49 protein-coding genes and 1 pseudogene (1 of these 50 running past the window's edge) are annotated in these 57,671 nt (G+C 69.5%); 36 read left to right on the top strand and 14 right to left on the bottom strand.

Annotation, left to right across the window (positions count from 1 at the left end):
* Both ACIBK6_RS29430 and ACIBK6_RS29425 read left to right on the top strand, forming a co-directional pair.
* A protein-coding gene (locus ACIBK6_RS29430) for an RHS repeat-associated core domain-containing protein (protein WP_399054443.1) crosses the window boundary here: on the top strand, positions 1-3,104 show its 3' end. The gene continues 3,700 nt to the left of window position 1, outside the view; 3,104 of the gene's 6,804 nt are visible here — the last part of the coding sequence; its start codon lies beyond the left edge, outside the window; its stop codon occupies positions 3,102-3,104.
* Between the two features lie 156 nt (positions 3,105-3,260).
* A complete protein-coding gene (locus tag ACIBK6_RS29425) occupies positions 3,261-3,746 on the top strand; it encodes a DUF4265 domain-containing protein (protein WP_399054442.1) in 486 nt (161 codons plus the stop codon).
* 90 nt (positions 3,747-3,836) lie between these two features.
* Here the strand turns inward: ACIBK6_RS29425 and ACIBK6_RS29420 are convergent.
* Positions 3,837-5,024 (bottom strand): annotated as a pseudogene (locus tag ACIBK6_RS29420) (tyrosine-type recombinase/integrase); the annotation flags it as partial.
* 88 nt (positions 5,025-5,112) lie between these two features.
* Here ACIBK6_RS29420 and ACIBK6_RS29415 point away from each other — a divergent pair.
* Positions 5,113-5,394 (top strand): type II toxin-antitoxin system Phd/YefM family antitoxin, encoded by a 282-nt coding sequence (locus tag ACIBK6_RS29415; protein ID WP_399054441.1) that lies wholly within the window; start codon positions 5,113-5,115, stop codon positions 5,392-5,394.
* The gene (locus ACIBK6_RS29410) at positions 5,391-5,645 is read left to right on the top strand and encodes a Txe/YoeB family addiction module toxin (RefSeq protein ID WP_399054440.1); all 255 of its coding nucleotides are present in this window, start codon (positions 5,391-5,393) and stop codon (positions 5,643-5,645) included. Before ACIBK6_RS29415 ends, ACIBK6_RS29410 begins: the two co-directional genes overlap by 4 nt.
* A 224-nt stretch (positions 5,646-5,869) precedes the next feature.
* On the opposite strand, the gene ACIBK6_RS29405 is transcribed toward ACIBK6_RS29410, so the two are convergent.
* Positions 5,870-6,451 carry a Uma2 family endonuclease gene (locus ACIBK6_RS29405; RefSeq protein ID WP_399054439.1) on the bottom strand — a complete coding sequence of 194 codons (582 nt, stop codon included), beginning with the start codon at positions 6,449-6,451 and terminating at the stop codon, positions 5,870-5,872.
* 66 nt (positions 6,452-6,517) lie between these two features.
* Here ACIBK6_RS29405 and ACIBK6_RS29400 point away from each other — a divergent pair, with 66 nt between their 5' ends.
* The 6 genes from ACIBK6_RS29400 to ACIBK6_RS29375 all read left to right on the top strand — a co-directional run bounded on the left by ACIBK6_RS29400 (position 6,518) and on the right by ACIBK6_RS29375 (position 12,469).
* On the top strand, positions 6,518-6,724 hold the full coding sequence (locus ACIBK6_RS29400) for a hypothetical protein (RefSeq protein WP_399054438.1): 207 nt from the start codon (positions 6,518-6,520) through the stop codon (positions 6,722-6,724).
* A gap of 374 nt (positions 6,725-7,098) precedes the next feature.
* Positions 7,099-7,899, top strand: a complete 801-nt coding sequence (locus tag ACIBK6_RS29395; RefSeq protein ID WP_399054437.1) for a zinc-binding alcohol dehydrogenase — start codon at positions 7,099-7,101, stop codon at positions 7,897-7,899.
* A 113-nt stretch (positions 7,900-8,012) separates the two neighbouring features.
* Positions 8,013-8,411, top strand: coding sequence for a 6-pyruvoyl trahydropterin synthase family protein (locus ACIBK6_RS29390; protein WP_399054435.1), 399 nt, complete (start codon positions 8,013-8,015; stop codon positions 8,409-8,411).
* An 11-nt stretch (positions 8,412-8,422) separates the two neighbouring features.
* Complete coding sequence (locus ACIBK6_RS29385; protein ID WP_399054434.1) at positions 8,423-9,106, top strand: RibD family protein; 684 nt, start codon at positions 8,423-8,425, stop codon at positions 9,104-9,106.
* A gap of 122 nt (positions 9,107-9,228) precedes the next feature.
* Positions 9,229-9,540, top strand: a complete 312-nt coding sequence (locus ACIBK6_RS29380; RefSeq protein ID WP_399054433.1) for a trypco2 family protein — start codon at positions 9,229-9,231, stop codon at positions 9,538-9,540.
* On the top strand, positions 9,530-12,469 hold the full coding sequence (locus tag ACIBK6_RS29375; RefSeq protein WP_399054432.1) for a trypsin-like peptidase domain-containing protein: 2,940 nt from the start codon (positions 9,530-9,532) through the stop codon (positions 12,467-12,469). Before ACIBK6_RS29380 ends, ACIBK6_RS29375 begins: the two co-directional genes overlap by 11 nt.
* Positions 12,470-12,603: 134 nt before the next feature.
* On the opposite strand, the gene ACIBK6_RS29370 is transcribed toward ACIBK6_RS29375, so the two are convergent.
* Positions 12,604-12,789, bottom strand: a complete 186-nt coding sequence (locus tag ACIBK6_RS29370) for a hypothetical protein (protein WP_399054431.1) — start codon at positions 12,787-12,789, stop codon at positions 12,604-12,606.
* A 204-nt stretch (positions 12,790-12,993) separates the two neighbouring features.
* Here ACIBK6_RS29370 and ACIBK6_RS29365 point away from each other — a divergent pair, with 204 nt between their 5' ends.
* The 8 genes from ACIBK6_RS29365 (at position 12,994) to ACIBK6_RS29330 (ending at position 21,071) form a co-directional block, all read left to right on the top strand.
* Positions 12,994-13,839 (top strand): carbon-nitrogen hydrolase family protein, encoded by an 846-nt coding sequence (locus tag ACIBK6_RS29365; RefSeq protein ID WP_399054430.1) that lies wholly within the window; start codon positions 12,994-12,996, stop codon positions 13,837-13,839.
* Positions 13,840-14,064: 225 nt separating this feature from the next.
* Complete coding sequence (locus tag ACIBK6_RS29360) at positions 14,065-14,547, top strand: cupin domain-containing protein (protein ID WP_399054429.1); 483 nt, start codon at positions 14,065-14,067, stop codon at positions 14,545-14,547.
* Positions 14,548-14,805: 258 nt separating this feature from the next.
* The gene (locus ACIBK6_RS29355) at positions 14,806-15,954 is read left to right on the top strand and encodes a DUF4190 domain-containing protein (protein WP_399054428.1); all 1,149 of its coding nucleotides are present in this window, start codon (positions 14,806-14,808) and stop codon (positions 15,952-15,954) included.
* A 156-nt stretch (positions 15,955-16,110) separates the two neighbouring features.
* Complete coding sequence (locus tag ACIBK6_RS29350) at positions 16,111-16,863, top strand: GntR family transcriptional regulator (protein WP_399054427.1); 753 nt, start codon at positions 16,111-16,113, stop codon at positions 16,861-16,863.
* Positions 16,864-17,166: 303 nt separating this feature from the next.
* On the top strand, positions 17,167-17,349 hold the full coding sequence (locus ACIBK6_RS29345) for an SPOR domain-containing protein (RefSeq protein ID WP_399054426.1): 183 nt from the start codon (positions 17,167-17,169) through the stop codon (positions 17,347-17,349).
* Between the two features lie 60 nt (positions 17,350-17,409).
* Positions 17,410-17,811, top strand: coding sequence for a (deoxy)nucleoside triphosphate pyrophosphohydrolase (locus ACIBK6_RS29340; protein WP_399054425.1), 402 nt, complete (start codon positions 17,410-17,412; stop codon positions 17,809-17,811).
* Positions 17,812-17,904: 93 nt separating this feature from the next.
* Entirely contained in the window at positions 17,905-18,309 is a 405-nt protein-coding gene (locus ACIBK6_RS29335) for an ATP-binding protein (RefSeq protein WP_399054424.1), read from the top strand.
* 167 nt (positions 18,310-18,476) lie between these two features.
* Positions 18,477-21,071 carry a SpoIIE family protein phosphatase gene (locus ACIBK6_RS29330; protein ID WP_399054423.1) on the top strand — a complete coding sequence of 865 codons (2,595 nt, stop codon included), beginning with the start codon at positions 18,477-18,479 and terminating at the stop codon, positions 21,069-21,071.
* A 23-nt stretch (positions 21,072-21,094) separates the two neighbouring features.
* Here ACIBK6_RS29330 and ACIBK6_RS29325 read toward each other — a convergent pair whose 3' ends face one another.
* Positions 21,095-21,415, bottom strand: coding sequence for a hypothetical protein (locus ACIBK6_RS29325; protein WP_399054422.1), 321 nt, complete (start codon positions 21,413-21,415; stop codon positions 21,095-21,097).
* Positions 21,416-21,627: 212 nt separating this feature from the next.
* Between ACIBK6_RS29325 and ACIBK6_RS29320 the strand changes: the two genes are divergently transcribed.
* Positions 21,628-22,653, top strand: coding sequence for a glycosyl hydrolase family 18 protein (locus ACIBK6_RS29320; RefSeq protein ID WP_399054421.1), 1,026 nt, complete (start codon positions 21,628-21,630; stop codon positions 22,651-22,653).
* 4 nt (positions 22,654-22,657) lie between these two features.
* On the opposite strand, the gene ACIBK6_RS29315 is transcribed toward ACIBK6_RS29320, so the two are convergent.
* From ACIBK6_RS29315 to ACIBK6_RS29300, 4 genes are read right to left on the bottom strand one after another with little or no spacing between them, the layout of a single operon-like run.
* Positions 22,658-23,428 (bottom strand): succinate dehydrogenase/fumarate reductase iron-sulfur subunit, encoded by a 771-nt coding sequence (locus ACIBK6_RS29315; RefSeq protein WP_399054420.1) that lies wholly within the window; start codon positions 23,426-23,428, stop codon positions 22,658-22,660.
* The gene (locus ACIBK6_RS29310) at positions 23,425-25,356 is read right to left on the bottom strand and encodes a fumarate reductase/succinate dehydrogenase flavoprotein subunit (protein ID WP_399054419.1); all 1,932 of its coding nucleotides are present in this window, start codon (positions 25,354-25,356) and stop codon (positions 23,425-23,427) included. Before ACIBK6_RS29310 ends, ACIBK6_RS29315 begins: the two co-directional genes overlap by 4 nt.
* A complete protein-coding gene (locus ACIBK6_RS29305) occupies positions 25,357-26,187 on the bottom strand; it encodes a hypothetical protein (protein WP_399054418.1) in 831 nt (276 codons plus the stop codon).
* A gap of 18 nt (positions 26,188-26,205) precedes the next feature.
* Positions 26,206-26,502: a hypothetical protein gene (locus ACIBK6_RS29300; protein WP_399054417.1), complete on the bottom strand. Its 297-nt coding sequence runs from the start codon at positions 26,500-26,502 to the stop codon at positions 26,206-26,208.
* Positions 26,503-26,819: 317 nt separating this feature from the next.
* On the opposite strand from ACIBK6_RS29300, the gene ACIBK6_RS29295 reads away from it, so the two are divergent.
* From ACIBK6_RS29295 to ACIBK6_RS29235, 13 genes are all read left to right on the top strand, one after another.
* Positions 26,820-29,150, top strand: coding sequence for an ABC transporter family substrate-binding protein (locus ACIBK6_RS29295; protein ID WP_399054416.1), 2,331 nt, complete (start codon positions 26,820-26,822; stop codon positions 29,148-29,150).
* Positions 29,151-29,451: 301 nt separating this feature from the next.
* A complete protein-coding gene (typA, locus tag ACIBK6_RS29290) occupies positions 29,452-31,359 on the top strand; it encodes a translational GTPase TypA (protein WP_399054415.1) in 1,908 nt (635 codons plus the stop codon).
* A 501-nt stretch (positions 31,360-31,860) separates the two neighbouring features.
* A complete protein-coding gene (locus ACIBK6_RS29285) occupies positions 31,861-33,513 on the top strand; it encodes an ABC transporter substrate-binding protein (RefSeq protein WP_399054414.1) in 1,653 nt (550 codons plus the stop codon).
* Between the two features lie 172 nt (positions 33,514-33,685).
* Entirely contained in the window at positions 33,686-34,609 is a 924-nt protein-coding gene (locus tag ACIBK6_RS29280; RefSeq protein ID WP_399054413.1) for an ABC transporter permease, read from the top strand.
* A 31-nt stretch (positions 34,610-34,640) separates the two neighbouring features.
* Complete coding sequence (locus ACIBK6_RS29275; protein ID WP_399054411.1) at positions 34,641-35,570, top strand: ABC transporter permease; 930 nt, start codon at positions 34,641-34,643, stop codon at positions 35,568-35,570.
* Positions 35,571-35,587: 17 nt separating this feature from the next.
* A complete protein-coding gene (locus ACIBK6_RS29270) occupies positions 35,588-36,643 on the top strand; it encodes an ABC transporter ATP-binding protein (RefSeq protein ID WP_399054410.1) in 1,056 nt (351 codons plus the stop codon).
* Entirely contained in the window at positions 36,636-37,787 is a 1,152-nt protein-coding gene (locus ACIBK6_RS29265) for an ABC transporter ATP-binding protein (RefSeq protein WP_399054409.1), read from the top strand. Before ACIBK6_RS29270 ends, ACIBK6_RS29265 begins: the two co-directional genes overlap by 8 nt.
* A gap of 99 nt (positions 37,788-37,886) precedes the next feature.
* Positions 37,887-38,912 (top strand): GNAT family N-acetyltransferase, encoded by a 1,026-nt coding sequence (locus ACIBK6_RS29260; RefSeq protein WP_399054408.1) that lies wholly within the window; start codon positions 37,887-37,889, stop codon positions 38,910-38,912.
* 116 nt (positions 38,913-39,028) lie between these two features.
* Positions 39,029-40,660, top strand: coding sequence for an ABC transporter substrate-binding protein (locus ACIBK6_RS29255; protein WP_399054407.1), 1,632 nt, complete (start codon positions 39,029-39,031; stop codon positions 40,658-40,660).
* 81 nt (positions 40,661-40,741) lie between these two features.
* Positions 40,742-41,665, top strand: coding sequence for an ABC transporter permease (locus ACIBK6_RS29250; protein WP_399054406.1), 924 nt, complete (start codon positions 40,742-40,744; stop codon positions 41,663-41,665).
* Positions 41,658-42,659, top strand: a complete 1,002-nt coding sequence (locus ACIBK6_RS29245) for an ABC transporter permease (protein ID WP_399054405.1) — start codon at positions 41,658-41,660, stop codon at positions 42,657-42,659. The genes ACIBK6_RS29250 and ACIBK6_RS29245 overlap by 8 nt, the downstream gene beginning before the upstream one ends.
* Before the next feature lie 11 nt (positions 42,660-42,670).
* Complete coding sequence (locus ACIBK6_RS29240; RefSeq protein WP_399054404.1) at positions 42,671-43,645, top strand: ABC transporter ATP-binding protein; 975 nt, start codon at positions 42,671-42,673, stop codon at positions 43,643-43,645.
* On the top strand, positions 43,638-44,687 hold the full coding sequence (locus ACIBK6_RS29235) for an ABC transporter ATP-binding protein (protein ID WP_399054403.1): 1,050 nt from the start codon (positions 43,638-43,640) through the stop codon (positions 44,685-44,687). Before ACIBK6_RS29240 ends, ACIBK6_RS29235 begins: the two co-directional genes overlap by 8 nt.
* On the opposite strand, the gene ACIBK6_RS29230 is transcribed toward ACIBK6_RS29235, so the two are convergent.
* The 6 genes from ACIBK6_RS29230 to ACIBK6_RS29205 form a co-directional block, all read right to left on the bottom strand.
* Positions 44,684-45,820, bottom strand: coding sequence for an ABC transporter ATP-binding protein (locus ACIBK6_RS29230; protein ID WP_399054402.1), 1,137 nt, complete (start codon positions 45,818-45,820; stop codon positions 44,684-44,686). The genes ACIBK6_RS29235 and ACIBK6_RS29230 overlap by 4 nt on opposite strands.
* 20 nt (positions 45,821-45,840) lie before the next feature.
* A complete protein-coding gene (locus ACIBK6_RS29225; protein WP_399054401.1) occupies positions 45,841-46,908 on the bottom strand; it encodes an ABC transporter ATP-binding protein in 1,068 nt (355 codons plus the stop codon).
* 29 nt (positions 46,909-46,937) lie between these two features.
* On the bottom strand, positions 46,938-47,915 hold the full coding sequence (locus tag ACIBK6_RS29220; RefSeq protein WP_399054400.1) for an ABC transporter permease: 978 nt from the start codon (positions 47,913-47,915) through the stop codon (positions 46,938-46,940).
* A 70-nt stretch (positions 47,916-47,985) separates the two neighbouring features.
* Complete coding sequence (locus ACIBK6_RS29215) at positions 47,986-49,764, bottom strand: ABC transporter substrate-binding protein (RefSeq protein ID WP_399054399.1); 1,779 nt, start codon at positions 49,762-49,764, stop codon at positions 47,986-47,988.
* 29 nt (positions 49,765-49,793) lie between these two features.
* The gene (locus ACIBK6_RS29210; protein ID WP_399054398.1) at positions 49,794-50,807 is read right to left on the bottom strand and encodes an ABC transporter permease; all 1,014 of its coding nucleotides are present in this window, start codon (positions 50,805-50,807) and stop codon (positions 49,794-49,796) included.
* 365 nt (positions 50,808-51,172) lie between these two features.
* On the bottom strand, positions 51,173-53,344 hold the full coding sequence (locus ACIBK6_RS29205) for a prolyl oligopeptidase family serine peptidase (protein ID WP_399054397.1): 2,172 nt from the start codon (positions 53,342-53,344) through the stop codon (positions 51,173-51,175).
* 195 nt (positions 53,345-53,539) lie between these two features.
* On the opposite strand from ACIBK6_RS29205, the gene ACIBK6_RS29200 reads away from it, so the two are divergent.
* From ACIBK6_RS29200 to ACIBK6_RS29185, 4 genes are all read left to right on the top strand, one after another.
* Positions 53,540-53,734 carry a DUF2304 family protein gene (locus tag ACIBK6_RS29200; RefSeq protein ID WP_329463234.1) on the top strand — a complete coding sequence of 65 codons (195 nt, stop codon included), beginning with the start codon at positions 53,540-53,542 and terminating at the stop codon, positions 53,732-53,734.
* 80 nt (positions 53,735-53,814) lie between these two features.
* The gene (gene mshB, locus ACIBK6_RS29195) at positions 53,815-54,699 is read left to right on the top strand and encodes an N-acetyl-1-D-myo-inositol-2-amino-2-deoxy-alpha-D-glucopyranoside deacetylase (protein ID WP_399054396.1); all 885 of its coding nucleotides are present in this window, start codon (positions 53,815-53,817) and stop codon (positions 54,697-54,699) included.
* The gene (locus ACIBK6_RS29190) at positions 54,696-55,106 is read left to right on the top strand and encodes a DUF6113 family protein (protein ID WP_399054395.1); all 411 of its coding nucleotides are present in this window, start codon (positions 54,696-54,698) and stop codon (positions 55,104-55,106) included. The genes mshB and ACIBK6_RS29190 overlap by 4 nt, the downstream gene beginning before the upstream one ends.
* Positions 55,107-55,274: 168 nt before the next feature.
* Positions 55,275-57,545 carry a hypothetical protein gene (locus tag ACIBK6_RS29185; RefSeq protein ID WP_399054394.1) on the top strand — a complete coding sequence of 757 codons (2,271 nt, stop codon included), beginning with the start codon at positions 55,275-55,277 and terminating at the stop codon, positions 57,543-57,545.
* Positions 57,546-57,671: the final 126 nt, after the last annotated feature.

Genomic DNA, 57,671 nt, shown 5'->3' with positions numbered 1-57,671 from the left:
CGGGCCTGCAGGACCTGGTGACCGACGGCTCGGGCAACAAGTGGAGCACCACGTACGACCAGCGCGGCCGCAAGGCGAGCAGCGCCGACCCGGACACCGGCACCACGACGTACACCTACGACGACGCCGACCGGGTCACCTCGACCACGGACGGCCGCGGCAAGACGCTGGCTTACACCTATGACGAAATCGGTCGCAAAACAGCCGAGTTCACGGGATCAACCGGCGGCACCAAGCTGGCTTCGTGGACGTACGACACGCTCGCCAAGGGCTACCCGACGTCGTCCACCCGCTATTCCAGCGGCAACGCCTACACGAACGCCGTCATCGGCTACGACCCCGCATACCGGCCCACCGGTAACACCGTCACCATCCCCTCGTCCGAGGGCAACCTGGGCGGCACGTACACCACGAAGACGGCGTACGAACCCAACACAGGCCTGGTCGACAACACCACGATGGCGGCGGCCGGCGGGCTGAAGGCGGAGACGGTCTACTACGCCTACAACATCGCCGGACAGCCCCTCCTGGTCGGCGGCGACGCCGACTACATCACCGACATGCAGTACACCCCGTTCGGCCAGGTGCAGCGCACCACCGTCGGGGACGTCCCCAAGCAGGTCGCGCTGACCAACAGCTACGACCCCGCCACCGGACGGGTGCTCAAGTCGACGCTGGACAAGGAGACCGGGACCACCACCTCGGCGGACGTCACCAGTTACACCTACACGCCGTCCGGCGCGGTGACGTCCGCGTCCGATGTCCAGGACACCGGGCAGACCGACACCCAGTGCTTCACCTACGACTACCTCAACCGCCTGACCGAGGCCTGGACCGACAAGGGCGCCACCACCACCGCGCCGTCCCCCAAGGCCGCTGGGATCGGCGGCTGCACCAACAGCACGCCGAGCGCCGCGAACCTCGGCGGTCCCAACCCGTACTGGCAGTCCTACGGCTACGACCCGACCGGCAACCGCACCAGCGAAGTCGACCACGACGTGACGGGCGACGCCACGAAGGACACCACACACACGCAGACGTACCCGGCGCCCGGGCAGCCGCACCCGCACGCGGTGCAGTCCATGACGACGACCAGCCAGGCCGCTGGAACCAGCACCGACACCTTCGGCTACGACACCACGGGCAACACCACCGCCCACACCACCGGCGGCGGCACCCAGAACTTCACCTGGACCGACGAGGGCAAGCTCGACACCGTCACCAAGACCCAGACGAGCACCGGCACCGACTTCGTGTACGACGCCGACGGCAACCAACTGCTGCGTCACGACTCGACGACCACCACGCTCTACCTGCCCGGAACTGAGGTCGTCCTCAAGAAGGCCGACAACACGACATCGGCCACCCGCTACTACAGCGTCCCCGGCGGCCTGACGGTCGCCCGCACCACGGACGGCCGCCTGACCTACCTGGCCTCGGACCCGCACGGCACGGACAACGTCGCGCTGGACTCCGCCACCCTGGCGGCCCAGCGCCGTCCGATGACGCCCTTCGGCCAGAGCCGCAACAGCACTGTGTCATCAGGCAGTTGGCCCGGCGACAAGGGCTTCGTGGGCGGCACGGTCGATGCCGATACGGGGCTGACCAATCTGGGTGCGCGGGAGTACGACCCGAACCTGGGCCGTTTCCTCTCGGTCGACCCGCTCTTCCAGCCGACGGACCCGCAGTCCATCAACGGCTACGCGTACGCGGACAACACTCCGGTCAACGCCACCGACCCCACGGGGCTCAGCAGCTGCGACTTCGACCCGGAGATCTGCCACCGGACATCCACGCCGGAAACCAGGAGCGAGGACTCGTACGCGTCGTACACGCAGACGACCGGGACGGTCTACAACCTCGATCCACCCAGCACACCGAAGCCGCCCAAGCCGAAGAAGAAGCACTGGTGGAACAAGACGGTCGACTGGGTCTCCGACCATGCTGTGGCGATCGCCGTCACCGTGGTGGTCGTAGCAGTCGTCGTGGGCTGCGTCGCCGCAACGGCCGGAGCCTGTGCCGGCGTGCTGCTGGCCGCAGCCGAAGGCTTCACCGCAGGGGCCGAATTCGGGGCGACCGCGGCAGTGGTCGGGGCCGCCGTCGGGGCAGGTGGTGAGGCGCTGGCTGCGGTGGGCGCCGGTGCCGCCGTCATCGGTGCCGCCGCCAAGACCGCCAAGGCCTTCAGTAAGTCCGGTGGCGAGGGGGAAGCCGGGGCAGGGGCAGCAGCCAGCGAGGCGAGCAGCCGGGCCGAAGGCGCCGCGAGCAGCGAGGCGGAATCCGGATCGACGAGCGGCTGCGGCTCTGCCAACAGCTTCCCGGCCTCGACGACCGTCCTGCTGGCCGACGGTACGGCCGTCCCGATCAGCCAGGTGAAGACCGGCGACACCGTCCAGGCCACCGACCCGCTGATGAACACGACCCGGCCGGAGAAGGTCACCGACGTCATCGTCACGCGGACGGACAAGGACTTCACGGACACCACGGTCCACACGACCGCCGGCGACAAGACCATCACGTCCACCCAGCACCACCCGTACTGGGATGCAACCCGCAAGCAGTGGGTCGACGCGGCAAACCTCAAGACCGGCGAGCAACTCCGTCAGCGCGACGGGTCCCTGATCACCGTCGTCAAGGTCCGCAATTACCGCGATGCGGTCGTCACGTACAACCTCACTGTTGACCGGATCCACACGTACTATGTACTCGCTGGCACCACGCCTGTTCTGGTTCACAACACCAATTCTCCGATTGGTTGCGGTGTGAATGGTGAGCCGATTTACGATATCCCAGCTGGTTCGAGTGGTGGCGCTGGGGCTGGGAAGAGGATTCCGCCGAGCCTCCTCAAGGATTACGACGTGGGGAAGAATGCGGCTCCTGGGACGACCGCACCGTTGTGTTCGTATTGCCGGACGAATCCGGCAACGGCAATTGACCACGTTGAGCCTAGGATCGGTGGCGGTGACCTAACCGATGCAAACACCACACCGGCTTGCACATTCTGTAATAGCTCCAAGAGGGATCGATTGGCTCCATTGAATCCCCCACCCAATTACACTGGCTCCTGGCCGCCGCCGTGGTGGCCTTCGAGGATGACACCGCCCTAGAAGTGTGTAGGTGAGAGATGGCCCGCGACGGCTGGAATGAAGAGCAGCCGTCGCGGGCCATCTCGTTGGCAGGGGGCGTCATTGTCCCTTCGCCCGACCGCCTAGACTGCGTGGGACTGCAGTCACCTTCCATCCGGCTTCGACCTGGAGCGCCGCATGAAGTTCATCGTCCATGAGAGCCCGGTTCGTCGGGGAGACAGCGACTACATCGCACGGGCTGATCTCGCGCCGTTCGGTTTGGAAGGGGAGGTGGAACAGCTTTGGCTCAAGAGGCTTGAAGGTGGTTCGCTTGAGCTATGCTGCATCCCGTTTCGGGTTTATGGTGTTTCTCTCGGCGATATCGTCACTCTTTCTCCGGACGGCACCACCGTTACCCGACTGGTCCGCAAGTCCGGGCGGAGAGTTTTGCGGGTTTTCCTGTTGGAAACGCCGGACGTTTCAAGCGTGGCGAGGGAGTTTGATTTTGAAATTTCGCGGCTCGGCCTGTTGAGCGAGTGGAGTGGCGATAGGCATGCTGCAATCGACGTTCCAATTGGCGCTGACGTCGCTAGTCTTATCGGCCTCCTCGAACGTGAAGAGGCTGCATCTCGGGCTTTTTGGGAATGGGCAGACACTGTGTCGTTCTCGTCAGATGAGGCGTAAATTTCTGGTTAAATGCGAAACTATTTCGGTCCCACCGGATGAGCCCGGTGGGGCCGTAGTGGTGTCTGACGGCAGTAGTTGACGGCAAGGTCATTGGACGGGCGAGGCGCAGAGGGGTGGTTCGTCGCTGTCGTCGGGCTTGCCGGTGATCTCGGCGGGGTTGCGGAGGGCGTGGCCGAGGAGGTCGATGGCGTCGCGTTGGAGGCGGAGCCGGACGTGGGCGTACACCGTAGCGGTGACGCCGATGTGAGCGTGGCCGAGGAGTTCCTTGATCACGACGAGTTCGACGCCCTGCTCCAAGAGGAGGGTCGCGGTCGAGTGGCGGAGGTCGTGGAACCGGATGCGGCGGAGTCTGGCCCGGTGGAGCAGGGTGTTGAAGTGCCGGGTGAGGGTGGCTCCTTCGATCGGGGCGCCGTTGGGCCGGGTGATGACGTAGCCGCTGTTCTGCCAGCTTTTGCTTGCTGCTTCGCGTTCCTGGCGCTGTCGGTTGCGGTGCTGTTCGAGGGAGTGCAGGCACGGTGTCGGCAGGGCGATGCGTCGTTCGGAGCTCTGGGTTTTGGTCGGGAGGGCGGTCAGGCCGCTGGAGTTGGTGCGTTGGAGGGTGCGGCAGATGCTGGCGGTTCCGCTGGCGAGGTCGAGGTCTTCCTAGCGCAGGCCGAGGAGTTCGCCCTTGCGGAGCCCGGTACGCAGGGCCAGTTCGAACAGGGTGCTCAGCCGATGGTCGTTGGTCGCGGCCAGGAACTCGCGGGCCTCCTCGGCGGTGAGGGGCTCGAAACGGCGGGGCCGTGGTGTGCCGGTCCGGACATTGCGGGCGACGTTGCGCGGGATCTCCTCCTCGCGCACGGCGTGCTGGGCGGACTTGAGTACGGAGTGCACGTAGGTCAGGGTCAGCAGCGAGAGGCGCCTGAAGCAGCACGTTCCAGCGGCACAGCAGACGGGCTGGTCACGGGCAGCGTCGAGGCTGCGCGAGCAGCACTGGCAGGTGGTGCGGAGGTGGTTGAGCCAGGTGCGGACGTCCTTGGCGGTGAGCTTGGCGAGCTTCTTCCGTCCGAGGCCGGGGATGAGGTAGAGCCGGGCGACGGCGGTGTAGCGGGTGTGGGTGTTCTCGCGGAGCTGGTGGACTGCGACGTTCTCCAGCCAGTACGTCAGGTACGCAGCCAAGCTGCCCTGCGCGGACGGGACGGGGACCCCGCGGTTGCTGGCGGCGATCTTCTCGGTGAGCTTGGCGAGGGCTTCCTTGCGGGTGGTGCCGTAGACGCGGATGCGCTTGCGGGTGTGCTCGATCAATCTCGATGGTGCTGGATCGGCGCTGAGGGCGCCGGGAGTGGTACGTTATTAGGTACCACTTGATGGAAAGGGTCAGGTCATGTCCATAAGTGCGAGCGAAGCCCGCAAGGTGCTCTTTCCGCTGATCAAGAAGGTCAACGACGATCACGAGGCCATTGAGATCGTCTCCAAGCATGGCAACGCCGTACTCGTCTCGGCCGAGGACTATGCGGCGCTGCGCGAGGGCTCGTATCTCCTGCGCTCGCCTGCGAACGCGCGGCGGCTGCTCAAGGCGTACGAGAACGCTCTGGGCAACGTCAATGTGTCGGAGCGCGAGCTGATCGACCCGGATGCGGCGGATCCTGCTGCGGGTGCCGTGTGAGACTTGTCTTCGAGGATCAGGGCTGGGAGGACTACACGTCCTGGCTCAAGAACGACCGCAAGATACTCGCTCGGATCAACAAGCTCATCGAGGACGTCAAGCGTGACCCCTTCACGGGGATCGGCAAGCCCGAGCCACTGAAGTACCACTTGCCCGGGGCGTGGTCGAGGCGGATCGACGACGAGCACCGCCTTGTCTATTTGGTCACGGGCAAGGAGATCGTGATCCTCGCGGCGCGCTATCACTACTGACCGCCGAGTCGTCCGTGCTGGATTGACGGTCCCGTGCCGGGGCGGTGCCCGGAGGGCTTGATCGAAGCGGGCGTTTCCGCGGGTGGACCTTGCTGGATACTCCGCTTCAATCTGTAATCACATCTACTGCATGCTGGAAAATTGATCAACTGTGCAGGTCGAAAGGGGTCGGACTCTGACGAGTGCGGCCCCTTTTGTGTTCCCGTGCCGACTTGGTGCCGGCTTTAGCTGCTGCGGGGCGGTGCCAGTTTGTCCAGGTCGAGGCTGATGTCGAAGGGCACCGGGCGCTGGAGCGAGCCTCGGAAGATGCCGGCGGGTGCGTAGGTGTGGGTCGGTTCGTCAAGCTCGTATACATGGACGACGGGCGCTCCGACCTCGTCCTCGATGCACCAGTAGTGCGGGATGCCGGCCTCCGCGTACTTGCGGAGCTTTACGGTGCGGTCCCGGTGGGCGGACTCGGGAGAGACGACCTCGATGACGAGCCGTACGTCCTCGGGGGCGAACCACGTGCGGTCGGCGTCGTATGAGGCGGTGGTCAGGAGCAGGTCCGGCTCGGGGCGGTTGCGGGCGTCGAGGCGGATGGTCATCTCCCGCTCGACTTCGATGCCGTCGGGGGCCTGAGCCATGAGTGCCACGGTGAGCCCAGTGACGAGGCGGCCGTGCCACGACCGTTGCGGGGACATCATGAAGACGAGGGCTCCGTCGATCAGCTCGGTGTGGCGCGGCGCCTCGGGGAGGCTGTCCAGGTCCTCCGCGAACCAGCCTTCCGCGCGCGGCGGGCGCATCCAGTCGGGCAGTGCGGTCATGAAGCCAACCCTAGCGATGTGCGGCCGCCAGGAGAGGGCGCTGTGCCGCCGGTCCGTGATCGGCGCATGGATGTCGTCCCGGTCGGTGAGACGTTCGGGCGCACTCCGATCCCCGGTGGCGGGGTGCTGTGCACGCTGTGGGGCATCGGCAACCTGCGGGACGATGGAACGCCCGAACTGGACATCGCCCGGGTGCGGGGCGAATTTGCTGGTGATCTCTCGCCCGGCGCCAAGGCTCCGGTACGTCTCCTGCCCCTGAATCCCGCGAGGTGATCGTCTAGGATCGCGGGAACTCCTCGCCTCCCGAGGGGCAACGGCGCCGGAGCCGTGAGGGCAACATCGCGGCCCGCGCGGTCACTTGGCGCCGGAGACCCACACCGCTCGACGGTCCCCAGGCGGATCGCCCCTAGCAGAGGATCGGTCGTGCAGGGCCCCATACGTTCCTTCTGGGTCGTTACCCCGGGACAGGGTGAGATCGTTTCCCCTGCCTGCCTGCCTGCCTGCCTGCCTGCCTGCCTGCCCGCCCGCCCAGGCGGGGCGAGGGTGCTGACGGCGAGGCCGTAGTCCGGACCCTGTACTCCGCCATAAGCCGCGGCACGGAATCGCTGGTCTTCAACGGACGAGTTCCTGCCAGCCAGTACGCGGCCATGCGCGCCCCCTTCCAGGAAGGCGACTTCCCCGGGCCCGTCAAGTACGGCTACCTCAACGTCGGCCAGGTCGAGGCGGGGCCGGCCCGGCTGGTCGGCCGGACCGTCTTCTGCCTGTACCCCCACCAGAATCGTTTCACCGTCCCGGCCGAAGCCCTCACACCAGTCCCCGAAGCGGTGCCGCCGGAGCGCGCCGTGCTCGCCGGCATCGTCGAGACGGCGCTCAACGCGCTGTGGGACGCGCCACCGCGTATCGGAGACCGCATCGCGGTGGTGGGCGCGGGCCTGGTCGGCTCCTGCGTCGCCGCGCTGCTGGCCCGGTTTCCCGGCCTCCACGTGCAACTCGTGGACGTCGATCCGGCCCGCGCGGAGTTCGCCGCCGCGCTCGGAGTGGCCTTCGCCGACCCCGCACAGGCCGCGGACGACTGCGATCTCGTCTTCCACGCCAGCGCCACCCAGGCCGGACTCGTCCGCTCTCTGGAACTCCTCGCCCCCGAGGGCTCCGTGGTGGATCTGAGCTGGTACGGCGACCAGCCGATAGCTCTTCCGCTCGGCGAGTTCTTCCACTCCCGGCGCCTAGTGCTCCGCAGCAGTCAGGTGGGCGCCATCCCGCCGACACGGCGCGGGCGTCACACGCTCGCGGACCGGCTCGGCCTGGCGCTCGATCTCCTGCGGGACCCGCTCTTCGACCTATTGATCACCGGCGAATCCGACTTCGACCAACTCCCGCAGGCCATGGCCGAGATCGCCACGGGCCGACTGCCCGGACTCTGCCACCGCATCCGCTACGACTCCCGTTGATCGATTTGATCGATTCCCACTGACCCGCACCGCCGACCCGTCCCGACCCGCACCGCCGACCCGTCCGCACCCGCACCGCCGACCCGTCCCGACACCGATCTCCCGGAGAAGTCTTGTTCACCGTCACGGTTCGCGAGCACCTCATGATCGCCCACAGTTTTCACGGCGAGGTCTTCGGACCCGCGCAGCGCCTGCACGGGGCGACGTATCTGGTCGACGCCACCTTCCAGCGTGCGGAGCTGGACGCCGACAACGTCGTTGTCGACATGGCGCTGGCCGCCACCGAGCTGCGCGGGATCGTCGCCGCGCTGTCCTACCGGAACCTTGACGAAGACCCCGACTTCGCCGGGACCAACACCACCACGGAGTTCCTGGCCAAGGTCATCGCGGACCGCCTCGCCGACCGCATCCACGAGGGTGCGCTGGGCGAGGGCGCCCGTGAGCTGGCCGGTATTGCGGTGAAGCTCCACGAGTCGCACATCGCGTGGGCGAGCTACCGCCGCGCGCTCTGATCGCCCCCGCCATGGCCATACGCCCGTACGTGCTGCTGTCGGCCGCCGTCTCCGTGGACTTCCGCCTGGACGACACCGCCCGCGAGCGGCTCGTACTCTCCAACGACCGGGACCTCGACCGGGTCGACCGCGAACGCGCCGCGGCCGACGCCGTCCTCATCGGAGCCACCACCCTGCGCAAGGACAACCCGCGCCTGCTGGTGAAGAGCGCCGAACGGCGCGCACAGCGCATCGCCGCCGGTAAGCCGGAGCATCCGCTGAAGGTCACGGTCACCGGGTCCGGTGAGCTGGACGCCGGTCTGCCGTTCTGGCATTGCGGAGGCGAGAAGCTGGTCTTCACGGTGGACGGAGCCGTGCACACGGCCCGTCGGGCCCTGGGCGCGCTCGCCGATGTCGTCAGCACCGGCCCCGTACTCGACTGGCCCCTGGTCCTGGACGAGCTCGGTCGGCGCGGTGTGCACAGGCTCCTCGTAGAAGGGGGCGGCACGATCCACACCCAGTTCCTGGCGCAGAATCTGGCCGACGAACTCCATCTGGTCATCGCCCCACTGCTCGTGGGCGAAGCCGCCGCACCGAAGTTCCTGGCCCCGGCGTCGTATCCCGGGGGTCCCGCCTCCCGTATGAAACTCCTGGAGGCGCGCCCGATCGGCGACGTCGTGCTGCTGCGTTATGCCCCCAAGTCGCGAAGGAGATGAGAGCGCCTTTAGGCCCCTTCAGGCCAGGACTGGCCGAACTCGGCTTCCGCTGCCTGTAGTTGACCAGGGCTGGGTAGGATCGGCGCGCATTGGCCGGTCGGTGTGGGACGGGGGATCCGCAGGTGGACGACGCGGTGGAACTGGCGGACATGATCGCCCAGTTGCGGCACGAGCTGGGCCGGGCGATGGCGGCCGGGGACGGCGACGCGCTGCGCTTCCAGGCGGAGCGGCTCGAACTCGAACTCACGGTAGGCGTGGAGCGGAGCCGCGAGCCGGGGGCCAAGGTGCGGTTCTGGGTGTTCGACGTCGGCGCCAGCGCGCGCAGCGCGAACACCGTCATGCAGCGGATCACGCTCGTCCTGCGGCCGGTGAGCGGCGACGCACCCGACAGGCCCGCGCTGATCTCGGGCGTCGAACTGCCTGATGAAGACTGACCCGGCGGCCGACGGGCCCGGGCTCGACCCGCACCGGATCGCCGAGATCATCGTCGCAGCGGGCGATGGCAGGCGGCGCGGTTCCGGTTACCGGATCTCCGGCATCGCGGTCCTCACCGCCGCCCATGTGGTCGCCGACGCCGCCGATGTACGCGTACGGTGCGACGCCGACCGGCCCGGAGAGTGGTCGGCTCCCGCGGCCGTGGTCTGGGCGGACGAGGAGAACGACCTCGCGGTGCTGACCGTCGTGCCACCGGATGGGGTTCCAACTGCCGTTGAGCCAGCACGATTTGGGCGGATCGCCGACGACCGCCACGGCGTGATCGACGTGTACGCGGCAGGGTTCCCGCTGTGGAAGCGGCGCCGCCGCCCCGACGGAGGGTACTTCCGCGAGCTGCACCAGGCGGACGGCACCGTGGCGGCGCTCTCCAACCTCCGTACCGGGACGCTGGAGATGACCGTGGCACCGGCCGGTGCCGACCCCGACCCGGACACCTCGCCGTGGGCGGGGATGTCCGGCGCCGCGGTGTGGGCCGGCGGCCGCATCGTCGGTGTGGTCGCCGAACACCACCGTCCGGAGGGGGCCGGCCGGCTCACCGCCGTCCGGCTCGACCACGCCCTGCGCAAGCTCCGCGACGAGCCCCGCGCCGAACTCGCGCGGCTGTTCGCGATCCCCGACCCGGCGGCCCTGCCGCTCGCCGCGCGGGCCGGCGGCAGGGTGCGGGTGGTCGGGGTTCCCGTCGCGTACGGCATCGAGCTGTTCAAGAACCGTACCGGCGAACGCGACGCGATCGCCCGGCACTTGAGCGATCCGGCCGTCCGCATGGTGACCGTGACCGGGCGGCGGGGGATCGGGAAGAGCGCGCTCGCCGCCAAGGTCATGGACCTGCTCGACCGCGGCGAGTGGCCCGGCCCCGCCCGGGGGCCGATCCCGTACGGCCTGGTCAACCTCTCCACCCGTACGTCCGGGATCTCCCTGGAACGTCTCTACTTCGACTGCGCCCACCTGCTCGACCCCGACCAGGAAGCACGGCTGCGCGCGTTGTGGACCGCCGACACCTCGGTGCGCGACCGGCTGGCCGAACTGTTCGAGGCCATGGGCGACCGGCTCGTCGTGATCCTCCTGGACAACCTGGAGGACCTGCTCCACGACGACGGCAGCATCGCCGACCAGGGCCTCGCGATGTTCCTCGACTGCCTCTTCCGGGTCCGCGCCGCCCCCCGTCTCCTCGTCACCAGCCAGGTCCCGGTGCGCCTCGCGCCCGAACTGCGGCGCTTCGCCGCCCATGTGGAGCTCTCTGAGGGGCTGAAGCCGGCCGAGGCGGCCGCGCTGCTGCGCGAACTCGACCGGGACGGCAGCCTCGGCATAGCGGACCTGTCCGACGAGGAACTGCTCGATGCGGCGGTCCGCGTCCACGGCGTTCCCCGCGCGCTGGAACTCCTCGTCGGCGCGGTCGCCGACGACTCGGTGCTGCTGCCCACCCTCAGGGGCGTACTGAAGGACTTCACCCGGCGGGGCGCGGTCGTCGCCGACCTCGCCGCGCACCGCTACGAGCGGCTCGATCAGCCGGCCCGTGACGTCCTCGGCGTCCTTGCCGCCCTGCGCACTCCCGTGGAGCAGCGGGTGATCGAAGAGATCGTCGCCGGACTCGACCCGGGTCTGCGGGTGGCCCCCATCCTCACGTCCCTGGTCCGCATGCACCTGGTGTCGGTGGACCGGGTGCGCCGTACGCTGGCCCTGCACCCCTTGGACGCGGACATCGCCCGCGACCAGTTCCCCCGGGAGGGCCCCTTCCGGAGGCAGGCAGTGGAGCAGCGGATCGCATCCTGGTACGCGCGCCGGGCGCTGCCGCGCGGCAGCTGGCGGACGCCGGACGACCTTCAGCCGCAGCAGCGGCGTTTCGACCACCTGGTGCGTGCCGGTGACCACGACGGCGCCGCGCTGGTGCTGAACGAGATCAGTGAATGGCTCGTCTGGCACGGCTCGGTGCTCGCCGCGGTCGCGATGCACCTCGCCGTCGACGGGCACATCGGTGACGAGCGGGTACGTCTCGCCCACACCGTCGCCTACGGGCACGCCCGGCTCAGTGCCGGCCCGATGGAGCAGGCCGTAGGGCTCTTCACCGAAGCGGCGGCCCTCGCCGAGCGCCTGGACGACCGGCCCGCGCTGCGCAGCGCGCTGTTCGGCCTCGGCGACGCCCAGCGGCAGCTGGGCCGCCTTGACGACGCCGTCGGTCCGCTCGCCCGCGCCGCCGACCTCGCGCACGAGCTCGGCGACAGCGAGCACGAGGTGCACGCGCTGCTCTCCCTCAGTCTCGCCCACAGCTACCGCCGCGACGGCGAGAGCACACTGGCCGGTGCCGACCGCCTCACCCAACTCGCCCGTGCGAGCGGCGACTTGCTCACCATCGCGCGGGCGGGCAACGCCCGCACCACCGCCCTGCTCACGCTCGGCCGCTGGCAGGAAGCCGCCGACGCGGGCGTCGAGACGGCCCGCGCCTACCGCGCCGCCGGCAGCCGGGAGGCGATCGCGTACGCGCTGAACGCGCGGGGCGTCGCCCTCCTCGCCCTCGACGATCCGGAGCGGTCCGCTTCGGTACTGGAAGAAGCCCTCCACGAGGCCTCGCTGATGGAGAACCCCCGCGCCGAGGGTGTCTGCCTGCTCAACCTCGCCTGGGCGTACTGGTGCGACGGCCGCCGCGACCAGGCCGCCGCCACCGCCGACCGCGCCTCGGCCGCCCTCCAGATCGCCGGAGCTCCCCAGGAGGCAGCGGCCCACGCCCTGGCCGAGGCGGCCCGCGCCCTGCCCGACGTCCCGCAGGCCGCCGCGGACGCCCTGGACCGGGCAGCCGCCGCACTCGACGGCAACCCCGAAGTCATCGCCCCCGCCTGGCTCACCGCCCACGTCCGGCAGCTGCGCGCGGACTGAAACACCGGGGGAGTGGCCCCAGGGGCAGAGGCTGGTGAGACCCGCCCCCTGCCCGCGAGTCCGGCCCCGGGCGCGCGAAAGCGGCGCACCCGGTGTCGCGGGTGCGCCGCTTCGGCCGGCTGGAGGGCGTCGCGTCAGATGTCGTAGTCCTGGTCGAAGCGGTCCTGTGCTTCCTGCTGGGCGCGCCGGGTCTCTTCCTGGTTCTTCTCCTTGGCCTTGCGCGTCCGCTCCTGTGCCTCGTCCTTCTTCGAGCCCATCGCCTGCTTGGCCTTTTCCTTGAGCTCCTGCGCCTTGTCGTTGAACTGGTCCTTGGTGCCCATCGAGGTTCTCCTACAGGGGGTGTGAGGGGGGCGGAAGCCGGGGCTCTTCCCGGCTCCTCGGGCCTCGACCAGCGTGGCACGGCGGGACATTACTTGCATTTCCGACGGTTACGGACAGTTCTGAGGGCTCAGGCCTCAGGGTGCCGTTGCCGGGGACTCAGTCGGCCGGAACCTCGCCCGGGCACACGGGTAGGGTCGAGGTCCGTGATCGAATTCGAGCTTCCCTCTCAGCCCCTCCGCATCGCCGCCGCTCAGGCGCAGGCCGCTTCGGGGGAGGTCGAGGTCAACGCGGGTGTTGTGGCGCGGCTGGTCCGGGCCGCCGGGGACGGCGGGGCCCGGGTCGTCGTGTTTCCCGAGAAGTTCCTCAGCGGGTACGAGCCCGAGCTCATCCGGGCCGACCCCGAGCGGTGTGCCGTGCGGCCGGACGACCCCCGGCTCGCCCCCGTAGCCGAGGCCTGCCGGGCGAGCGGGGTCACCGCCGTCGTGGGGGCCGCCGTACAGGACGGTGGCGAGCTGCGCGTCTCGGCCCTCGTCATCGACGGCACCGGGGTCATCGGGCGCTACGACAAGCAGACCCTGTTCAAGTCCGAGCGCGCGTTCTACCGGCACGGGCACGCCGGGGCCACGCTCGAAGTGGGCGGCTGGCGGCTCGGGTTGGGGATCTGCTACGACTCCGGGTTCCCCGAGCACGCCCGCGCGGCGGCGCTCGACGGCTGCCACGCGTACGTCGTCGGCGCGCTCTTCAGCGAGGGCAACGGGTATCACGAGTCGCGGATCTGGTTCCCGGCCCGCGCCTTCGACAACACCGTGTACGCCGTCCTCGCCAACCACATCGGCGTCACCGGGGGTTGGCGTACCTGCGGCAGCAGCGCGGTGTGGGGGCCGGACGGGCGCGTCGTCGCCGAGGCCGGTGTCACGGACGAGGAGCTCGTCTTCGCCGACCTGCTCCCGGAACGGCTGCGCGCGGCGCGCGAGGCGGAGCCGATGCTGCGCGACCTGCACGACACCGGGACCGAGCCGCGCTCGCTGGTGCGGACCGTTCTGACGTGACCGGCTGCGGTCCCGCCCGCTCCGGTGGGGACGGGCGGCCGGCTCTCGGGGGTGACCGACCGGGGGCCTGACTCCACTCCGGGACTCCCGTACACGAGTTGGGGGCCCTGGCCCCGCTCCGGGACTCCCGTACACGAGTCGGGGGCCCGACCCCGGTCCCGGACTCCCGTACACGCCGCAAATGCGCCACAGTTGGCGCGGAACCCCGATCAAGAGGAGCCGTACATGTCGTACCCCGAGCCCAGGTACTTCGGTGAGAAGGGCGAGATCAACGCCGTGTTCCGTCCGGCGGACACCCCGGCCGAGCTGAGCGCCCCGAACGGCAGCCGGACCCACTACCTGGCCACCACCGAGTCCACCCAGGGTGAGTTCGGGCTCTACCGGCTCGACATGGCGCCGCGCGCCGGCGGCCCGAGCACCCACTTCCACCGCACGATCTCCGAGACCTTCTTCATCCTCGACGGCACGGTCCGCCTCTACAACGGCGAGCAGTGGATCGAGGCCGAGAAGGGCGACTTCCTGTATGTCCCGACCGGTGGCCTGCACGGCTTCCGCAACGACTCGGACGCCGCCGCCTCGATGCTGCTCCTGTTCGCGCCGGGCGCCCCGCGCGAGGAGTACTTCGAGAAGGTCGGGACGGTCGCGCAGATGAGTGCGGAGGAACGTACCGAGTTCTTCATCCGGCACGACACGTACTGGACGGACTGAGCGCACCGGGCCCGCCCAGCCCGTCGAGCAGAGGGGGGTGCCCCACTGCCCCCGATCGCCCCTCGTCGCCCGCGTACGATGCGCATTCGCGCAGCAGTTCGCAGTTAGACCGGCCCGATGAGGAGCACCGCACCCGTGGAGATACCGCCGCCGCCCGCGCCTGGGCAGCCCCCGCAGCCGCAGCCGGGGCCGGGGTACGGCTGGCCTCAGCAGAGCCAGGTGCCGGGGGGCCATCCGGGGGCGTATCCGGGGCAGCCGATGAACAGCGGGCCCTGGTATCCGTATCCGGCGGCGCCGCGGCAGCCGCCCGTCAGCGGTCTGGCCATCGGCTCCCTCGTCGCCGGCATCCTGTGCTGCATACCCCCGCTCGGTCTGATCCTGGGTGCGGTCGCCCTCGGGCAGATCAGGAAGAAGGGGCAGCGCGGCAAGGGCATGGCCGTCACCGGAGTCGTCCTCTCGGCGATCAGCACGGTGCTGCTGGTTCTCTCGATCGCGACCGGCGGACTCACCAGTGGCTGGCGGGACTTCAAGTCGGGCTGGAACCACTCCACTTCGGGCGCCGCCGCCAGGTCCCGCAGCACGCTCGACCTGCGCTCGGGCGACTGCTTCGACGTGCCGGGCGGCAAGCTGGAGCGCGAGGTCGCCTCCGTAAGGATCGTGCCGTGCGGCGGCCGGCACGACGCCGAGGTGTCGGGCACGTTCCGGCTCGCCGCGAACGGCATCTACCCGGGCCGGAGCGCGATCGCGGCCGAGGCCGACTCGAAGTGCTGGGACCTTGAGCAGACGTACGCCATGGACAGGTGGAAGCTCCCCGCCGCGGCCGGGCCGTACTACTACACGCCGAGCGCGAAGAGCTGGGCGCTCGGCGACCACAGTGTGACCTGCGCGTTCGCCGCGCAGGGCGGCAAGCTCGAAGGGTCGGTGCGCAACGACTCCTCGACGCTCGACGGCGATCAGATCGCCTTCCTGAACTCGGCCAACGCCTTCGACCGCGCGATGGCGAACGCGCCCGCCGAGGACCGGGTCGAGAACGACCTCCCCGGGTTCAAGGCGTGGGCCCGGCAGACGTCCGGCGTACTGGCCGAGCAGGCACGGCAGTTGGACGCGCACGACTGGTCCGCCGGGCACCTCGTCGCGGTGCGGCCGTACGTCGACGGGCTGAAGGTCGCGCAGAAGGAGTGGGCGAAAGCGGCCGACGCCGCCGACGCGGACACCTTCTACCGGCACTCCGCGGTGGCGGACAAGGCGATGAAGCAGTCCACCGAGATCGCCGTGCGCGGCACTCTCGGCCTCGCGACGACGCCCCCGGCCACCGACGACCGCCCCGGCGGCGGCACTGGCGGCAGCAGCGGCGGTACTGCGGGATCCGTTGGCGGTTCCGGAATCGGTGGTTCCAAAAGCGTCTGAGCAGGCCTCGAAGGGGGCAGAACGTATCCGCTGTACCGCGGGTACGCCCTGGGTAACGGCGAATCATCACTTCGAGTGAATGTTTGGCCTTTGCTTGCGGTCTGAAACCCACGGTTGCCACGCTGTTGCAGATTGTCAACCTGATGGGAGTGGCCAGTGACATTCGGTGAGCAGCCGGCCTATCTGCGCGTAGCCAGCGATCTGAGGCAGAAGATCGTGAGTGGTTCGCTGCCGCCGCACACCCGCCTCCCCTCGCAGGCCAGGATCCGCGAGGAGTACGGGGTCTCGGACACCGTGGCCCTCGAAGCCCGCAAGGTGCTGATGGCCGAGGGCCTGGTCGAGGGCCGCTCCGGCTCGGGTACGTATGTGCGCGAGCGCCCGGTGCCGCGCCGGATCGCCCGCTCCGGCTACCGGCCGTCGAAGGGCGCGACCCCGTTCCGTCAGGAGCAGGCCGAGGAGGCCGCGCGCGGCACCTGGGAGTCCTCCAGCGAACAGGAGGAGGCGAGCGCCGAGATCGCCAAGCGGCTCCGCATCCGCACCGGCGACCGCGTCATGCGCACGCGGTACGTGTTCCGGGACGCGGGCGAGCAGATGATGCTGTCCACTTCGTGGGAGCCGCTGGCCGTCACCGGCCGCACCCCCGTAATGCTGCCCGAGGAGGGTCCGCTCGGCGGCTGCGGGGTGGTCGAGCGGATGGCCGCGATCGACATCGTGGTGGACAACGTGGTCGAGGAGGTCGGCGCGCGCCCGGGTCTTGCGGAGGAGCTCCTGACGCTCGGCGGGGTCCCCGGCCATGCCGTCCTGGTCATCGAGCGGACGTACTACGCCTCGGGCCTCGCGGTCGAGACGGCCGATGTCGTGGTCCCGGCCGACCGCTACCGGATCTCGTACCACTTGCCCGTGAAATGAGCCGTGTTCGGACCGACGCGACCGTCGCGGTGAACTGAGGCAGGCTCAACTCCCGTAACAGCAAGGCGCGTTGGTGTGTGTCTGGTGGGAGTCGTGTGGCGGGTGGTGGGGGCGCATCTTCTGGGTGCGCCCCCTTTCGTGTGCGCCGCCGCCGGCTTCGCCGTGCCTCCGATGACCGAATTCGTATCTCTTTGTGTAAACCCGTATCCGCTCAGTAAAGGTCAGGCGTAGGCTCGGGCATATGCGGAATGCGGTTTCCTGGGGAAGCTCACCGACCTGCACGCCGATGCCGGGAGAGGTGCGATGAACGACAGTGGCGCTGTGCTCGTCTGGCAGGTGATACGCCAGGACGACAACGGCAACCAGTACCGCGTCGGCAAGTACGCCACGCAGGACGAGGCCCAGCGCATCGCGGACAGCCTCGACCACCGCGGGCACAAGCAGCTCTACTGGGTCGAGCGGATCGGCGCACCCGCGCAGCAGTAGCGCTCCCAGCAGTAGCGCCCCCGGCCGGAGGGACCGGGGGCGCGCGTTACGCTCCGGCGCATGAACCAGACCGTCGTGGTGGCCGGAGCCGTCTATGACCAGGGGCGCCTGCTCGCCGCCCGCCGCAGCGCCCCGCCCGAGCTGGCCGGCCGCTGGGAGCTGCCCGGCGGCAAGGTGGAGCCGGGGGAGAGCCCGCAGCAGGCCCTCGTACGGGAACTGCGGGAGGAACTCGGCATCGAGACCGAGGCGCTGGAGCGGATCGCGGGGGAGTGGCCGCTCAGGCCCGGGCTCGTCCTGCACGCCTGGACCGCGCGGCTGCTCGACGGCGAGGCCCGGCCGCTCCAGGACCACGACGAACTGCGCTGGCTCGCGCCCGAGGAGGCCGACGCCGTCGACTGGCTGCCCCAGGACCGCCCCGCGGTGGCGGAGGCCATGCGGATCCTCGGAACTTTGCGCCGTTAGAACCACGATGCGCCCCACTTGGGGATAGTCAGTCCCAAATACCGGGTATGTGGCTATTAATCGTTTCTAAACCCCCGAACCTCCGGATGTCGGGTGATCGGCGTGATCGACACCTCGGGCGACTGTGCCGAGTGGACCTTCCCTGCTGAACCGGGAGCCGTACGGACCGCAAGGCACGCCGTCCGAGACGCCCTGCGCGGCTGGGCCCTCGACGCGGCGGCCGTCGACGTGGCCGTGCTCCTGGTCAGCGAGCTGGTGACCAACTCGCTGCGGCACGCTTCCGGGCCCATCGGGGTCCGGCTCGACCGGGTCGACGGTGCCGTCCTCCTCGTGGAGGTCTCCGATCCGCTTCCGGATCCGCCGGTGGAACGTGTCGCGGACATCGAAGACGAAGGGGGCCGGGGCATACAGCTCGTGGCGTGTTCCGCCCGGCGCTGGGGGACCCGGCGGGGCAGAACGGGCAAGACCGTGTGGTTCGAGCTGGCTCTGCCTGGTTAGAAGGAGGGAGGGACGGACGATCACAACCCCCGGACGGCACCCGGTCAACAACGGCTGGAAAAGAACGAGACCGGGATGTGATCGTGAACGCCGTGTCGGCTGGGGCCGTAGTGCTGAATACTGCGGTCAAGGCCGGTCCGGTGCGGTGAGCTGGAGGGGACGGTCGCGTGAGCGAGATACCTGAGACGGCTGGCGATGTCGTGTGGCAGAGCAGCCCGCCTGGCTCGATCTATGACTACATCCGTGTCGCCTCGTTCTCGATCGGGCCCGACGGGCTGATCGAGCAGTGGAGCGTGCGGGCCGAGGAGCAGTTCGGCCTGGCCGCGTCCGCCGTGATCGGGCGCGATCCCGTCGAGGCGTTCATGCCCTGCGAACTGCGCCCGCGCGGTCACCTCCGGGTCGCCGAGATACTGGACGGCAAGGAGTGGACGGGCGTCGTCCCGTTCCGCCTGCCCTCAGCCGAGGGCGGCGAACGCCCCGAGGGCCTCGCCGAGCTCTACGTCATGCCGAGCCGGACGGCCACCGACGAGCGTGCCGCGCTCTGTATCGTCGTGGACGTACGCGCCCTGCGCGGAATCGAGACCGACCTGGCCGCCTCGCAGGCAATTTTTGGTCAATCTCCCTATGGCTTCCTGCTGTTCGGTACGGATCTCACCGTGCTGCGCGCCAACCAGCGGTTCGCCACCGTCTTCGGCGGCGCCCCCGAGGAACACCGGGGTCACACCGTTCACGACTACCTCTCCCGCCCCGAGGCCGAGCGGATGTCGGCCGCCCTGCGCCGGGTCCTCGACACCGGCGAGTCCGTCACCGACCTGCAGATCGTCGGTGCCGCGCCCGGCGGCACCGACCGCAGGCACTGGTCGATCAACCTCTACCGGGTGCACAGCGGCACCGGCCACCCCATCGGGGTCGCCGGGCTCGGCATCGATGTGACCCGCCGTCACAACGCGGCCCGCGAGGCCGCCGACGCCCGCCGCAACCTCGCTCTCCTCAACGAGGCGGGTGCCCGGATGGGCAACTCCCTCGACCTGGAGACCACCGCCCGCGAACTCCTCGACATCAGCGTCCCCGGCTTCTGCGACCTCGCCTCGGTCGACCTCTACCAGAGCCTCCTCGCCGGCGGGGAACCCGCGCCGGGCCAGGCCGACGGGCGCGGCGAACTGCGCCGGGTCGCGGTCGCCAGCGCCGTCCCGGAGGGGCGGCTGGCGGGTGCATCGGGTGCATCGGGTGCCCCACGTGGCGAAGGGAACGCAGAGGAAGAGCAGGACGGCGAGGGCGAGGTCGGCGTGGGGGACCTGCATCGCTACCCCTTTCACTCCCCGTACGCCCGCGCCCTGCGCACCGCCCGCGTGCACACCGTGCCCGGGGCGGACGGCAGCCTCGTGCACACCACCCTCGCCGTCCCGATGGTCGCCCACGACACCGTCGTGGGCCTGGTGCGGTTCGCCCGCGCCAAGGGGAGCGAGCCGTTCGGCGAGCGCGACCGGGCGCTGGCCACCGAGCTCGCCTCGCGTGCCGCCGTCTGCATCGACAACGCCCGCCTCTACCGAAGGGAGCACGAACGCGCGCTGATCCTCCAGCGCTCCCTGCTCCCACCCGGCGACCCCGAGGCCGCCGGGCTCGACATCGCCTGCCGCTATCTGCCCGGCAGCGCCGAGTCCGAGGTCGGCGGCGACTGGTTCGACGTCATCGAACTGCCGGGCCACCGCACCGCGCTCGTCATCGGCGACGTCATGGGCCGCGGACTGCGGGCGGCCGTCGCCATGGGCGAACTGCGCACCGCTGTAAGGACGTTGGCGCTGCTCGACCTCGAACCGGCCGAGGTGCTCTCGCACCTGGACGAGATCGCCCGCGGTCTCGGCGCCCCCGGAGGCACTCAGCAGGCACCCCGGGTCTCCCACAAGTCCCGCGACGCCGACCTCTCCGAGGTGTACCTCGCGACCTGCGTGTACGCCGTCTACGACCCGGTCAGCCGCAGATGCACGTTCGCCAACGCCGGCCACCTGCCGCCCGTCCTGGTCGAGCCGGGCGACGACCCGGGAGCGCCCGCCATGCTCCTGGACGTGCCGCCGGGGCTGCCGCTCGGCGTCGGCGGCGAGCCCTTCGAGGAGGTCGAGGTCGAACTGCCCGAGGGCGCGCTGCTCGCCCTCTACACCGACGGCCTGGTCGAGTCCCGCGACCATCCGCTCGACGAGGGGCTCAACGCCTTCCGCAAGACCCTCACCGACCCGGACCGGCCCCTGGAGGACGTCTGCGACCAGGTGCTCGGCTCGCTCGACACCCGGCACGGCGAGGACGACATCGCCCTGCTGCTCGCCCGCATCCAGGGCCTGCCCGCGGACGCGGTCGGCGACTGGCGGCTGCCGCGCGAACCCCGCTCGGTGGGCCGCGCCCGCGAACTGGCCCGCGCCCAGCTGCTCGCCTGGGACCTCGACGGTCTGGTGGACACCACCGAGCTCCTGGTCAGCGAGCTCGTCACCAACGCCCTGCGCTACGGCGACGGCGAGATCCGGCTCCGGCTGCTCCGCGACCGTACGCTCGTCTGCGAGGTGTGGGACGCGGGCCTGGTGCAGCCGAGGCGGCGCAGGGCCCGCGACACCGACGAGGGCGGCCGCGGCCTCCAGCTGGTCGGCCTGCTCAGCGCGGCCTGGGGCGCCCGCCGCACCCCGCGCGGCAAGACGGTCTGGTTCGAACTCGCCCTGCCGGACGGGGAGTCGGGGCCGGTGGAGCTGACGGAGGAGCAGATCCTGAGCATGTTCTGAGCGGCTGGGCGGGGCGGGCCCGGCTAAGTGTCGTCGGTGGGCTCGTCGTCATGCCCCTTGGGCTCCTCGGCGGGCGGGGCGGCGGCCGGCCGCTGGTGGCGTGAACTGCCGGGCGTGGTACGGGTGTTGATGCGCCGCTTGCGCTTGGTGTACGTGTACGCCGCCGCCGCGGATGCCGTGGCGAGCACGGCGATGGGCAGGATGAGGTCGCTGCCCGAGGTCCCGCTGTCGTGGCTGCTCCGGGCGAGGGCGGCCGTGGCGGACAGCACCGTCCAGCACAGCGCCGCGAGCGCGGCGGCGAGACTCCGGGCGGCCCTGCGGTACGGCGGGGCGTGACGCGTCACATCAGCGAGCGTATGGCCGAAACGGCGCGGTCGCGAGTGCTGGGTCGCCGGTTCCGACCCGCGCCGGCGGCCCCCGCACCCTGCGTCGTCAATCCCCCCCCTGGCCCTTCAGGCCTTGGGGGAGTTTGAGGAGCGGGGGTTCGGGGGCGGAGCCCCTGAGCAGGGTGGGAGCTAGTCTGGGGCCGGGCCGGGTCGCGCGACGAGGGGGCAGGATGCACAGCTGGTGGGCCGGACGCGGCGGGCGGTGGACGCGCCGCACCCTGCTCGCCGCCGCCCTCGTCGTCATCGTGGCGATCGCCGCCGCCGGAGTCGCCCTGCGCGCCCAGTACGCGGGCGTACCCGGCGACGACACCCGGACCCGCGGCCGGGACGCGTACTGGCTCGGGCACGCCTGGGTCGACGGCCGCAAGAGCGACAAGGACCTGGACGCGTTCGCGGCGAAGCTGCGCGGCAGCGGCATCCGCGACCTGTACGTGCACACCGGCCCGCTCGACCACGACGGCACCCTGCCCGCCGCCCGCTACCCCAAGGCCCGCTGGCTGGTGAAGGGCGTGCACCGCAGGCTGCCGGGCGTGCGGGTGCAGGCCTGGCTCGGCGACCAGCTCGCCAGTGAGGGGCCGGTGGGCCTGCGCCTGAAGGACAGCGCGGCCCGCACCGCCGTCGTCACCTCCGCACGCCAGGTGCTCGACACCGCCCGCTTCGACGGCGTCCACTTCGACCTGGAGCCGCTGCCCTCCGGCGACCGCCACTACCTCGCCCTGCTCGACTCGCTGCACGCGCTCACCCAGCCGCGCGGCGCGCTGCTCTCGGTGGCCGCGCACCAGATAGACCCGCTGCCCGCGCTGCACTCGGCGGCCGGCGGCCTCACCGGCCACGCCAAATGGTGGTCGCAGGCCTACTTCGGCCAAGTGGCCCGGCGCGTCGACCAGATCGCCGTGATGTCGTACGACACCGCGATGCCCGTGCAGAGCCTGTACGGCGGCTACGTCGCCCGGCAGGCCGCGCTCGCCCTCCAGGCCACCCCGAAGAACGTCGACCTGCTCATGGGACTGCCCTTCTACAACGACGAGAGCATGACCCACCACGGCTCCGCCGAGACCGTGGAGGCCGCCGTGCGGGGAGCCAGGCTCGGCCTCGCCCGCACCGACCGCCACCGCCAGCACTTCGGCGTCGCCCTGTACGTCGACTTCGCCGAGCGCGACCAGGACTGGGCGGCCTACCGCAGGGGCTGGAGCTGACGCCTCACTGCTCGCGGCGCCTGATCTTGTTCCCCAGCCACACCAGCGGGTCGTACTTGCGGTCCACCGCCCGCTCCTTCAGCGGGATCAGCGCATTGTCGGTGATCTTGATGTGCTCGGGGCACACCTCCGTACAGCACTTGGTGATGTTGCAGTAGCCGAGGCCGTGGTCGTCCTGCGCGGTCTTCTTGCGGTCCAGGCCCGCTGAGGCGGCCGCGTCCAGCGGGTGCATGTCGAGTTCCGCGACCCGCATCAGGAAGCGCGGGCCCGCGAAGGCCGCCTTGTTCTCCTCGTGGTCGCGCACCACATGACAGGTGTCCTGGCACAGGAAGCACTCGATGCACTTGCGGAACTCCTGCGAGCGCTCCACGTCGATCTGCTGCATCCGGTAGTCGCCCGGCGCCACCCCCTTCGGCGGGACGAACGCCGGGACCTCGCGCGCCTTGGCGTAGTTGAAGGACACGTCCGTGACGAGATCGCGTACAACGGGGAAGGCGCGCAAGGGAGTTACCGCGATCGTCTCCTCCCGGCCGAACACCGACATCCTCGTCATGCACATCAGCCGCGGCCGCCCGTTGATCTCCGCGCTGCACGAACCGCACTTGCCCGCCTTGCAGTTCCAGCGGACCGCGAGGTCGGGGGCCTGGGTCGCCTGGAGGCGGTGGATGATGTCGAGGACCACCTCGCCGTCGTTCACCTCGACCGTGAAGTCGGTCAGCTCGCCGCCGCCGGTGTCGCCCCGCCAGACCCGGAAGCTCGCATCGTACGTACTCACTCGTACAGCTCCTCTTCGGCGAGGTACTTGACCAGCTCCTCCTTCTCGAAGAGGGAGAGCAGGTCGGCACGGATGGGGTTGGTCTCTTCCCGTACGAGCCTGATCTGGCCGCGCACCGCTTCGGTGGGCGCCAACCCCTCGGTGGGGTCGGCGAGTTGGCACAGCAGGTTCACCCGGCGCCAGGCGCGGTCCATGGCCGGACAGTCCTCGCGGGTGTGGCCGCCGCGGCTCTCGGTGCGTTCAAGCGCGGCCCGCGCCACGCACTCGCTGACAAGCAGCATGTTGCGCAGATCGAGCGCGAGGTGCCAGCCCGGGTTGAACTGGCGGTGCCCCTCGACCCCGGCGCGCCGGGCCCGGGCCCGCAGCTCGGCGAGCTTCCGCAGGGCCTCGTGCATCTCGCCCTCGCGGCGGATGATGCCGACCAGGTCGTTCATGGTCTGCTGGAGTTCCTGGTGGAGGGTGTACGGGTTCTCGACCGGGGAACCGTCCTCGGGCGCTTCGGCGCTGAAGGGGCGCAGGGCCTCGGCGGCCGCCGTGTCGATCTGGATCTCGTCCACGGCGGGGCGTTCGGTGAGGGAGGCCGCGTACTCGGCGGCGTGCAGCCCGGCCCGCCGGCCGAACACCAGGAGGTCGGAGAGCGAGTTGCCGCCGAGCCGGTTGGAGCCGTGCATACCGCCCGCGACCTCACCGGCCGCGAACAGTCCTGGCACCCCGCGGGCCGCCGCGGTGTCGGATTCGACCGCGATGCCGCCCATCACGTAGTGGCAGGTGGGCCCGACCTCCATCGCCTCGGCCGTGATGTCCACGTCCGCCAGCTCCTTGAACTGGTGGTACATGGACGGCAGTCGGCGCCGGATCACCTCGGCGGGCATCCGGGTCGACACGTCGAGGAAGACGCCGCCGTGCGGGGAGCCGCGGCCCGCCTTCACCTCGGAGTTGATCGCCCGGGCGACCTCGTCGCGGGGCAGCAGCTCGGGCGGCCGGCGGTTGTGGTCCGGGTCCTCGTACCAGCGGTCGCCCTCCTCCTCAGACTCCGCGTACTTCTCCTTGAAGACGTCCGGCACGTAGTCGAACATGAAGCGCCTGCCCTCGGAGTTGCGCAGTACCCCGCCGTCGCCGCGCACCGACTCGGTGACGAGGATGCCCTTCACCGAGGGCGGCCAGACCATGCCCGTGGGGTGGAACTGCACGAACTCCATGTTGAGGAGCGGCGCCCCGGCGAGCAGCGCGAGCGCGTGGCCGTCGCCGGTGTACTCCCACGAGTTGGACGTCACCTTGAAGGACTTGCCGATGCCGCCGGTGGCGAGGACCACCGCGGGGGCTTCGAGCACGAAGAACCGGCCGCTCTCGCGCTCGTAGCAGAACGTCCCCGAGACCCGTCCGCCCTCGTCCTTCAACACCCTGGTGACGGTGCACTCCTGAAAGACCTTCAGACGCGCCTCGTAGTCGCCGAACTCCTTCTTGTCCTCCTGCTGGAGCGAGACGATCTTCTGCTGGAGGGTGCGGATGAGTTCCAGGCCCGTACGGTCGCCGACGTGGGCGAGGCGCGGATACTCGTGGCCGCCGAAGTTGCGCTGCGAGATCCGGCCGTCCGCGGTGCGGTCGAACAGCGCGCCCCAGGTCTCCAGCTCCCAGACCCGGTCCGGCGCCTCCCGGGCGTGCAGCTCGGCCATCCGCCACTGGTTGAGGAACTTCCCGCCGCGCAGGGTGTCGCGGAAGTGCACCTGCCAGTTGTCGCCGGAGTTGACGTTGCCCATGGAGGCGGCGATGCCGCCCTCCGCCATGACGGTGTGGGCCTTGCCGAACAGGGACTTGCAGATCACCGCCGTACGCCGGCCCCGCTCCCGCGCCTCGATGGCGGCCCGCAGACCGGCGCCGCCCGCGCCCACCACGACGACGTCCCACTGCTGCCGTTCCAGCTGAGTCATTTAGAAGAACCTCGGATCGTCGAACGCCCCGGTGGCGAGGAGGTACACATAGAAGTCGGCGAGCGCGACGCTGATCAACGACGCCCAGGCCAGCAGCATGTGACGCTCATTCAGCTTCCCGACCCAGCCCCAGAGCCGGTAGCGCACCGGATGTTTGGAGAAGTGCCGCAGCCGGCCGCCGATGATGTGCCGGCAGGAGTGGCAGGACAGCGTGTACGTCCAGATCAGCGCGATGTTGACCAGGAACACCAGGCTGCCCAGGCCCATGTGGCCCCACCGGTAGTGCTCGTCGCGGAACGAGAGCACCGTGTCGTACGTCAGGATCCCGGCGACCAGGACCGCGAAGTAGAAGAAGTACCGGTGGACGTTCTGCAGGATGAGCGGGAAGCGGGTCTCGCCGGAGTACGTGGTGTGCGGCTCGGCGACCGCGCAGGCGGGCGGTGAAGCCCAGAAGCCCCGGTAGTAGGCCTTGCGGTAGTAGTAGCAGGTCAGCCGGAAGCCGAGCGGGAAGATCAGGATCAGCAGCGCGGGGGACAGGCCCCACCAGCTGCCGAAGAGGTCCGCGTTCGGGCCGTGCCGCATCGGTGCGCAGTTGTCGGCGAGGCACGGGGAGTAGAACGGCGAGACGTAGGGCGCGTGGTAGTAGTCCGCGTTCGCGAACGCCCGCCAGGTGGAGTACACGACGAAGGCGAGCAGTCCGGCGGCGGTCACGGCCGGGGCGAGCCACCAGCGGTCGGTGCGCAGATGGCGGGGTGCGATGGCGGCGCGCGAGGCGTCGTGGACGCCGGTGCCGCCCCCCGCCGGGGGAGAGGGTTCCGTGCCTGTGGCCAAGAGTGGCTCCAGTGGAAGTCAGGGGGCGCGCCGGCCGCGGGCCCGGGCGCTCCCGAGCCCTTCGTCGTCCGAGTCGGTCCAGAGGGAGGTGTCGTACGGGGCGTCGGGGATGGTGACCAGGTCGGGACGGGCGGGGGTGCCGCAGGGCGGGGCCGCCTCGCGGAGCAGTGCGAGGCTCTCGCGCAGATGGTCGGCGTCGGTCCGTACCCGCCTGATGTCCAGGCCGTGCTCGACCTGCCCCTCAAGCCGTCCTACCGTGCGCACCAGGTCGTCCAGGCAGCGCTGAGCCGCCGTCAACTCGTCCTGCAGGGACATGACTTGCCTGCCTTTCGCCGGAGCGGGTGGCAATGTTCATGCGCCTGAGAGTGTCGCGCCTCACATACGCGGTTGTGAAGGTGCGTGCACAGGGTTGTGGGGTTGCGGATCGCGTTCGCGCGCCGTATGGGCCGGTGTCCGCAGCGGGCCGTGTGCAGGCCGCGTTCGGGCCGCGTTCGGCCGCACGGGTGGGCTTCGGGGCGCCGTGCGACGTGTCGCCGCCCGGGCGGCTGAGCCGTCCTCTTCAGTGGCTGGGATACGTGTGATCATCGCGAAATGCCATCAAATCCCATAAATCTGACGAAGAGGTGCAAGCCATGTCCCACGTCGGTGACCCGAACGGGAGGGCGACCCGGATCGTCGCGGCGATCCGGACCGCGTCTTCCGTCCGGTCGCGCTCCGTCGCGCTCCTGACCAGCGGTGTGCTCGCGCTTCCCGTGCTGACCGGCTGCGGCTCCGCCGACAGCGGGACCGCGAGCGCCGCCCCCCAGGACATCGGGGTCGCGGCCCGGCCGCAGGTCGCCGACGGGGGCACCCTGAAGTGGGCCGTCGACGCGATGCCCGAGACCCTCAACACCTTCCAGGCCGATGCCGACACCGGGACCCAGCGGGTCGCCCAGGCGGTGCTGCCCGCGATGTTCACCCTGGACGCGCGGGGCCGCCCGCAGCGCAACGCCGACTATCTGGAATCCGCCGAGATCGTCCAGCGCGAGCCCAAGCAGGTCGTGCTCTACAAGCTCAACCAGAAGGCGGTGTGGAGCGACGGCCGCGAGGTCGGTGCCCCCGACTTCGTCGCCCAGTGGCGCGCGCTCAGCGGCAAGGAGTCGGCGTACTGGACCGCCCGCAACGCCGGGTACGAGCGCATCGAGAAGATCGAGAAGGGCGCCAACGACCTGGAGGTCAAGGTCACCTTCGCCAAGCCGTACGCGGACTGGCGCTCTCTGTTCAGCCCGCTCTACCCGAAGGACGTCACCGGCACCCCCGACGCCTTCAACGACGGCGCCCGTACGAAGCTGAAGGCGACCGCGGGACCGTTCCGCCTCAAGGACACCGACCGCGCCAAGGGCACCATCACCCTGGAGCGCAACCCGCGCTGGTGGGGGCACCCCGCGAAGCTGGACACCCTGGTCCTGCAGGCCGTGCCGCGCGACAAGCGGGCGGCCGCCCTCGCCGACGGCACCGTCGACCTGGCCGAGATCGACCGCGCGGACGCCGACCGCATCAAGCTCGCCGAACGCGACCAGGGCGGCCAGGCCCTCACCCACGGACCCGGCGCGGCCATCACCCCCGCCTCCGCACTGCGCTCCTGGGCCATCGCGCACAGCGGCGAGGACGACAAGGCCGAGGCGGAGATCACGGCCCGCAAGGAGCAGACGGCGGCCGTCGAGAAGTACGCCACCGAGCAGACCGCGCTGCGCGGCTTCGTCATCCGCAAGACCCTGGAGCCCGCCTACACCCAGCTCGCCCTGAACGGCGCCTCCGGGCCGCTCGCCGACGAGCGGGTCCGGCGCGCGGTGGCCCGCGCCCTCAACCGCAAGGAGCTCGCCGAGGCCGTACTCAAGCCGCTCGGGCTGCCCGCGCAGCCGCCCGGGAGTCATCTGGCGCTGGTCGGGCAGGACGCGTACACCGACAGCAGCGACGCGCTGGGCAGCAACGACACCAAGGAGGCGCGGGCGCTGCTCGCCGATGCCGGATGGACCGTCGGCGGCGCCCGGCAGAAGCCCAAGGACGACGCCGCCAAGGCCGGCAGCAAGGCCGAGGACGAGAACGAGTCGGACGACAAGCGCCAGGCGAGCGGGAACCACCCCAACGACGAGGGCACCTACATCGTCGGCGACGACAAGCCCGGCAGCTCCGGAGCGGGCGCCGGCGCAGGTACGCGGGTGCTCGCCCCGGCCGCCACCGCCGCCCTCCAGCAGGCCGCGCTGCTGCGCCAGGCCCGCATCTTCGACGCCGAGCCCGCCGAGCAGGCGAACAGGGCCACCGACAAGCGCACCAAGACCGAGGCCCGGCAGAAGGGCGGCGCCCCCGGCGCGTACGCACCCAAGGGCACCGCGGCGCCGGCCGCCGGCGGCCCGCTCGGCAAGGACGGCAAGCCCCTCACCCTGCGCTTCGTCCTGCCGTCCGGCCCCGGCTCCGAGGCGCTGCGCGGCGTGGGCGACAAGATCGTGGCGATGCTGAGAACGGTCGGCATCAACACCGAGGTCGTCAAGGTCGCCGACGACAGCTACTTCAAGGACCACATCGCCTCGGGCGACTTCGACCTGGCGCTCTACTCGTGGCCCGGCACCGCATATCCGGCCACCGACGACCGGCCGATCTTCGCCAAGCCGGAGCCCGCGGCGGACGGCTCGCTCCTTGTCGAGCAGAACTACAGCCGGGTCGGCACCGACCACATCGACCAGCTCTTCGAGCAGGCGGCCGGCGAGCTGGACCAGGACGAGGCTCGCGACCTGGTGAAGAAGGCCGACGCCAGGATCTGGGCGGCGGCCGGCTCCATCCCGCTCTACCAGCGTCCCCAGCTGGTCGCCGTGAAGCCGAACATCGCCAATGCCGGCGCCTTCGGCTTCGCCGCCCCGCTCTTCCAGGACATCGGGTTCAAGAAGCCGGAAACGGCGAAGGACAGCTCGGCGAACACTAAGAAGTAGTCACCCAAGGAGAAGAAGAACCAGCAGGTCAGGCGTGGGAGAGAAAGCCGGCCCGAAGCTCAGAACCAGCTCAATTCACTTGCCCGCCGACCCGCTCGGCGGGCAAGGTCGGGTACGCCCCTGACCCAGGCTCAATATCGACGCTGACCCCTGCTCGAAGATCGCCGGAATCGGCCCGGGAGGCCGTCGGCGCGGCTGCCCCGTACCATGGAGCTAGCCGTGGCCTGTCTGCCCGGCGGGCGGACGAGGACTCGACCGCGTCAGACGCCTGATCCCACGATCGAGAGAAGCGCTAGCCAGCATGCCCACGCGCCACGACATCCGTAACGTCGCCATCGTCGCCCACGTCGACCACGGCAAGACCACCCTGGTCGACGCCATGCTCAAGCAGGCCGGTGCCTTCGCCGCGCACGCCGCCGAGTCGCTCGACGACCGCATGATGGACAGCAACGACCTGGAGCGTGAGAAGGGCATCACGATCCTGGCCAAGAACACGGCCGTCAAGTACCACCCCAAGGATGGCGGCGACGTCATCACCATCAACATCATCGACACCCCGGGCCACGCCGACTTCGGTGGCGAGGTCGAGCGCGGTCTGTCGATGGTGGACGCGGTCGTCCTCCTCGTGGACGCCTCCGAGGGCCCGCTGCCGCAGACCCGCTTCGTGCTCCGCAAGGCCCTCCAGCAGCGGCTTCCCGTCATCCTCTGCATCAACAAGACGGACCGCCCGGACTCCCGGATCGACGAGGTCGTCAACGAGACCTACGACCTGTTCCTGGACCTGGACGCGGACGAGGACCAGATCGAGTTCCCGATCGTCTACGCCTGCGCCCGTGACGGCGTCGCGTCGCTGACCAAGCCGGACAACGGCACCGTCCCGGCCGACAGCGACAACCTGGAGCCGTTCTTCTCGACGATCCTGTCGCACGTGCCGGCCCCCGAGTACGACGAGGCCGCCCCGCTGCAGGCGCACGTCACCAACCTGGACGCCGACAACTTCCTCGGCCGCATCGCGCTGCTCCGCGTCGAGCAGGGCGAGCTGCGCAAGGGCCAGACGGTCGCGTGGATCAAGCGGGACGGCACCATCTCCAGCGTCCGCATCACCGAGCTGATGATGACCGAGGCGCTCACCCGCAAGCCGGCCGAGGTGGCCGGCCCCGGTGACATCTGCGCGGTCGCGGGCATCCCCGAGATCATGATCGGCGAGACCCTGGCCGACCCGGAGAACCCGATCGCGCTGCCGCTGATCACGGTCGACCAGCCGGCGATCTCCATGACCATCGGCACCAACACCTCGCCGCTCGTCGGCCGCGGCGGCTCCGGCAAGGGCGCGGACGCCAAGGCGACCGTCAAGGACCGCAAGGTGACGGCCCGTCAGGTCAAGGACCGCCTGGACCGCGAGCTCATCGGCAACGTATCGCTGCGCGTCCTGGACACCGAGCGCCCCGACGCCTGGGAGGTGCAGGGCCGCGGTGAGCTCGCGCTCGCGATCCTGGTCGAGCAGATGCGCCGCGAGGGCTTCGAGCTGACCATCGGCAAGCCGCAGGTCGTCACCAAGCAGGTCGACGGCAAGACGCACGAGCCGGTCGAGCGCCTGACCGTCGACGTCCCCGAGGAGCACATGGGCGCGGTCACGCAGCTCATGGGCGTCCGCAAGGGACGGATGGACAACATGTCCAACCACGGTTCCGGCTGGGTCCGCATGGAGTTCGTCGTCCCGTCCCGCGGCCTCATCGGCTTCCGTACGGAGTTCCTGACCAACACCCGCGGCACCGGCATCGCCCACTCGATCCACGAGGGCCACGAGCCGTGGTTCGGCACGCTGACGACCCGTAACAACGGCTCCCTCGTCGCCGACCGGGCCGGTTCGGTCACCCCCTTCGCCATGATCAACCTGCAGGAGCGCGGTGTGCTGTTCACCGAGCCCGGCACCGAGGTCTACGAGGGCATGATCGTCGGCGAGAACTCGCGCGCCGACGACATGGACGTGAACATCACCAAGGAGAAGAAGCTCACCAACATGCGTGCGGCTTCCGCGGACAACACGGAGAACGTGGTCCCGGCCCGCAAGCTCTCCCTGGAGCAGTCCCTGGAGTTCTGCCGCGACGACGAGTGCGTCGAGGTGACCCCGGAGGCCGTGCGCATCCGCAAGGTCGTCCTGGACGCCAAGGAGCGCGGTCGCACCGCCTCCCGCGCCAAGCGCGGCTGACACTCCGTACGACCCGAAGGCCCGGCTCCGCGACTTCTCGCGGGGCCGGGCCTTCGGCGTTGCCGTTCGTGTTTGGGCGGCCGGATCCACACCTGCGGGCGACAGAGTTCAAAAGGCTGTCAAAGAGCCTCGCGGATGGTGGTCGGGACGTCCTACGGTCAAGTCGTTTTAGCAGCCATCCTGTTCGGATATCGAGCGCCGCTCACCGGAAGATGTGTTAACGGTCCGTTTCGGGTGTGTCTGTCTGTGCTCATTTTGTCCGGATTTCGGGCCGTTGACCGGTACTGATGTTGTCAAAACGAGACCCTTTAAGTGTGGTTTACAGCCCGGCCGTACTTAATAGTTGGCTCCATTGAGCTCGGGTCAATGGGTCACGCACTGTGGGGAGTGCCGACTCACGAGCACACTCGGGGCACTTGACGTAAAAGCGCTGTCAGGGGTGTCAGCGCGCGTAGAAGTGCCTCTCTTGTAGTGACAAGTGGACTCATGAGGAGGAAACCCATGCGTGGTGCTACGAGCGCCAAGTGGGTCGCGGGAGCGGCAATCATCGCCCTGGCTGCGACCGCCTGTGGCGGTGGCGGCGGGAGCAAGGACACCACCGGGGCCGGGAAGGCGGGCGGCACGTTCCGCCTGGGCATCACCGAGCCCGTGGCCATCGACCCGTTCAACGCGCAGGAGTCCGAGGGCAGCCTCGTCGCTCACAACCTCTTTACGGGGCTGTACAACGCGACGCCGGATGGCAAGCTCATTCCGCAGCTTGCCGAGTCCGTGACGACCAGCGACGACGGCAAGACCTGGACCTTCAAGATCAAGCCCGGCACCAAGTTCTCCAACGGCGAAGTGGTGGACGCCGAGGCGTTCATCCGCGGTTGGACCCGTGTCGCGGCCAAGGCCTCCGCCTCCGACGTCGCCTACCCGATGGAAGGCATCGAGGGCTACAAGGAGCTCAACGGCGGCACGAGCGACAAGTTCAGCGGTCTGACCGCGCCGGACGCCAACACCCTCAAGGTGCAGCTGTCCGCTCCGGACTTCGAGTTCGACAAGAAGACCGTGCACACCGTCTTCAGCCCGGTCCCGAAGGTCGCCGGCGCCGCGAGCAACAAGGCGTTCAACGACGCCCCGATCGGCAACGGCCCGTTCAAGATGGACGGTTCGTGGCAGCACAACAAGTCGATCACGCTCGTCCGCAACGACGACTACGGTCTGACCAAGGCCAAGCTCGACAAGGTTGAGATCTCCATCCTCAACTCGGCCAACGGCGTCACCCTGGAGTACCAGGGCTTCCAGTCCGGCCAGTTCGACTGGGCGCGTATGCCCACGCCGCAGCAGCCGGTGGCGAAGGCCAAGTTCGAGCCGAAGAAGGAGTGGATCGAGGCCGACACCAGCGGTATCAACTACCTGGTCGCCTTCAACCAGGGCGCTCCGCTCAACAACCCCGACGCGCGCAAGGCGATCTCGTACGCGATCGACCGCGAGGCCATCGCCAAGGGCGTCTTCCAGGGCATGCAGAAGCCCGCCACCTCCGTCCTGCCGCCGTCCTTCGCGGACACCTACCAGGACGGTGTCTGCACCTCCTGCGTGAAGCAGGACCCGGCGAAGGCCAAGGAGTACGCGGCCAAGGGCGGTCTGAAGCCGGGCACCGAGCTCAACTTCGGCTACAACACGGGCGCCGGTCACGAGGAGTGGGTCCAGGCTGTCGCACAGCAGCTGAAGGACGTCCTCGGCCTCAACGTCAAGCTGAACGGCAAGCCGTTCAAGGAGGCGCTGTCCCAGCAGCAGGACCAGGCGACGAACGGCCTGTGGCGCTCGGCGTGGGGCGCGGACTACCCGACCCCGGACAACTTCCTGTACCCGCTGCTCGACTCGGGCTCGATCAACGCGGACCCGAAGACCGGCAAGGCGCTCGGTGACAACCGCGGTCGCTACACCAACCCCGAGTTCGACAAGCTGATCACGCAGGCCCGCGGCACCAAGGACCCGGCCGCCCGCGCCAAGGTCTACCAGCAGGCCGAGAAGCTCGCCGTCGACACGGACCAGGGCCTCATCCCGCTGTGGAAGCGCACCCAGTTCCGTCTTGCCGACACCACGAAGTTCACCAACGTGAAGCTGGACTTCTTCGAGAACCCGAATCTCGCCGAGATCGCGTCGAAGTAGCACACCTCCTCATAGCAGGTAGGCGAAGGTCGTGGGGGTCGGAGCACTTCTTCGCTCCCCCACGGCCTTCGCTCAGTCACGGGCGCACCCCCTCGGACCGGCGCCCGCCGCGGCCACTCTCCCGATCGGATGAAGCCGCCAACCCCCACGCTCAGTAAGTGAAGGAGGCATCGTGGGCAGATACGTGATTCGGCGACTCGGGCAGATGGTGGTCGTCCTCTTCGGTGCGACGATTGTTCTTTTCTGCTGTCTCTTCGTCCTCCCCGGCGACCCGGTGGGTTCGCTCGGCGGTGACAAGGCCCGCGACCCGGCGGTCGTCGAGCAGCTTCGCGAGAGGTACGGGCTGAACGACCCGCTCCCCGTTCAATACGGCCACTTCGTCCAGAACCTGGCCAAGGGCGACCTGGGTGAGGACTTCACCCAACGGCGCCCGGTGACCGAGGTGTTGAAGCCCAAGCTGGTCAACACCGCGGAGCTGGCGGTGGCGGCCATCCTCATCGACATCGTCATCGGCCTGCTGGCCGGACTGATCGCCGCCCTGTTCCGGTACTCCTTCTGGGACGTGCTGATCACGCTGCTGACCACGATGGCGGTCGGCTTCCCGTCGTTCGTCATCGGCATGGTGCTGCAGAAGGTCTTCGTGGTCCAGCTGGAATGGGTCCCGCTGATCTCCGACGGCACGATGAAGTCGCTGATCCTGCCGGCCTTCACGCTCGCCATCCTCGACGCCGCACTCGTCGCCAGACTCATGCGCGGCACCATGCTGGAGGTGCTGCGGGCCGACTACGTCAAGACGGCCATCGCGAAGGGTCTGCCGCAGCGGACCGTGCTCTTCAAGCACGTCATGCGCAACTCGATCATCCCGGTGGTCACCTACCTGGGTATCTCCTTCGGCACGCTGCTCGGTGGCGCTCTCATCACCGAGGCGATCTTCAACTGGGACGGCATCGGGCTCGCCCTGGTCACCGCGGTACAGCAGCAGAACAACCCGATCATCATCGGTGTGGTGACCTTCGGCGTCGCCGTGTTCGTGCTGCTCAACCTGATCGTCGACCTGTTGTACGCGGTCCTCGACCCGCGCATCCGTCTCGCCTGATCCCAGGCAGCCCGTTCTAGGAGTCACACCCATGACCGAGCTCACCAAGAGCACAGCGTCGGCGGGGGGCGCGAACGCTCCGGCGAACGACGCGAAGGGCGAGGCGGAACCCGCCGTCGCCCGCGTCACCCAGTGGGGCGAGATCCGCCACCGCTTCCTCGCCAACAAGCTTGCCGTCGTCGGCCTCGCGCTGGTCGGCCTGCTGTTCCTCGTCGCGATCTTCGCTCCGCTGATCGCGCCCGCGGACCCGTACCACCAGGACCTCACCAACACCCTTCAGGCGCCGGGCGGTTCACACTGGCTCGGCACCGACGCGCTCGGCCGCGACCAGTTCTCGCGCATCATCTACGGCAGCCGCATCGCCGTCATCGTCGGCCTCGCGTCGATCTTCCTGGCCTGCCTCATCGGCGTCATCGTGGGTTCGCTGGCCGGCTACTTCGGCCGTGCCACGGACTCCGTCCTGATGCGCATCGCCGACGTCTTCTTCGCCTTCCCGCTGCTCATCGGCGCCATCGTGATCATCATCGTGATGGGCCGCGGCGTGATGCCGGTGATCATCTCGCTGGCCGTCTTCTCCTGGCCGACGGTCTCGCGACTGCTGCGCAGCTCGATCCTCTCCGTTCGAGAGGCCGACTACGTGCATGCCGCCCGGGCGCTGGGCGCGAGTACCTCGCGGATCATCGTGCGGCACATCATCCCCAACTCCATCGCCGCCGTGATGGCGTACGCCGCCTTCAACGTCGGTGGCGCCATCGTGGCCGAGGCGTCGCTGTCCTTCCTGGGCGTCGGCGTCAGCCCGGAGACCCCGGAGTGGGGCAACATGCTGGCCGCCGCCAAGGACTTCATGGGCGTCAAGGACTACCTGTGGACCTACCCCAGCATCGCGATCGTGCTGACGGTCCTTGGCTTCGTTTTCGTTGGTGACGGGCTCCGCGACGCCCTTGACCCGAAGCTGCGCTAGAAGGGCGGCACCACCACATGACTACTGCACACGTGACCGCGGAAGTGCCCGGCCAGCGGGCCGGCGACAGCGACGGCCCGGTGCTCGACGTGCGCGACCTGCACGTCGAGTTCAAGACCCGCGAGGGCATCGTCAAGGCCGTCAACGGCGTCAACTACAGCGTCAAGTCCGGTGAGACGCTCGCCGTTCTCGGCGAGTCGGGCTCCGGCAAGTCCGTGACGGCCCAGGCCATCATGGGCATCCTCGACTCGCCTCCCGGGCGGGTCGCCAAGGGCGAGATCCTCTTCCAGGGCCAGGACATCCTGAAGCTCCCGGAGAGCGAGCGGCGCAAGCTGCGCGGCCCGAAGATGGCGATGATCTTCCAGGACGCGCTGTCCGCGCTCAACCCGGTGTTCTCCGTCGGCAACCAGCTGGGCGAGATGTTCCGCGTCCACCAGGGCATGTCCAAGAAGGACGCCAAGGCCAAGTCCATCGAGCTGATGGAGCGGGTGAAGATCCCCGCTGCCCGCAGCCGGGTCAACGACTACCCGCACCAGTTCTCCGGCGGTATGCGCCAGCGCATCATGATCGCCATGGCGATGGCCCTGGAGCCCGACCTGATCATCGCGGACGAGCCCACCACGGCGCTCGACGTGACGGTCCAGGCCCAGGTCATGGACCTGCTCCAGGACCTCCAGCGCGAGTACAACATGGGGCTCATCCTGATCACCCACGACCTGGGTGTGGTCGCCGACGTCGCCGACAAGATCGCGGTGATGTACGCGGGCCGGATCGTCGAGGAGGCCCCGGTCCACGAGATCTACAAGCGTCCCGCGCACCCGTACACGCGCGGTCTGCTCGACTCGATCCCGCGCCTGGACCAGAAGGGCCAGGAGCTCTTCGCGATCAAGGGCCTGCCGCCCAACCTGCTGAAGGCGCCGTCCGGTTGCGCCTTCAACCCGCGCTGCCCCAAGGCGCAGGACATCTGCCGTACCGACGTTCCGGCGCTCCTGCCGGTGACCGAGCGGGACGGCACCGAGCTGGTCGGTCGCGGCAGCGCATGCCACTTCTGGAAGGAGCAGATCCATGGCTGACATGAACAAGAGGGACGACGCCGTGGACGACGCCACCCCCAACGTCACCGAGGTGGAGACGGTCGACGCGGCCACCGAGGCGGAGGCCGTAGCCGCCATCGAGGCCCCGGTCGACCGCGGTGAGCCGATCCTTCAGGTGCGCAACCTGGTCAAGCACTTCCCGCTGACCCAGGGCATCCTCTTCAAGAAGCAGATCGGCGCGGTCAAGGCCGTCGACGGCATCTCCTTCGACCTCTTCCAGGGCGAGACGCTCGGCATCGTCGGCGAGTCCGGCTGCGGCAAGTCGACCGTCGCCAAGGTGCTCATGCTCCTGGAGGCGGCGACCGCGGGCGAGGTCTTCTACAAGGGCCAGGACATCACCAAGCTGTCCGGGCGCGCCCTGAAGGCCGTGCGCCGCAACATCCAGATGGTGTTCCAGGACCCGTACACCTCGCTCAACCCCCGTATGACGGTGGGCGACATCATCGGGGAGCCGTTCGAGATCCACCCCGAGGTGGCCCCGAAGGGCGACCGGCGGCGCAAGGTCCAGGAGCTCCTGGACGTCGTGGGTCTCAACCCGGAGTACATCAACCGGTACCCGCACCAGTTCTCCGGCGGTCAGCGCCAGCGCATCGGCATCGCCCGCGGTCTGGCCCTGAACCCCGAGATCATCATCTGCGACGAGCCGGTCTCCGCCCTGGACGTGTCGGTCCAGGCGCAGGTCATCAACCTGATGGCGAATCTGCAGGACGAGTTCAACCTGTCCTACATCTTCATCGCGCACGACCTGTCGATCGTCCGGCACATCTCCGACCGGGTCGGTGTGATGTACCTCGGCAAGATGGCCGAGATCGGCACCGACCAGCAGATCTACGAGCACCCCACGCACCCGTACACCCAGGCGCTGCTCTCGGCCGTCCCGGTCCCGGACCCGGCGGCCCGCGAGCACCGCGAGCGGATCATTCTCACCGGTGACGTGCCCTCGCCGGCCAACCCGCCGTCGGGCTGCCGCTTCCGTACCCGCTGCTGGAAGGCCGAGGACCGCTGCGCCACCGAGGTGCCGGTGCTCGCGGTCCCGGAGCGGTTCGCGGGACAGGACACTCCGGCCGCACACGAGTCGGCCTGTCACTTCGCCGAGGAGAAGGACGTCGTCGGCGCGGCGTGATGTGGCGGCCGGGCCCGTGGTTGTCTTCCGATCCGGAAGAGAACCACGGGCCCGGCTGTTTTTTGCCAACTACCGTCTGCTTCAAGGGAGTTGTCGCAGGTGCTGCACCATGTCGAGCTGTGGGTTCCCGACCTTGAGCCGGCCAAGGAGTCGTGGGGCTGGCTTCTGGAGAGCCTCGGCTACCGCCCGTACCAGGACTGGCGGGCCGGCCGCAGCTGGCTGAGTGGCGAGACGTACGTCGTGGTGGAGCGGTCCCCGGCGCAGACCTCGGCGTCGCACGAGCGCACCCGGCCCGGCCTCAACCACCTCGCCTTCCACGTCACCGACCGGGCCGCCCTCGACACGCTGGTCGAAGCGGCGCCCGCGCACGGCTGGACCCTCCTCTTCCCCGACCGGCACCCCTTCGCGGGCGGCCCCGCACACTGCGCCGGGTACCTGGAGAACGCGGCCGGGTTCGAGGTCGAGCTGGTCGTGCGGACCCCTGCCGAAGAACCGCCCCCTTCCGAAGGGCGGGCCGCGGACCCCAGTCCGGCGGCGACGGACGGGGCGGCCCCGCTGCGCTTCCAGGAGCTGACCGGACACGGGCTGCGGCTGCGGGCCTGGCGGGACGACGAGGCCGATGTGGACGCGGTGATACGGGGCCTGAACGATCCCGAAGCGCTGCGCTGGGGCCCGCCCGTCGCGCTGGTGGATCCGGCCGGCGCCCGGGAGTTCATCCGCAGGTGCGCCGACCGCTGGGCCGGCGGCAGGTTCGCCCCCTACTGCGTCGCCGACGCGGACACCGACGCCCCGCTCGGCAGCGTCGCCCTGCACAACATCTTTCTCCCGATGGGTCACGCGGGCATCGGCTACTGGCTGCTGCCCGAGGCGCGGGGACGCGGTGCGACGACCAACGCCGTGAATCTGCTGACCGGTTGGGCGTTCGGCACCCTCGGGCTGCACCGCATCGCGCTGGGCCACGCGATCGGCAACGACTCCTCGTGCCGGGTGGCCGAGCGCTGCGGCTTCGCGTACGAGGGCATCTCGCGCGGCTACCTGCCGGCCACCCCGGCCGGAACCTTCCACGACATGCACCAGCACGCCCGCCTCTCGACGGACCCGGCGCCTGGAGTCCCGGGCGGGTGAGCCCGTTCGGAGCACCGTTCCGTCCGGCGGACTTAAAGGTGCGGCATTTGCATGTCTAGGGTGATATTTGGGCCTAAGCGAGACTTGGGACTCAAGTGGGACTCTAGGAGGACTCCATGCGCGGAGCCACGCACGCCAAGTGGGCCGCAGCTGCGGTGGTCGTCGCCCTGGCGGCGACGGCCTGCGGTGGCGGGGGCAGCGGTGGTGGTGGCGGCGGTGCCAACGGAATCGTCAGTTCGTCCTGGGGCGACCCGCAGAACCCGCTCGAACCCGCCAACACCAACGAGGTCCAGGGCGGCAAGGTCCTGGACATGCTGATGCGCGGTCTCAAGCGGTACGACCCGAAGACCGGCGAGGCCAAGAACATGCTCGCCAACACGATCGACACGACGGACTCGCAGAACTTCAAGGTCACGCTGAAGGACGGCTGGACGTTCTCCAACGGCGAGAAGATCACCGCCAAGTCCTTCGTGGACGCCTGGAACTACGGCGCGAACCTGAAGAACAACCAGAAGAACGCGTCGATGTTCGCCTACATCGACGGCTACGCCGAGGTCCACCCCAAGAGCGGCAGCCCGACCGCCGAGACCATGTCCGGGCTCAAGGTCGTGGACGACAAGAACTTCACGGTCAAGCTCAACCAGAAGTTCTCCACCTGGCCCGACACCCTCGGCTACCCGGCGTTCGCGCCGCTGCCCACGGCGTTCTTCGACAACCACGCGGCCTGGCTGTCCAAGCCGGTCGGCAACGGGCCGTACACGGTGGACTCGTACACCAAGGGCTCCAAGCTGTCGATGCGCAAGTGGGCCGGGTACATGGGCGACGACAAGGCGCAGAACGGCGGCATCGACCTCAAGGTCTACACCGACAACAACACCGCCTACACCGACCTGACGGCCGGCAACCTCGACCTCGTGGACGATGTGCCCGCCTCCCAGCTCAAGAACGTCAAGGCCGACCTCGGCAGCCGGTACATCAACACCCCGGCCGGCATCATCCAGACCCTCGCCTTCCCGTACTACGACGCCGCCTGGAACACCCCGAACGCGGTCAAGGTCCGCACGGGCCTGTCGATGGCGATCAACCGCCAGCAGATCACCGACACCATCTTCCAGAAGACCCGCACCCCCGCCACCGACTGGACCTCTCCGGTGCTCGGCGACAGCGGCGGCTACAAGGCCGGGCTCTGCGGCGCCGCCTGCACCTACAACCCCACCGAGGCGAAGAAGCTCATCACCGAGGGCGGCGGCATCCCCGGCGGGCAGCTGAAGATCTCGTACAACGCGGACACCGGCTCGCACAAGGAATGGGTCGACGCCATCTGCAACAGCGTCAACAACGCGCTGGGCAACGACAAGGCGTGTGTGGGCAACCCGGTCGGCACCTTCGCCGACTTCCGCAGCCAGATCACCCAGTCCAAGATGAGCGGCCCGTTCCGGGCGGGCTGGCAGATGGACTACCCGCTGATCCAGAACTTCCTGCAGCCGCTCTACTACACCGGCGCCTCCTCCAACGACGGCAAGTGGACCAACGCCGAGTTCGACAAGCTCATCGACCAGGCCAACGCCGAGACCGACAAGGCGAAGGCGGTCGCCGACTTCCAACAGGCCGAAGGGGTGCTGCGGGACCAGATGGGCGCCATCCCCCTCTGGTACCAGAACGGCAGCGCCGGCTACTCCTCCCGCGTCTCCAACGTCTCGCTGAACCCCTTCAGCGTGCCGGTCTACGACCAGATCAAGGTCAGCTGACGCCGCGCGGCGGACGGCCCGGCGCTCTCAGCGGCGCCGGGCCGCGCCCCTTGCGAGTTCCGACGACCCCCGGAGGGCCCCATGGGACGGTATGTGATCCGGCGTCTGCTCCAGATGATCCCGGTCTTCTTCGGCGCCACCCTGCTGATCTTCCTGATGGTCAACGTGATGGGGGATCCGATCGCCGGGCTCTGCGGCGACAAGGCCTGTGACCCCGCCACCGCCGCCCAGCTCAAGAGGGAGTTCGGCCTCGACAAGCCGGTGTGGCAGCAGTACCTGACGTACATGGGGAACGTGTTCACCGGCGACTTCGGGACCGCGTTCAACGGGCAGAAGGTCACCGAGCTGATGTCCGCCGCCTTCCCCGTCACCATCCGGCTGACCATCGTGGCGATCATCTTCGAGATCGTCATCGGCATCAGCCTCGGCGTGGTCACCGGGCTGCGGCGCGGCCGGCCCGTCGACACCGTCGTCCTGATGCTCACCCTCGTCGTCATCGCCATCCCCGTCTTCGTCACCGGACTGCTGCTGCAACTGCTGCTCGGTGTCGAGTGGGGCGCCATCAGGCCGACGGTGTCCCCGGAGGCGCCGTTCAACGAACTCCTGCTCCCCGGGCTGGTGTTGGCGTCCGTGTCGCTCGCGTACGTCACCCGGCTCACCAGGACGTCCATCGCCGAGAACGCCCGCGCCGACTACGTGCGCACCGCCGTCGCCAAGGGCCTGCCGCGACGGCGGGTGATCACCAGGCACCTGCTGCGCAATTCGCTGATCCCCGTGGTCACCTTCATCGGCACCGACGTCGGCGCGCTGATGGGCGGTGCGATCGTCACCGAGCGGATCTTCAACATCCACGGCGTCGGCTACCAGCTCTACCAGGGCATCCTGCGCCAGAGCACCCAGACCGTGGTCGGCTTCGTGACCGTGCTCGTGCTTGTCTTCCTGATCGCCAACCTCATCGTCGACCTCCTGTACGCCGTACTCGACCCGAGGATCCGCTATGCCTGAGCCTTTCGACGACGGAGCGATCGCCGCGACGGGGGCCGGCGGTGCGATGGACCTCGCGGCGAGCGAGGCCACCACCCTGGAGCAGCCGCCATCGGCCGCCTCCGGCGGACGGGGCCCGGGCGGCCCCCTGGGCACCGGGCCCGCCGAGAAGCCGCGCTCGCTGTGGTCGGACGCCTGGCGGGATCTGCGCCGCAACCCCGTCTTCATCGTCGCCGGTCTCGTCATCCTGTTCCTGCTGGTCATCGCGATCTGGCCGTCGCTGATCGCGTCGGGCAACCCGCTCCGGTGCGACCTCGCCAAGGCCCAGCTGGGCTCCGCGCCGGGCCACCCCTTCGGCTACGACGGCCAGGGCTGCGACGTCTACACGCGTACGGTCCACGGCGCCCGCGCCTCGGTCACCGTCGGCGTGTGCACCACCGTCGGCGTCGCCCTGTTCGGCTCGGTCGTCGGCGGCCTCGCCGGGTTCTTCGGCGGCGGCTGGGACGCGCTGCTCTCCCGCGTCACCGACATCTTCTTCGGCATCCCCGTGGTCCTCGGCGGCCTCGTCTTCCTTTCGGTGATCACCTCCACCACCGTCTGGCCGGTCATCGGCTTCATGATCCTGCTCGGCTGGCCGCAGATCGCCCGCATCGCGCGCGGCTCGGTCATCACCGCCAAACAGAACGACTACGTCCAGGCGGCCCGCGCGCTCGGCGCCTCCAACTCCCGGATGCTGCTGCGCCACATCGCGCCCAACGCGGTCGCCCCCGTCATCGTGGTGGCGACCATCGCGCTCGGTACGTTCATCGCGCTCGAAGCGACGCTCTCCTACCTCGGCGTCGGCCTGAAGCCGCCCACCGTCTCCTGGGGCATCGACATCTCGGCCGCATCCCAGTACATCCGCAACGCCCCGCACATGCTGCTCTGGCCGGCCGGTGCGCTGGCGATCACGGTGCTCGCGTTCATCATGCTCGGCGACGCGGTGCGCGACGCCCTCGACCCCAAGCTGCGTTGAGGAGCCGGACCATGCTGCTCGAAGTGCGCGATCTGCACGTGGAGTTCAAGACCCGGGACGGCGTGGCCAAGGCCGTCAACGGGGTCAACTACTCGGTGGAGGCGGGCGAGACGCTGGCCGTGCTCGGCGAGTCCGGCTCCGGGAAGTCCGTCACCGCGCAGGCCGTGATGGGGATCCTGGACATGCCGCCGGGACGGATCGCCGGCGGCGAGATCATCTTCCAGGGCCAGGACCTGCTCACGCTCAAGGAGGACGAGCGGCGCAGGATCCGCGGCTCCAAGATGGCCATGATCTTCCAGGACGCGCTGTCCTCGCTGAACCCCGTGCTCAGTGTGGGAGACCAGCTCGCCGAGATGTTCACCGTCCACCGCGGCATGTCGCGCAAGGACGCCAGGGCCAAGGCCGTCGAGCTGATGGACCGGGTGCGCATCCCCGCCGCCAAGGAGCGCGTCGGCCAGTACCCGCACCAGTTCTCCGGCGGCATGCGCCAGCGCATCATGATCGCGATGGCGATGGCCCTGGAACCGTCCCTGATCATCGCGGACGAGCCGACCACCGCCCTCGACGTCACCGTCCAGGCCCAAGTCATGGACCTGCTGGCCGAGTTGCAGCGCGAGCTGAACATGGGGCTCATCCTGATCACCCACGACCTGGGCGTGGTCGCCGATGTCGCCGACAAGATCGCGGTGATGTACGCGGGCCGCATCGTCGAGCAGGCCCCGGTCCACCAGATCTACCGGGCGCCGGCGCATCCGTACACCAAGGGCCTGCTTGAGTCGATCCCGCGCCTGGACCAGAAGGGCCAGGAACTGTACGCGATCAAGGGCCTGCCGCCGAACCTGATGCACATCCCGCCGGGCTGCGCCTTCAACCCGCGCTGCCCGCTGGCCCAGGACATCTGCCGTACCGACGTACCGCCGCTGTTCGAGGTGGCCGAGGACCGGCAGAGCGCGTGCTTCTTCTGGAAGGAGACCCTCGATGGCTGAGGCCATTCTGGAGGTCCGGGACCTGGTCAAGCACTACCCGCTGACCCAGGGCATCCTCTTCAAGAAGCAGATCGGCGCGGTCAAGGCGGTCGACGGGGTCTCCTTCGACCTGGCGGCCGGCGAGACGCTCGGCATCGTGGGCGAGTCCGGCTGCGGCAAGTCGACCGTGGCGAAGATGCTGGTCAACCTGGAACGGCCGACCTCCGGGCAGATCAAGTACAAGGGCGAGGACATCACCGAGATGTCGGGCCGGGCCCTCAAGGCCGTGCGCCGCAACATCCAGATGGTCTTCCAGGACCCGTACACCTCCCTCAACCCGCGCATGACGGTCGGCGACATCATCGGGGAGCCGTACGAGATCCACCCGGAGGTCGCGCCGAAGGGGAACCGCCGGAAGAAGGTCCAGGACCTGCTCGACGTGGTGGGGCTCAACCCCGAGTACATCAACCGCTACCCGCACCAGTTCAGCGGCGGCCAGCGCCAACGCATCGGCATCGCACGGGGGCTGGCCCTCCAGCCGGAGATCATCGTCGCGGACGAACCGGTCTCCGCGCTCGACGTGTCGGTGCAGGCGCAGGTCGTGAACCTGCTCGACCGGCTGCAGAACGAGTTCTCGCTGTCGTACGTGTTCATCGCCCACGACCTGTCCATCGTGCGGCACATCTCCGACCGGGTCGGGGTGATGTATCTGGGCCGGATCGTCGAGATCGGTCGCGACGAGGAGATCTACGAGCACCCCACGCACCCGTACACCCAGGCGCTGCTCTCGGCCGTCCCGGTCCCGGACCCGTCGGCGCGCGCGCACCGCGAACGGATCCTGCTGACCGGTGACGTGCCGTCCCCCGCGAACCCGCCGTCCGGCTGCCCCTTCCGCACCCGGTGCTGGAAGGCGCAGGAGCGGTGCGCGCTGGAGGTGCCCCTGCTCGCCGTGCCGGCCGAGTTCCGGCTGATTCAGGGCCCCGCGCACCACCCTTCGTCGTGCCACTTCGCGGAGGAGAAGCGGGTGGTGCCGGTGGAGGGGGAGGGGCCGGGCGCGGGTTAGGGGGTGTCCGGTGGTGCCTCCTCGATCGCGAGCAGTGCCGGGTCGAGGACCACGTCCGCGTCCCGGGCCGCAAGCGTCGGATCCTCCGGGAAGTGACATGCCGTCAGGTGGCCCTCCCGGTTGCCTTCGACGCGTACCAGAGGGGGAGTCTCGGCGGCGCACTTGTCCCGCGCCTTCCAGCAGCGGGTGCGGAACCGGCAGCCGGACGGCGGGTTCACCGGCGAGGGCACGTCGCCGGCAAGCCGGATGCGCTCGCGGCCCTCGCCCTCCTCGTCCACCACCGCCTCCGGCACCGCCGAGAGCAGCGCGTGGGTGTACGGGTGGCGCGGGCGCTGGTAGATCGACTCGCGGTCGCCGACCTCGACGATCCGGCCCAGGTACATCACGGCGACCCGCTGCGAGAAGTGCCGCACGATCGCCAGGTCGTGGGCGATGAAGAGGAAGGCGATGTCCAGCTCCCGCTGGAGCTCCTGGAGCAGGTTGACCACCTGTGCCTGGATCGACACGTCGAGCGCGGAGACCGGCTCGTCGGCCACGATCAGTTTCGGTTCCATGCCCAACGCGCGGGCCACACCGATGCGTTGGCGCTGGCCGCCGGAGAACTCGTGCGGGAAGCGGTTGTAGTGCTCCGGGTTGAGGCCGACGGTTTCCAGGAGTTCGCGGACCCGGCGCTCGACGCCGCCGGGCGGCTTGATGCCGTTGACCACCATCGGGTTGGCGACGATGTCGCCGACCGTCTGGCGCGGATTGAGCGAGGCGTACGGGTCCTGGAAGATCATCTGGATCTCGGACCTGATCGGCGCGAGCGCCCGGCGGGAGGCGTGGGTGATGTCCTGGCCTGCGTAGACGACCTTTCCGGCGGTGGGTTCCAGGAGGCGGGTGACCAGGCGGCCGGTGGTCGACTTGCCGCAGCCGGACTCGCCGACCAGGCCGAGCGTCTCGCCCGGCCCGATGCTGAGGTCGATCCCGTCCACCGCGCGCACGTCGCCGACGTGCCGCTTGATGAGGAACCCCATGGTGATCGGGAAGTACTTGGCGAGGCCGGTCACTTCGAGCAGCGGGCCGGTGGCGCCGGCCCTGGGCGCGGGCTCCTGGCCGGGCGGCTTGGCGAGGCTGGTGGCTTTCTCACTCATGGCGATGTCCCGCATCCTTGTCAGCGCAGCCGGGGGCGGATCTGCTCGGTGAAGACGGCTTCCGTCTGTTCGGCCGTCAAGTGGCAGGCCGCGCCGCGTCGTTGGTCCTCCGGCAGATCGGGCCGGACGGTGCGGCAGGCCCCGTCCGCCACCTCGCCGGTGAAGCCGCACCGGGGGTGGAAGGGGCAGCCGGGCGGTGGCGAGAGCAGGCTCGGCGGGGTGCCGGGGATCGGCACCAGCGGGCTGTCCACGGCGGAGTCCAGGCGCGGGATGGAGCTGAGCAGCCCCCAGCTGTAGGGGTGCTGGGGCCGCCGCATGACCTCCTTGACGGTGCCGCGCTCCACGCAGCGGCCCGCGTACATCACCATCACGTGGTCGGCGGTCTTGGCGATCACCCCCAGGTCGTGGGTGATGATGATGATCGCCGAACCGGTCTCCTGCTGGAGGTCCTTGAGCAGGTCGAGGATCTGCGCCTGGACCGTCACGTCGAGCGCGGTGGTGGGCTCGTCGGCGATCACCAGGTCCGGGTCGCAGACCAGCGCCATCGCGATCATCGCGCGCTGGCGCATGCCGCCGGAGAACTGGTGCGGGTAGTCGTCGACGCGCAGTTCGGGCTGCGGGATGCCGACCTTGCGCAGCATGTCCACGGCCCGCGCCCGCGCCTCCCGCCGGGAGGCGCCGGTGTGCTTCATGAGGGGCTCGGCGATCTGCCGGCCCACCGTGTAGAACGGCGAGAGCGCGGCCAGCGAGTCCTGGAAGACCATCGCCATCTTCTTGCCGCGCAGCCGGTTCAGCTGCCGCTCGGTGGCGCCGGTCAACTCCTGCCCGTCGAGCAGGATCTCGCCCCGGATCGTGGTGTTGCGCGGGTTGTGCAGCCCCAGGATCGCCAGGTTGGTCACCGACTTGCCGGAGCCCGACTCGCCGACGATGCCCAGCGTGGAGCCGCGTTCCAGATCGAAGGAGAGACCGTCGACGGCCTTGACGGTGCCGTCCTCGGTGGCGAAGTGGACGTACAGGTCCCGGATCGAGAGGAAGGCGGAGGCCGGCTCGGCGGCCGGTGCGGCGGCGGTCTGGCTCAAGGTGGACACGGGGCGCATCTCCTGTGGGTCTGCGGGCCTCAAGTGAGCCTGATCCGGGGGTCGATGAAGGCGTACGCCAGGTCGACGACGATGTTGCAGACGACGATCAGGGTGGCGCCGATGAGCATGACGGCCATCTCCAGCGGCAGGTCGCTGCGCAGCACGGCCTGCACCGAGAGCAGCCCCAGGCCGTGCAGACCGAAGGTGACCTCGGTGATGATCGCGCCGCCGAGCACCGCACTCAGGTCCACGCCGAAGATGGTGATGATGGTGGCCATCGCGCCGCGCAGCGCGTACCGCAGGAACACGTAGCGGGACGACATGCCTTTGGCGCGGGCCGCCCTGATGTGGTCCTCCGACAGCTGCTCGACCATCAACGAGCGGGTCTGGCGGCTGTAGTTGGACCAGAAGATCACCGACAGGACCAGGCACGGCAGGATCATGCCGGTGACCGAACCCCAGGCGTCGTGCTTCCAGTCCACGTCGTGGCCCCGGTCGAGCCAGCCCAGCTTGGTGGAGAGGAACAGGATCGCGAGCGGGCCGATGAAGTAGATCTGCACCGACTGCCCGAGCAGCGAGGTGGAGCTGGCGATGCGGTCGAAGACCGTGCCCTGGCGCCAGGCCGAGACGAGGCCGAGCGAGACCCCGATGGTGAGGAAGACCGCCGAGCCGCCGACGGCCAGCGTCAGCGTCGTCGGGTAGCTGTCGGCGATCGTGCCCCAGACCGGCTGCTGATTGGCGAAGGAATAGCCGAAACAGGGTGCCGGGCAGTCACCGATGGGCATGTGGCGGCCGGCGAATATACCCACCATGTAATGCCAGTACTGCGTCCAGATCGGCAGGTTGAGCCCGAGGTTCTTCCGGATCAGTGCCACGTTCTGTGGATCACACTGCTTTCCACAGGAGAGCAGAGCCGGGTCGGAGGGCAGGAAGAAGAAGAGGAAATAGGTGATCATGCTGATCAACACCAGGATGACCATGGCACCGAGCACGCGGCGCACCAGGAAACGGAACATCGGCTGACTCTTCCGTCGCTATGCGGTTTCCCCGGCCCGACGCCGGGCCGGGGAAACCGAGCCGCACGTGCTACTGCTTCACGAAGATCGTATTCGGGTTGATCGTCCCGTAGATCTCGTTGTAGGTGACGCCACCGAGACCGGAACCGTGCAGGTTGAAGTACTTGTCGAAGATGAACGGAATCTGCGACGTGTCGTTCTGCAGCACGTACTCGGCGAGCGTCCGCCACTCGTCGGCCTGCTTGGTCAGGTCCGTGATCTGGTTGATGCGGTCGATCTCGGAGTTGACCTTCGGGTCGTTCATGAACGAGTAGTTGTTGGTGCCGTCCATCAGGTTGCGCCCGTCCATGGTCGGCGGGACGACCGTCGAGCCGTTGGGCCAGTCCGCGCCCCAGCCGGTGCGGTACATGTCGTACGGGGTGTCCAGCTTGCCGACCACGGTGTAGTACGTGGTCGGGTCGACCGCCTTGCGCTCGACCTTGAAGCCGGCCTTCTCCAGCGCCTTCTGGATGGTCAGCGTGACGTTGTCCCACTTCGGGGTGTTGGCGTAGGCCAGCGAGATCTTGTACGGGGTGGTGACGCCCGCCTGCTTCAGGAGCGCCAGCGACTTGTCGGGGTCACCCATGGGCTTGGCGAGCTTGCCGAACGGGTCGAACTTCTGCCAGCCGGCCACGGTCGGGCTGAGCAGCGTGGTGCCGAGGTCGCCCTGCGCGCCGCCGCCGAAGGCCTGCTGGACCTGCTGCATCGGGAACGCGTACGCCAGCGCCTGGCGGACCTTCGGGTCCTTGATCCGCTTGGCGTTGATGTTGAACACCTCGACGTACGGCTGGTACTCGTTGACCGTCCGGTTCTTGTACTGCGGGTCCGAGGTCAGCGTCTGCATCTTCGACGGGTCCGCCGAGTTCGCCATGTCGATGGCGTACTTGTCGGTGCTGGTGTCGGCGGCGAGCCGGTTGGTCAGACCCGGCTCCTGGATGCCGAGCTGGAACTCCCACTTGTCCGGGTAGGCGTTGCGGATCGGGTCGGTCTTCGGGTCCCAGTTGGTGTTGCGCTCAAACGTGAGCGACTTGCCCGGCTTGTAGTCCGCGATCTTGTACGGGCCGGTGGCGACCGGGTGGTTGTTGTACTTCTGCTTGTCGTCCTTGGCCTTGGGGACCGGCGAGATGTTGGGCATCGCCATCGCGTACGGGGTGTCCGCGTGCGGCTGGAGGAAGTGGAAGACGATCGTCTTGTCGTTGGGGGTGGCGATCTGCGCGTCCGGGATCTCCTTGCCGTCGTACGGACCGGCGTACTGCTTGCGGTAGTCGGGGCCGTAGATCCACTTCTGGACGTACTGCGGTCCCTGCGTCTGGTAGTCGGCGAAGAGCCGCTCGATGCCGTACTTGATGTCCTTCGTGGTGACCGGCGTGCCGTCCTCGAACTTCACCCCGTCCTTCAGGGTGTACGTCCAGGTCTTCGAGCCGTCGGAGGGGGTGCCGGTGTCGGTGGCCAGGTCGCCGACGACGACCGTCTTGCCGGTCTTCGGGTCGATCTTGTAGCCGGTGAGCGAGCGGTTGTAGAGCAACTGCACCGAGAGCTGGTCGCTCACGTACTGCTGGCCCGGGTCGAGGTAGTCGAAGCCGGTCTGGTCGAGGCTGTACGCGGTGCCGCCGGGCTTGGCGCCGTCGACCGCGACGGCCGGGCCGGTGGAGTCGGCCTTGGTGCCCACCCCGAAGTTCTGCACCTCGGCCTTCTTGCCCCCGCCGGGAGCCTTGCCGTTGTCGGCTCCGCCGCTGCTGCAGGCGGCCGTCAGCGCCAGTGCCCCCACCGCGAGAACCGCGGAAACCTGGCGCGCCTTGTTTTTTCTCATGGATTCCTGCCTGTCAGGATGATCGGACTTCAGCGCACGGTCTTGGGGTCGAGAGCGTCCCGGACCGAATCCCCGAGCAGGTTGAACGCGACGACGAAGACGACCATCGCGATGCCGGGGAAGAACATGAAGGTGAGATCGGAGTCGTAGTACGTGGCTCCGGACTGGAAGAGCAGGCCCCAGTCCGGAGTGGGGCTGTGGACCCCGACGCCGAGGTAGGAGAGCCCCGCCTCGGCGGTGACGTTGACCGGCAGCAGCAACGTCGCCTGCACCAGCACGGTCGACCAGATGTTGGGCAGCAGCTCCTTGCGGATGATCCGCCAGCCGGAGGCGCCGCTGAGCCGGGCCGCCTCGATGAACTCGCGTTCGCGCAGCGAGAGCACCTGGGCCCGGATGAGCCGGCCGATCGTCATCCAGCCGAGGATCAGCTGCACCAGGATCAGCGCCACCACCCGGACGTAGGCCGGCTCCTCCTCGGTGGGCGAGACGAACAGGGCCACGATCACCGGGGTGAAGGCGATGAAGAAGAGCTGCTGCGGGAAGGACAGCATCAGGTCCGAGAACCGGCCGAGGAAGTAGTCGGTCCGGCCGCCCAGGTAGCCCTGGACCAGGCCGATGAGCACCCCGATGACGACCGCGACCACGGTGACCGCGAGGGCGATGAGCAGCGAGGTGCGGATGCCGTAGATCAGCAGCGTGAACACGTCGCGGCCCAGCTTCGGTTCGAGGCCGAACCAGAAGTTCCCGTCGATACCGCCGTTGGGCTTGAGCGGAATGCCGTAGTCGTTCAGCAGCCCGCGGTCCTGTCCGTACAGCTGGTACGGATCCTTGCCGTACAGCTTGGAGATGAGTGGGGCGGCCAGCGCGATCACGATGAATCCGAGCACCGTAAAGGCGCACAGGATTCCGACCTTGTCGCGTTTGAACCGGATCCACGCGAGACGCCCGGGTGAGCGTCCGACAAGTTCACTGGTCTTCGCTTCGATACCGCTGGCCGCTTCGGGGTCGTCGCCCTCTCCGGGGAGTGGATCAGTCGGCTCCATGGCAGCTCTTGTGGAACTCGTCATTTCGCATTGCCCCCCGCGCCGGAAGGTTTCAGCAGCGCCGCATGGCGTCATTTGTTGACGGGAACATTCATGCGTGCGGCGGTGTGCGTCAAGGGGTTTGGGCGGGCCGGGGTGAACTCATCGATTAACTTGGCGGAAGATTTCTCTCTTTGGTGCGGACGCGTGCTTGACAGGCTTCCGGCATATCCGGAATCTGGCGCTAAATATCCATCAACTTCCGTAACACACAAGCAACTTGACGGTCGCATCCCCGATATACGGACACGTCACTCTGGGCATCGTACGGCCGTGCGGGTGCCGTGGCCGGCCGGGCGACACCGTGTTGCCCGGCCGGCCGTCAGTTAGCTCCGGTGCAGCCCCAACGACCTGCGCAGGAAGTCGACTTGGAGCAGCAGCAGGTTTTCGGCCACCCGCTCCTGGGGGGTCATGTGGGTCACGCCCGTCAGGGGAAGCACCTCGTGGGGGTGGCCCGCGGCGAGGAGCGCCGAGGACAGCCGAAGGGTGTGCGCCGCCACCACGTTGTCGTCCGCCATGCCGTGGATGACCATCAGGGGGCGGGCCGGATTCGCCGGTCGCGTCAACTCGCCCGAGGAGACAAGGGAGTTGGAGCGGTAGACCTCCGGGGACGCGGACGGCAGTCCCAGGTAGCGCTCCGTGTAGTGGGTGTCGTACAGCTCCCAGTCCACCACCGGCGCCCCCGCGATGCCCGCGTGGAAGACGTCCGGCCGCCGCAGCACGGCCAGCGCGGACAGATAGCCGCCGAAGGACCAGCCCCGCATCGCCACCCGCCCGAGGTCCAGCGGGTAGGCACCCGCCAGTCCGTGCAGCGCCTCGATCTGGTCGTCGAGCGCGAGCGTGAAGTCGTCCCTGATCGACTTCTCCCACGCCGGGGAGCGGCCCGGGGTGCCGCGGCCGTCGGCGACGACCACCGCGAAGCCCTGGTCGGCGAACCACTGGGAGGCGAGGTGCGCGTTGTGCGCGGCCAGCACCCGCTGTCCGTGCGGCCCGCCGTACGGATCCATCAGTACCGGCAGCGGCCCGTCCGACTCGCGGTAGTGGGCCGGGAGCAGCACGGCGCATGGGATCCGCCGTGCGCCCCCTTCGGTGAGCCGGAGCCGCACCGCGAGGCCAGGTTCGTCCGCGTACGAGGCGATCTTGGCCAGTTCCTTGCCGTCCCGCAGCACTCGGACGACCGTCCCCGGCCGGTCGGGCCGCGCCGAACTGAGCACGGTGACCGCGCCGGAGCGGACGGCCGAGTGGACGCCGGCGCCGTCCGAGACGCGTTCCGTACCCAGCTCATTGACCCGGTACACATGGATTTCGCCGGTCTCGGGGGCACCGGAGGCGGCGGCGGGTGCCTTCTCGCCTGCCGACGCGGAGATCAGCACATCGCTGCCGCCGATGTCGAGCACCGCCCTGACCTGCAACTGCGGCCCGGTCAGGGTCCGGTCGCCGACCGCCAGGACGCGCGCCCCGCCCTCGTCGGCAATCCGCACCAGACGGCCGTCGGGCGCCCAGGCCGGCCCGCCCGGAAGGAGTTCGAGCCAGTCGGGGTCCTCGTCGACGTGCACGGTGCGGGTCGCGCCCGACTCCGGGTCCACGGCGAGGTGGAGCTGGGTGCGCTGGTCCCTGGACTGGACGAGCAGCAGCGGCGCCCCGTCCGACGACCAGTGCACCCGGGCGAGGTAGGGGTGGCGGGCCCGGTCCCAGACGATCTCGGTACGGGCGCCGTCGAGCGCGTACACGAAGAGCCGCACCTCGGCGTTGGGCGTGCCGGCCGCCGGATAGGCGACCCGTGCGGGCTCCTCGCCGGGGTTGGCCGGGTCGGCGATCCACCAGCGGCGCACGCCCGTCTCGTCCGCGCGGGCGACGAGCAGCCGGTCCGAGTCGGGGCTCCACCAGTGACCGCGCGAGCGCGCCATCTCCTCGGCGGCGATGAACTCCGCGAGCCCGTACGTCACTTCGGGCGACTCCGGCTCGGCGAGCGCCCGGTCGCCCTCGCCCTCGGCCCCGACGACCCGCAGCGCACCCCGCGCCACATAGGCCACGTGGCGGCCGTCGGGGGAGGGGCGGGGGTCGAGCACCGGGCCCCGGGCCGGCAGTTCGCGGGCGGTCCCGGCGCGCAGCTCGGCGGTGAACAGGCGTCCGGAGAGGGCGAACGCGGCGAGCTCCACGGCCGCGTCGGTGGCGTAGGCGACGATTCCGGCCGAACCCTCCCGGCTGCGTTCGCGCCGGGCGCGCTCCTGCGCGGAGAGCCGTTCGCCGTGCCCGCCGAGCAGGGCGTCGGGGTCGGCCGCGACTCGCTCCGCGGCGCCGCGTGCCAGGTCGAGCACCCAGAGCCGGTTGCTGCGTTCGGAGCCGCCGGCCGAGCGCAGGAAGACGACCCGCTCGCCGTCCGGCGCGATGGTGAAGGCGCGGGGCGCGCCGAGCGTGAAGCGCTGGGTGCGTGCCGAGTGCCGGGGGAACGAGAGCTGCCCGGGGTCCTGTGGGTGCCTGGATGCAGTGGTCGTCATGAGGGGAACCTAGTCCCCCCGGGCCCAACCCGCCGTGCGTGCCGTGCGTGCGCCCCTTGTGCGCCCATGCCCCGATTAATGCCTTCCCACGGATAGTTATGATCCGTAGCGCTGAGTGGGTATGAACCTGCTGCTGTATGCGCACTGCTGGGTCCGGTCCGTCCGATCCACTGGAACAGATGGAGGTGAACCGCCGTGGCACTCTCGATTTCGGCGGTGGTGCTGCTGGCGATCGTCGTCTTCCTGCTGGTCCGGAAATCCGGGCTGAAGGCCGGACACGCGGTGGTCTGCATGCTGCTCGGCTTCTACCTGGCGAGTTCCTCCATCGCCCCCACGATCAGCCAGGTCACCAGCAATGTCGCCGGAATGATCGGCGGAATCAAGTTCTGATACGGACGGTACCGGCCGATCCCGGTGGCGCCCGGGCGACGGCCGGCGCGGTGGCGGCCCCGGCCTCGTAGGCTGGGCCCATGTCGGAATTCCCCGCCCGCCGCCTCCTCCTGGTGCACGCGCACCCGGACGACGAGTCGATCAACAACGGCGCCACCATGGCCAAGTACGCCGCCGAGGGCGCCCAGGTCACCCTGGTGACCTGCACCCTCGGCGAAGAGGGCGAGGTCATCCCGCCGAGCCTGGCCCACCTCGCGCCCGACCGGGAGGGCGGCCTCGGCGCCCACCGCATCGGTGAACTCGCCGCCGCGATGAAGGAACTCGGCGTCGGCGACCACCGGTTCCTCGGCGGCCCCGGCCGGTTCCGCGACTCCGGGATGATGGGCGTCGAGCAGAACCACCGCGCGGGCGCCTTCTGGAACGCGGAGGTGGACGAAGCGGCCGCGTACCTCGTAGAGGTGATTCGCTCGGTGCGCCCGCAGGTCCTCGTCACGTACGACCCCGACGGCGGCTACGGGCACCCCGACCACATCCAGGCGCACCGCGTCGCGATGCGCGCCGCCGAACTCGCCGCGGAGTCCGCCTACCGCCACGACCTGGGCGAACCGCACGGCATCGCGAAGATCTACTGGAACCGGGTGCCCCGCCCGGTCGCCGAGCACGCCTTCGCCGAACTCCGCGCCGCGAACCCGGATTTCCCCGGCATCTCCGCCATCGACGACGTCCCGGGCGTGGTGGACGAGTCGGACATCACGGCCGAGATCGACGGCAGTGCGTACGCGGCAGCCAAGAGCGCGGCGATGCGCGCGCACGAGACCCAGATCACCGTACGGGGGCCCTACTTCGCGCTCTCCAACGACCTGGCCCAGCCGATCTTCACCACCGAGTACTACCAGTTGGCGGCCGGTGAGAGCGGGGCCGGGGCCGGTCGCGAGCACGACCTGTTCGAAGGTGTGGGCGCATGAGTACGGGTACGCGTACGAGTACGAACGCCGGATTGGGTAGCGGCGCGGTGCGGATCGCCGTGCATCTGCTCCTCATTGTTCTCGGGGCGGTCGTCGGAGCGGCCGGAGCGCTGGTCCAGGCCGCCTGGTTCCCCGGCGGCCTGCTGCTGTCCCTCGCCGGGGCCGCCGGGCTCTTCTACGCCGGTACGCAACTGACGGGCGGCCGGGGCGGAGCGGGGGCACCCGCGGCCGGCTGGCTGGTCGCCGTCGTCCTGCTCACCACCTCGCGTCCGGAGGGCGACTTCATCTTCGGTGCCGGAATCGGGTCGTATGTCTTCCTCCTGGGTGGCATGCTCGCCGCTGTGATCTGCGCCACGATCGGCCAATTCGTACAACCGGGCGGGCCGGCGGCCCGACTTGGCGAGTGACGTGCGCAGGCACGCCGACGCAGTAGAAGAGGACGGGGCGCGCCTTCTCCGGGCCGCCCGGAACGTGAACGCGGCGGCCAGTATGGTGGTGCGCGCCGCCGAGCCGCCCGTACAGAGGGACCACGTGAACGAGACCGGGTGGCGGAGCCAATCGGGAGTGAACCAGCCTTGAGTCGTGAAACTGACAGTTCGTCCTCCGGCCCGCAGGGGCGGGGCGCAGCCGCGTACCCGTCGGGTACCCCGCCGTACGGGACCCCGTCGCCCGCGGGCCAGGACGCTCCTGAAGTCGCCGCCGAGCCGGACCAGCCCAAGACCGAGACCACGCTGACGACGCGGATCCGGATCAACATCCCGGGCTCACGCCCCATTCCGCCGGTCGTCATGCGCACGCCCATGAGCGATGCCGCCAAGGCGGCGAGCGCGGAAAGCGTGAGCGAGCGCACCGGTTCGGTGGCCAGACCCGAGACGCCCGAGGCCGAGCCGGCGGAGCCGGGCGCCGACGAGCGGCCCGCCAGCGACTGGTTCGCCCCGCGCAAGTCCGCGGCGGCCCCGGGCGCTTCGGCGACCCCGCCGTCCGGCACCCCGCGGCCCGACCTCCCGTACTTCTCGGACGGCGCGAACGGCGCGGGCGGCCGCGACGGCTCGGAGGGGGCGCGTCCCGCGCTGCCGTCCGGGCCCACCACGGGACCCGTCACCGGAAACGCCGCGCTGCCGACCCGGCCGGTCGGCAACCGCGCGGGCATGGGGCAGGGCGCGGCCCTCTCCCAGAACCCGGGCCGCGGTGCGGACGCCGGTCAACTCCCGGGCCAGCGCTCCGACTTGGGGCGCGGGGCGGGCGAAGGTCTGCGCCAGGGACCGGACATGGGGCGCGGCGACGGTCTGCGTCCCGGTCCGGATTCGGGGCGCGGTGATGGGCTGCGTCCCGGTTCCGAGGGTCTTCGTCCCGGGCGGGACCAGGGCCGCGGCGACGGCTTCCGGCCCGGCCAGGATCCGGCTCGCGGTCAGGGCATGGGCATGGGCCAGGGCGCGGGCCAGGGCATGGGCATGGGCATCGGCTCCGGCATGAACCAGGGCATGAGCCAGGGGCGCGGCAACGGTCTTCGTCCCGGGCAGGAGCCGGGGCAGGGCGGTGGCGGAGTCCACCCCTTCGCCCCCGGCGGGACGGGTGCCGTTCCCGTCATGTCCGACGACACGGCGATCCTCACCCCGCAGCCCCCGGCGCCCAGCCCGTTCACGCAGTCCGTGGGCAACCCGCTCGCCAGCCCGGCCGTCAATCCCGCGGTATCCGTGCCCGCGCCCGGCGGTCACGTCTCCGGTGACACGCTCACCAGTGGCATCCCGGTCGTCCCGCCGGAGCACCGCGGCGCGTCCTACCCGCCCGGCATGTCCGGCCCCGGCGGCCCGCACCTCACGCCGCCCCCGGACCCCGACTCCGCCGAGTCCGAGCCCCCCGGCCCGCCGGCCCGTACCGGTGCGTCCGCCGCCCCCGCGAAGAAGGGCCGCTCCAAGCTGGCCCTGATCGGTGGCGGCCTGGTCGTCCTGGCCGGTGTCGCGTACGGCGCGGGTCTGGTCCTCAACCACTCCGAGGTGCCCAAGGGCACCACCGTCCTCGGTGTCGACATCGGCGGCGGCACCAGGGAGGCGGCCGTCGCCAAGCTGGACCAGACGCTCGGCAAGCGTGCCGCCCAGCCGCTGCACCTCACCGTCGACGGCAAGCAGGAGCAGCTGAGGCCGGAGATCGCGGGCCTCTCGCTGGACAGCCAGGCCACCGTGCGGGCCGCCTCGGGCAGCGACTACAACCCGGTGTCCGTCATCGGCTCGCTGTTCGGCGGCAAGCGGGTGGCCGAGCCGGTGATCCCGGTGGACCAGGAGAAGCTCGGCGTCGCGCTGACCGACCTCGCGGGGGCCTCCGGCTCGGCGACGGACGGCACCATCAAGTTCGTTCCGGGCAAGGCCGTCGCCGTACCGGGCAAGGCGGGCAAGTCCCTCGATGTGAACCGCTCGATGATCTCGGTGAAGGACGCGTACCGGACCCAGGTCCAGACCGGCAAGGCGGACGCGGTGGCGCTGCCCGTCTCGGACCACCAGCCCACCGTCACCCAGGCCGAGATCGACCGGGCGATGAAGGAGTTCGCGCAGCCCGCGATGTCCGGACTCGTCACGATCAAGGCGGGTGGCAAGCACATCGACTTCGGCCCCGCGAAGTCGCTCCCCAAGATCCTTTCGATGAAGCCGATCGACGGGAAGCTGATCGAGGTCTACGACAAGAAGGCGATCACCGAGCTGCTCGGCAGCACGTTCAAGGGCGTCATGATCCTCAAGGGTGACGGCCAGAAGCACGAGGTGTCGGCGGACGACGTGGCGCACGCCATGCAGACCGCCCTGCGCGGCAAGACCACCGCCGAGCGCACCGTGACGATCGACCCCAACCCCAGCTGAGCCGGGTCTGCGCACCGCCCCCGCACCTGATGGATGCTGTTGGTTAATCCGGGGGGGGCTGGTTCTACTTCGCCCCGTCGAGCGTGAGCTCGGCGGGGCGAAGTGCTGCGAAGTGGCTGGTGCGGG

It is taken from the genome of Streptomyces sp. NPDC050485 (genome assembly GCF_044458185.1).
Lineage (GTDB): Bacteria > Actinomycetota > Actinomycetes > Streptomycetales > Streptomycetaceae > Streptomyces.
Note: the sequence above shows the minus strand (reverse complement) of the source record. Positions and strands in the feature narration are given on the sequence as shown.

Excerpts from the sequence above, each read along its gene's own strand:
- ACIBK6_RS29275 (WP_399054411.1), top strand. The coding sequence starts at position 34,641 with ATGACCGAGCTCACCAAGAGCACAGCGTCGGCGGGGGGCGCGAACGCT.
- ACIBK6_RS29320 (WP_399054421.1), top strand. The coding sequence starts at position 21,628 with ATGCACAGCTGGTGGGCCGGACGCGGCGGGCGGTGGACGCGCCGCACC.
- ACIBK6_RS29270 (WP_399054410.1), top strand. The coding sequence starts at position 35,588 with ATGACTACTGCACACGTGACCGCGGAAGTGCCCGGCCAGCGGGCCGGC.
- typA (WP_399054415.1), top strand. The coding sequence starts at position 29,452 with ATGCCCACGCGCCACGACATCCGTAACGTCGCCATCGTCGCCCACGTC.
- ACIBK6_RS29300 (WP_399054417.1), bottom strand. The coding sequence starts at position 26,502 with ATGTCCCTGCAGGACGAGTTGACGGCGGCTCAGCGCTGCCTGGACGAC.
- ACIBK6_RS29405 (WP_399054439.1), bottom strand. The coding sequence starts at position 6,451 with ATGACCGCACTGCCCGACTGGATGCGCCCGCCGCGCGCGGAAGGCTGG.
- ACIBK6_RS29190 (WP_399054395.1), top strand. The coding sequence starts at position 54,696 with ATGAGTACGGGTACGCGTACGAGTACGAACGCCGGATTGGGTAGCGGC.
- ACIBK6_RS29310 (WP_399054419.1), bottom strand. The coding sequence starts at position 25,356 with ATGACTCAGCTGGAACGGCAGCAGTGGGACGTCGTCGTGGTGGGCGCG.
- ACIBK6_RS29395 (WP_399054437.1), top strand. The coding sequence starts at position 7,099 with ATGCGCGCCCCCTTCCAGGAAGGCGACTTCCCCGGGCCCGTCAAGTAC.
- ACIBK6_RS29400 (WP_399054438.1), top strand. The coding sequence starts at position 6,518 with ATGGATGTCGTCCCGGTCGGTGAGACGTTCGGGCGCACTCCGATCCCC.
- ACIBK6_RS29205 (WP_399054397.1), bottom strand. The coding sequence starts at position 53,344 with ATGACGACCACTGCATCCAGGCACCCACAGGACCCCGGGCAGCTCTCG.
- ACIBK6_RS29360 (WP_399054429.1), top strand. The coding sequence starts at position 14,065 with ATGTCGTACCCCGAGCCCAGGTACTTCGGTGAGAAGGGCGAGATCAAC.
- ACIBK6_RS29345 (WP_399054426.1), top strand. The coding sequence starts at position 17,167 with ATGAACGACAGTGGCGCTGTGCTCGTCTGGCAGGTGATACGCCAGGAC.
- ACIBK6_RS29250 (WP_399054406.1), top strand. The coding sequence starts at position 40,742 with ATGGGACGGTATGTGATCCGGCGTCTGCTCCAGATGATCCCGGTCTTC.
- ACIBK6_RS29425 (WP_399054442.1), top strand. The coding sequence starts at position 3,261 with ATGAAGTTCATCGTCCATGAGAGCCCGGTTCGTCGGGGAGACAGCGAC.
- ACIBK6_RS29340 (WP_399054425.1), top strand. The coding sequence starts at position 17,410 with ATGAACCAGACCGTCGTGGTGGCCGGAGCCGTCTATGACCAGGGGCGC.
- ACIBK6_RS29245 (WP_399054405.1), top strand. The coding sequence starts at position 41,658 with ATGCCTGAGCCTTTCGACGACGGAGCGATCGCCGCGACGGGGGCCGGC.
- ACIBK6_RS29240 (WP_399054404.1), top strand. The coding sequence starts at position 42,671 with ATGCTGCTCGAAGTGCGCGATCTGCACGTGGAGTTCAAGACCCGGGAC.
- ACIBK6_RS29255 (WP_399054407.1), top strand. The coding sequence starts at position 39,029 with ATGCGCGGAGCCACGCACGCCAAGTGGGCCGCAGCTGCGGTGGTCGTC.
- ACIBK6_RS29295 (WP_399054416.1), top strand. The coding sequence starts at position 26,820 with ATGTCCCACGTCGGTGACCCGAACGGGAGGGCGACCCGGATCGTCGCG.
- ACIBK6_RS29375 (WP_399054432.1), top strand. The coding sequence starts at position 9,530 with ATGAAGACTGACCCGGCGGCCGACGGGCCCGGGCTCGACCCGCACCGG.
- ACIBK6_RS29215 (WP_399054399.1), bottom strand. The coding sequence starts at position 49,764 with ATGAGAAAAAACAAGGCGCGCCAGGTTTCCGCGGTTCTCGCGGTGGGG.
- ACIBK6_RS29210 (WP_399054398.1), bottom strand. The coding sequence starts at position 50,807 with ATGGAGCCGACTGATCCACTCCCCGGAGAGGGCGACGACCCCGAAGCG.
- mshB (WP_399054396.1), top strand. The coding sequence starts at position 53,815 with ATGTCGGAATTCCCCGCCCGCCGCCTCCTCCTGGTGCACGCGCACCCG.
- ACIBK6_RS29285 (WP_399054414.1), top strand. The coding sequence starts at position 31,861 with ATGCGTGGTGCTACGAGCGCCAAGTGGGTCGCGGGAGCGGCAATCATC.
- ACIBK6_RS29415 (WP_399054441.1), top strand. The coding sequence starts at position 5,113 with ATGTCCATAAGTGCGAGCGAAGCCCGCAAGGTGCTCTTTCCGCTGATC.
- ACIBK6_RS29220 (WP_399054400.1), bottom strand. The coding sequence starts at position 47,915 with ATGTTCCGTTTCCTGGTGCGCCGCGTGCTCGGTGCCATGGTCATCCTG.
- ACIBK6_RS29370 (WP_399054431.1), bottom strand. The coding sequence starts at position 12,789 with ATGGGCACCAAGGACCAGTTCAACGACAAGGCGCAGGAGCTCAAGGAA.
- ACIBK6_RS29265 (WP_399054409.1), top strand. The coding sequence starts at position 36,636 with ATGGCTGACATGAACAAGAGGGACGACGCCGTGGACGACGCCACCCCC.
- ACIBK6_RS29355 (WP_399054428.1), top strand. The coding sequence starts at position 14,806 with ATGAACAGCGGGCCCTGGTATCCGTATCCGGCGGCGCCGCGGCAGCCG.
- ACIBK6_RS29385 (WP_399054434.1), top strand. The coding sequence starts at position 8,423 with ATGGCCATACGCCCGTACGTGCTGCTGTCGGCCGCCGTCTCCGTGGAC.
- ACIBK6_RS29235 (WP_399054403.1), top strand. The coding sequence starts at position 43,638 with ATGGCTGAGGCCATTCTGGAGGTCCGGGACCTGGTCAAGCACTACCCG.
- ACIBK6_RS29230 (WP_399054402.1), bottom strand. The coding sequence starts at position 45,820 with ATGAGTGAGAAAGCCACCAGCCTCGCCAAGCCGCCCGGCCAGGAGCCC.